The 53,217-nt window shown below is 72.7% G+C and carries 62 protein-coding genes (2 of these 62 running past the window's edge); 36 read left to right on the forward strand and 26 right to left on the reverse strand.

Features of this window, described 5'->3' with window-relative positions:
- Nucleotides 1-190, forward strand: partial view of a hypothetical protein gene (locus tag ACTHAM_RS06165; protein WP_440685423.1) — the 3' end only. The gene continues 524 nt to the left of window position 1, outside the view; the window shows 190 of its 714 coding nt (coding positions 525-714); the start codon falls outside the window, past its left edge; its stop codon occupies nucleotides 188-190.
- Nucleotides 187-549 (forward strand): hypothetical protein, encoded by a 363-nt coding sequence (locus ACTHAM_RS06170; RefSeq protein WP_440685425.1) that lies wholly within the window; start codon nucleotides 187-189, stop codon nucleotides 547-549. Before ACTHAM_RS06165 ends, ACTHAM_RS06170 begins: the two co-directional genes overlap by 4 nt.
- On the opposite strand, the gene ACTHAM_RS06175 is transcribed toward ACTHAM_RS06170, so the two are convergent.
- A complete protein-coding gene (locus ACTHAM_RS06175) occupies nucleotides 546-755 on the reverse strand; it encodes a helix-turn-helix domain-containing protein (RefSeq protein WP_440685426.1) in 210 nt (69 codons plus the stop codon). The two genes, ACTHAM_RS06170 and ACTHAM_RS06175, sit on opposite strands and share 4 nt — an antisense overlap.
- 20 nt (nucleotides 756-775) lie before the next feature.
- Here ACTHAM_RS06175 and ACTHAM_RS06180 point away from each other — a divergent pair, with 20 nt between their 5' ends.
- Nucleotides 776-1,063 carry an HNH endonuclease gene (locus ACTHAM_RS06180; RefSeq protein WP_440685428.1) on the forward strand — a complete coding sequence of 96 codons (288 nt, stop codon included), beginning with the start codon at nucleotides 776-778 and terminating at the stop codon, nucleotides 1,061-1,063.
- Here the strand turns inward: ACTHAM_RS06180 and ACTHAM_RS06185 are convergent.
- The gene (locus ACTHAM_RS06185; protein WP_440685430.1) at nucleotides 1,060-1,218 is read right to left on the reverse strand and encodes a hypothetical protein; all 159 of its coding nucleotides are present in this window, start codon (nucleotides 1,216-1,218) and stop codon (nucleotides 1,060-1,062) included. The two genes, ACTHAM_RS06180 and ACTHAM_RS06185, sit on opposite strands and share 4 nt — an antisense overlap.
- Nucleotides 1,219-1,287: 69 nt before the next feature.
- Here ACTHAM_RS06185 and ACTHAM_RS06190 point away from each other — a divergent pair, with 69 nt between their 5' ends.
- The 16 genes from ACTHAM_RS06190 to ACTHAM_RS06265 all read left to right on the forward strand — a co-directional run bounded on the left by ACTHAM_RS06190 (nucleotide 1,288) and on the right by ACTHAM_RS06265 (nucleotide 11,949).
- Nucleotides 1,288-1,482 carry a helix-turn-helix domain-containing protein gene (locus ACTHAM_RS06190; RefSeq protein WP_440685432.1) on the forward strand — a complete coding sequence of 65 codons (195 nt, stop codon included), beginning with the start codon at nucleotides 1,288-1,290 and terminating at the stop codon, nucleotides 1,480-1,482.
- 74 nt (nucleotides 1,483-1,556) lie between these two features.
- On the forward strand, nucleotides 1,557-3,080 hold the full coding sequence (locus tag ACTHAM_RS06195; protein ID WP_440685434.1) for a hypothetical protein: 1,524 nt from the start codon (nucleotides 1,557-1,559) through the stop codon (nucleotides 3,078-3,080).
- 62 nt (nucleotides 3,081-3,142) lie between these two features.
- Nucleotides 3,143-4,216 carry a phage portal protein gene (locus tag ACTHAM_RS06200; RefSeq protein ID WP_440685436.1) on the forward strand — a complete coding sequence of 358 codons (1,074 nt, stop codon included), beginning with the start codon at nucleotides 3,143-3,145 and terminating at the stop codon, nucleotides 4,214-4,216.
- Nucleotides 4,217-4,218: 2 nt separating this feature from the next.
- Nucleotides 4,219-5,877 carry a phage major capsid protein gene (locus tag ACTHAM_RS06205; protein ID WP_440685438.1) on the forward strand — a complete coding sequence of 553 codons (1,659 nt, stop codon included), beginning with the start codon at nucleotides 4,219-4,221 and terminating at the stop codon, nucleotides 5,875-5,877.
- The gene (locus tag ACTHAM_RS06210) at nucleotides 5,877-6,035 is read left to right on the forward strand and encodes a hypothetical protein (RefSeq protein ID WP_440685440.1); all 159 of its coding nucleotides are present in this window, start codon (nucleotides 5,877-5,879) and stop codon (nucleotides 6,033-6,035) included. The genes ACTHAM_RS06205 and ACTHAM_RS06210 overlap by 1 nt, the downstream gene beginning before the upstream one ends.
- A 66-nt stretch (nucleotides 6,036-6,101) precedes the next feature.
- On the forward strand, nucleotides 6,102-6,458 hold the full coding sequence (locus tag ACTHAM_RS06215) for a hypothetical protein (RefSeq protein WP_440685442.1): 357 nt from the start codon (nucleotides 6,102-6,104) through the stop codon (nucleotides 6,456-6,458).
- A complete protein-coding gene (locus ACTHAM_RS06220) occupies nucleotides 6,455-6,832 on the forward strand; it encodes a hypothetical protein (protein ID WP_440685443.1) in 378 nt (125 codons plus the stop codon). Before ACTHAM_RS06215 ends, ACTHAM_RS06220 begins: the two co-directional genes overlap by 4 nt.
- A 2-nt stretch (nucleotides 6,833-6,834) precedes the next feature.
- The gene (locus ACTHAM_RS06225; protein WP_440685445.1) at nucleotides 6,835-7,278 is read left to right on the forward strand and encodes a hypothetical protein; all 444 of its coding nucleotides are present in this window, start codon (nucleotides 6,835-6,837) and stop codon (nucleotides 7,276-7,278) included.
- Between the two features lie 13 nt (nucleotides 7,279-7,291).
- Nucleotides 7,292-7,804 carry a hypothetical protein gene (locus ACTHAM_RS06230; RefSeq protein WP_440685447.1) on the forward strand — a complete coding sequence of 171 codons (513 nt, stop codon included), beginning with the start codon at nucleotides 7,292-7,294 and terminating at the stop codon, nucleotides 7,802-7,804.
- Between the two features lies 1 nt (nucleotide 7,805).
- Nucleotides 7,806-8,930 carry a hypothetical protein gene (locus ACTHAM_RS06235; protein ID WP_440685449.1) on the forward strand — a complete coding sequence of 375 codons (1,125 nt, stop codon included), beginning with the start codon at nucleotides 7,806-7,808 and terminating at the stop codon, nucleotides 8,928-8,930.
- 1 nt (nucleotide 8,931) lies between these two features.
- On the forward strand, nucleotides 8,932-9,285 hold the full coding sequence (locus ACTHAM_RS06240; RefSeq protein ID WP_440685451.1) for a hypothetical protein: 354 nt from the start codon (nucleotides 8,932-8,934) through the stop codon (nucleotides 9,283-9,285).
- 1 nt (nucleotide 9,286) lies between these two features.
- Nucleotides 9,287-10,417: a hypothetical protein gene (locus tag ACTHAM_RS06245; protein ID WP_440685453.1), complete on the forward strand. Its 1,131-nt coding sequence runs from the start codon at nucleotides 9,287-9,289 to the stop codon at nucleotides 10,415-10,417.
- A gap of 3 nt (nucleotides 10,418-10,420) precedes the next feature.
- Nucleotides 10,421-10,951 (forward strand): hypothetical protein, encoded by a 531-nt coding sequence (locus ACTHAM_RS06250; protein WP_440685455.1) that lies wholly within the window; start codon nucleotides 10,421-10,423, stop codon nucleotides 10,949-10,951.
- Entirely contained in the window at nucleotides 10,948-11,547 is a 600-nt protein-coding gene (locus ACTHAM_RS06255) for a M15 family metallopeptidase (RefSeq protein WP_440685457.1), read from the forward strand. Before ACTHAM_RS06250 ends, ACTHAM_RS06255 begins: the two co-directional genes overlap by 4 nt.
- A 1-nt stretch (nucleotide 11,548) precedes the next feature.
- Nucleotides 11,549-11,743 carry a hypothetical protein gene (locus ACTHAM_RS06260; protein WP_440685459.1) on the forward strand — a complete coding sequence of 65 codons (195 nt, stop codon included), beginning with the start codon at nucleotides 11,549-11,551 and terminating at the stop codon, nucleotides 11,741-11,743.
- A complete protein-coding gene (locus ACTHAM_RS06265; protein ID WP_440685461.1) occupies nucleotides 11,740-11,949 on the forward strand; it encodes a hypothetical protein in 210 nt (69 codons plus the stop codon). Before ACTHAM_RS06260 ends, ACTHAM_RS06265 begins: the two co-directional genes overlap by 4 nt.
- A 223-nt stretch (nucleotides 11,950-12,172) precedes the next feature.
- Here the strand turns inward: ACTHAM_RS06265 and ACTHAM_RS06270 are convergent, their stop codons facing one another.
- On the reverse strand, nucleotides 12,173-12,559 hold the full coding sequence (locus ACTHAM_RS06270; RefSeq protein WP_440685463.1) for a hypothetical protein: 387 nt from the start codon (nucleotides 12,557-12,559) through the stop codon (nucleotides 12,173-12,175).
- 276 nt (nucleotides 12,560-12,835) lie between these two features.
- Between ACTHAM_RS06270 and ACTHAM_RS06275 the strand changes: the two genes are divergently transcribed.
- Complete coding sequence (locus ACTHAM_RS06275) at nucleotides 12,836-13,507, forward strand: AIM24 family protein (protein ID WP_440685464.1); 672 nt, start codon at nucleotides 12,836-12,838, stop codon at nucleotides 13,505-13,507.
- Between the two features lie 106 nt (nucleotides 13,508-13,613).
- A complete protein-coding gene (locus tag ACTHAM_RS06280; protein ID WP_440685466.1) occupies nucleotides 13,614-14,060 on the forward strand; it encodes a VOC family protein in 447 nt (148 codons plus the stop codon).
- Here ACTHAM_RS06280 and ACTHAM_RS06285 read toward each other — a convergent pair.
- Genes ACTHAM_RS06285 through map form a run of 4 tightly spaced genes read right to left on the reverse strand, consistent with a single transcriptional unit; the run spans nucleotide 13,964 to nucleotide 16,874 of the window.
- Complete coding sequence (locus tag ACTHAM_RS06285; protein WP_440685468.1) at nucleotides 13,964-14,404, reverse strand: DUF6191 domain-containing protein; 441 nt, start codon at nucleotides 14,402-14,404, stop codon at nucleotides 13,964-13,966. The genes ACTHAM_RS06280 and ACTHAM_RS06285 overlap by 97 nt on opposite strands.
- Nucleotides 14,401-15,198: an MBL fold metallo-hydrolase gene (locus ACTHAM_RS06290; protein ID WP_440685470.1), complete on the reverse strand. Its 798-nt coding sequence runs from the start codon at nucleotides 15,196-15,198 to the stop codon at nucleotides 14,401-14,403. Before ACTHAM_RS06290 ends, ACTHAM_RS06285 begins: the two co-directional genes overlap by 4 nt.
- 18 nt (nucleotides 15,199-15,216) lie before the next feature.
- Nucleotides 15,217-16,005, reverse strand: coding sequence for a polyphosphate--glucose phosphotransferase (ppgK, locus tag ACTHAM_RS06295; protein ID WP_440685472.1), 789 nt, complete (start codon nucleotides 16,003-16,005; stop codon nucleotides 15,217-15,219).
- Nucleotides 16,002-16,874, reverse strand: coding sequence for a type I methionyl aminopeptidase (gene map / locus ACTHAM_RS06300; RefSeq protein WP_440685474.1), 873 nt, complete (start codon nucleotides 16,872-16,874; stop codon nucleotides 16,002-16,004). Before map ends, ppgK begins: the two co-directional genes overlap by 4 nt.
- Nucleotides 16,875-16,968: 94 nt before the next feature.
- Here map and ACTHAM_RS06305 point away from each other — a divergent pair, with 94 nt between their 5' ends.
- Nucleotides 16,969-17,169, forward strand: a complete 201-nt coding sequence (locus ACTHAM_RS06305) for an SPOR domain-containing protein (protein ID WP_440685476.1) — start codon at nucleotides 16,969-16,971, stop codon at nucleotides 17,167-17,169.
- Nucleotides 17,170-17,181: 12 nt separating this feature from the next.
- On the opposite strand, the gene ACTHAM_RS06310 is transcribed toward ACTHAM_RS06305, so the two are convergent.
- From ACTHAM_RS06310 to ACTHAM_RS06320, 3 genes are all read right to left on the reverse strand, one after another.
- A complete protein-coding gene (locus ACTHAM_RS06310) occupies nucleotides 17,182-18,195 on the reverse strand; it encodes an endonuclease/exonuclease/phosphatase family protein (protein WP_440685478.1) in 1,014 nt (337 codons plus the stop codon).
- A gap of 16 nt (nucleotides 18,196-18,211) precedes the next feature.
- A complete protein-coding gene (gene panB / locus ACTHAM_RS06315) occupies nucleotides 18,212-19,024 on the reverse strand; it encodes a 3-methyl-2-oxobutanoate hydroxymethyltransferase (RefSeq protein WP_440685480.1) in 813 nt (270 codons plus the stop codon).
- Between the two features lie 67 nt (nucleotides 19,025-19,091).
- Nucleotides 19,092-20,762 carry an NAD+ synthase gene (locus ACTHAM_RS06320; protein WP_440685482.1) on the reverse strand — a complete coding sequence of 557 codons (1,671 nt, stop codon included), beginning with the start codon at nucleotides 20,760-20,762 and terminating at the stop codon, nucleotides 19,092-19,094.
- Between the two features lie 91 nt (nucleotides 20,763-20,853).
- Between ACTHAM_RS06320 and ACTHAM_RS06325 the strand changes: the two genes are divergently transcribed.
- Both ACTHAM_RS06325 and ACTHAM_RS06330 read left to right on the forward strand, forming a co-directional pair.
- Nucleotides 20,854-22,191, forward strand: coding sequence for a glutamine synthetase family protein (locus ACTHAM_RS06325; RefSeq protein ID WP_440685484.1), 1,338 nt, complete (start codon nucleotides 20,854-20,856; stop codon nucleotides 22,189-22,191).
- Nucleotides 22,192-22,198: 7 nt separating this feature from the next.
- Nucleotides 22,199-25,249: a bifunctional [glutamine synthetase] adenylyltransferase/[glutamine synthetase]-adenylyl-L-tyrosine phosphorylase gene (locus tag ACTHAM_RS06330; protein ID WP_440685486.1), complete on the forward strand. Its 3,051-nt coding sequence runs from the start codon at nucleotides 22,199-22,201 to the stop codon at nucleotides 25,247-25,249.
- On the opposite strand, the gene ACTHAM_RS06335 is transcribed toward ACTHAM_RS06330, so the two are convergent.
- From ACTHAM_RS06335 to glnA, 3 genes are all read right to left on the reverse strand, one after another.
- A complete protein-coding gene (locus tag ACTHAM_RS06335; RefSeq protein ID WP_440685488.1) occupies nucleotides 25,240-26,469 on the reverse strand; it encodes an AI-2E family transporter in 1,230 nt (409 codons plus the stop codon). The two genes, ACTHAM_RS06330 and ACTHAM_RS06335, sit on opposite strands and share 10 nt — an antisense overlap.
- Before the next feature lie 36 nt (nucleotides 26,470-26,505).
- Nucleotides 26,506-27,273, reverse strand: coding sequence for a potassium channel family protein (locus tag ACTHAM_RS06340; RefSeq protein ID WP_440685490.1), 768 nt, complete (start codon nucleotides 27,271-27,273; stop codon nucleotides 26,506-26,508).
- 164 nt (nucleotides 27,274-27,437) lie between these two features.
- Nucleotides 27,438-28,862: a type I glutamate--ammonia ligase gene (gene glnA / locus ACTHAM_RS06345; RefSeq protein WP_440685492.1), complete on the reverse strand. Its 1,425-nt coding sequence runs from the start codon at nucleotides 28,860-28,862 to the stop codon at nucleotides 27,438-27,440.
- Nucleotides 28,863-29,035: 173 nt separating this feature from the next.
- Between glnA and ACTHAM_RS06350 the strand changes: the two genes are divergently transcribed.
- Nucleotides 29,036-29,539, forward strand: a complete 504-nt coding sequence (locus ACTHAM_RS06350; RefSeq protein ID WP_440685494.1) for an RDD family protein — start codon at nucleotides 29,036-29,038, stop codon at nucleotides 29,537-29,539.
- 27 nt (nucleotides 29,540-29,566) lie between these two features.
- Here the strand turns inward: ACTHAM_RS06350 and ACTHAM_RS06355 are convergent, their stop codons facing one another.
- Both ACTHAM_RS06355 and lipA read right to left on the reverse strand, forming a co-directional pair.
- Nucleotides 29,567-30,283 carry a DUF4191 domain-containing protein gene (locus ACTHAM_RS06355; RefSeq protein ID WP_440685496.1) on the reverse strand — a complete coding sequence of 239 codons (717 nt, stop codon included), beginning with the start codon at nucleotides 30,281-30,283 and terminating at the stop codon, nucleotides 29,567-29,569.
- A gap of 39 nt (nucleotides 30,284-30,322) precedes the next feature.
- On the reverse strand, nucleotides 30,323-31,324 hold the full coding sequence (gene lipA, locus ACTHAM_RS06360) for a lipoyl synthase (RefSeq protein ID WP_440685498.1): 1,002 nt from the start codon (nucleotides 31,322-31,324) through the stop codon (nucleotides 30,323-30,325).
- 234 nt (nucleotides 31,325-31,558) lie between these two features.
- On the opposite strand from lipA, the gene ACTHAM_RS06365 reads away from it, so the two are divergent.
- A complete protein-coding gene (locus tag ACTHAM_RS06365; RefSeq protein WP_440685500.1) occupies nucleotides 31,559-32,074 on the forward strand; it encodes a flavodoxin domain-containing protein in 516 nt (171 codons plus the stop codon).
- Here the strand turns inward: ACTHAM_RS06365 and lipB are convergent.
- A complete protein-coding gene (lipB, locus tag ACTHAM_RS06370; RefSeq protein WP_440685502.1) occupies nucleotides 32,028-32,738 on the reverse strand; it encodes a lipoyl(octanoyl) transferase LipB in 711 nt (236 codons plus the stop codon). The two genes, ACTHAM_RS06365 and lipB, sit on opposite strands and share 47 nt — an antisense overlap.
- A 9-nt stretch (nucleotides 32,739-32,747) precedes the next feature.
- Nucleotides 32,748-33,311 (reverse strand): MarR family winged helix-turn-helix transcriptional regulator, encoded by a 564-nt coding sequence (locus tag ACTHAM_RS06375; protein WP_440685504.1) that lies wholly within the window; start codon nucleotides 33,309-33,311, stop codon nucleotides 32,748-32,750.
- A 52-nt stretch (nucleotides 33,312-33,363) separates the two neighbouring features.
- Between ACTHAM_RS06375 and ACTHAM_RS06380 the strand changes: the two genes are divergently transcribed.
- The 3 genes from ACTHAM_RS06380 to ACTHAM_RS06390 all read left to right on the forward strand — a co-directional run bounded on the left by ACTHAM_RS06380 (nucleotide 33,364) and on the right by ACTHAM_RS06390 (nucleotide 38,316).
- Nucleotides 33,364-35,652 (forward strand): MMPL family transporter, encoded by a 2,289-nt coding sequence (locus tag ACTHAM_RS06380; protein ID WP_440685506.1) that lies wholly within the window; start codon nucleotides 33,364-33,366, stop codon nucleotides 35,650-35,652.
- Between the two features lie 9 nt (nucleotides 35,653-35,661).
- Nucleotides 35,662-36,708 carry a Gfo/Idh/MocA family oxidoreductase gene (locus tag ACTHAM_RS06385; protein ID WP_440685508.1) on the forward strand — a complete coding sequence of 349 codons (1,047 nt, stop codon included), beginning with the start codon at nucleotides 35,662-35,664 and terminating at the stop codon, nucleotides 36,706-36,708.
- Nucleotides 36,709-36,810: 102 nt separating this feature from the next.
- The gene (locus ACTHAM_RS06390; protein WP_440685510.1) at nucleotides 36,811-38,316 is read left to right on the forward strand and encodes a hypothetical protein; all 1,506 of its coding nucleotides are present in this window, start codon (nucleotides 36,811-36,813) and stop codon (nucleotides 38,314-38,316) included.
- A gap of 39 nt (nucleotides 38,317-38,355) precedes the next feature.
- On the opposite strand, the gene ACTHAM_RS06395 is transcribed toward ACTHAM_RS06390, so the two are convergent.
- From ACTHAM_RS06395 to lpdA, 3 genes are all read right to left on the reverse strand, one after another.
- Entirely contained in the window at nucleotides 38,356-39,258 is a 903-nt protein-coding gene (locus ACTHAM_RS06395) for a TIGR01777 family oxidoreductase (RefSeq protein WP_440685512.1), read from the reverse strand.
- A gap of 191 nt (nucleotides 39,259-39,449) precedes the next feature.
- Nucleotides 39,450-41,210, reverse strand: a complete 1,761-nt coding sequence (sucB, locus tag ACTHAM_RS06400; protein ID WP_440685514.1) for a 2-oxoglutarate dehydrogenase, E2 component, dihydrolipoamide succinyltransferase — start codon at nucleotides 41,208-41,210, stop codon at nucleotides 39,450-39,452.
- 30 nt (nucleotides 41,211-41,240) lie between these two features.
- The gene (gene lpdA / locus ACTHAM_RS06405; RefSeq protein ID WP_440685516.1) at nucleotides 41,241-42,626 is read right to left on the reverse strand and encodes a dihydrolipoyl dehydrogenase; all 1,386 of its coding nucleotides are present in this window, start codon (nucleotides 42,624-42,626) and stop codon (nucleotides 41,241-41,243) included.
- Nucleotides 42,627-42,852: 226 nt separating this feature from the next.
- Between lpdA and ACTHAM_RS06410 the strand changes: the two genes are divergently transcribed.
- Nucleotides 42,853-43,194 (forward strand): oxidoreductase, encoded by a 342-nt coding sequence (locus tag ACTHAM_RS06410; protein ID WP_440685518.1) that lies wholly within the window; start codon nucleotides 42,853-42,855, stop codon nucleotides 43,192-43,194.
- Between the two features lie 66 nt (nucleotides 43,195-43,260).
- Here ACTHAM_RS06410 and ACTHAM_RS06415 read toward each other — a convergent pair whose 3' ends face one another.
- On the reverse strand, nucleotides 43,261-44,745 hold the full coding sequence (locus ACTHAM_RS06415) for a leucyl aminopeptidase (RefSeq protein ID WP_440685520.1): 1,485 nt from the start codon (nucleotides 44,743-44,745) through the stop codon (nucleotides 43,261-43,263).
- Nucleotides 44,746-44,779: 34 nt separating this feature from the next.
- Here ACTHAM_RS06415 and ACTHAM_RS06420 point away from each other — a divergent pair, with 34 nt between their 5' ends.
- From ACTHAM_RS06420 to ACTHAM_RS06435, 4 genes are read left to right on the forward strand one after another with little or no spacing between them, the layout of a single operon-like run.
- Nucleotides 44,780-45,139 (forward strand): hypothetical protein, encoded by a 360-nt coding sequence (locus ACTHAM_RS06420; RefSeq protein WP_440685522.1) that lies wholly within the window; start codon nucleotides 44,780-44,782, stop codon nucleotides 45,137-45,139.
- Complete coding sequence (locus ACTHAM_RS06425; protein WP_440685523.1) at nucleotides 45,136-45,594, forward strand: hypothetical protein; 459 nt, start codon at nucleotides 45,136-45,138, stop codon at nucleotides 45,592-45,594. The genes ACTHAM_RS06420 and ACTHAM_RS06425 overlap by 4 nt, the downstream gene beginning before the upstream one ends.
- A 9-nt stretch (nucleotides 45,595-45,603) precedes the next feature.
- A complete protein-coding gene (locus ACTHAM_RS06430; protein WP_440685525.1) occupies nucleotides 45,604-46,662 on the forward strand; it encodes a quinone-dependent dihydroorotate dehydrogenase in 1,059 nt (352 codons plus the stop codon).
- On the forward strand, nucleotides 46,662-46,874 hold the full coding sequence (locus ACTHAM_RS06435) for a hypothetical protein (protein WP_440685527.1): 213 nt from the start codon (nucleotides 46,662-46,664) through the stop codon (nucleotides 46,872-46,874). Before ACTHAM_RS06430 ends, ACTHAM_RS06435 begins: the two co-directional genes overlap by 1 nt.
- 9 nt (nucleotides 46,875-46,883) lie before the next feature.
- Here the strand turns inward: ACTHAM_RS06435 and yczR are convergent, their stop codons facing one another.
- Nucleotides 46,884-48,350 carry a MocR-like transcription factor YczR gene (yczR, locus tag ACTHAM_RS06440; protein WP_440685529.1) on the reverse strand — a complete coding sequence of 489 codons (1,467 nt, stop codon included), beginning with the start codon at nucleotides 48,348-48,350 and terminating at the stop codon, nucleotides 46,884-46,886.
- Nucleotides 48,351-48,579: 229 nt separating this feature from the next.
- Here yczR and yczE point away from each other — a divergent pair, with 229 nt between their 5' ends.
- Entirely contained in the window at nucleotides 48,580-49,200 is a 621-nt protein-coding gene (gene yczE, locus ACTHAM_RS06445; protein ID WP_440685654.1) for a membrane protein YczE, read from the forward strand.
- Between the two features lie 75 nt (nucleotides 49,201-49,275).
- Here yczE and ACTHAM_RS06450 read toward each other — a convergent pair whose 3' ends face one another.
- Both ACTHAM_RS06450 and ACTHAM_RS06455 read right to left on the reverse strand, forming a co-directional pair.
- On the reverse strand, nucleotides 49,276-50,286 hold the full coding sequence (locus ACTHAM_RS06450; RefSeq protein ID WP_440685531.1) for an aldo/keto reductase family protein: 1,011 nt from the start codon (nucleotides 50,284-50,286) through the stop codon (nucleotides 49,276-49,278).
- Nucleotides 50,287-50,308: 22 nt separating this feature from the next.
- Nucleotides 50,309-50,920: a DUF3043 domain-containing protein gene (locus ACTHAM_RS06455; protein ID WP_440685533.1), complete on the reverse strand. Its 612-nt coding sequence runs from the start codon at nucleotides 50,918-50,920 to the stop codon at nucleotides 50,309-50,311.
- Nucleotides 50,921-50,952: 32 nt separating this feature from the next.
- Between ACTHAM_RS06455 and ACTHAM_RS06460 the strand changes: the two genes are divergently transcribed.
- Nucleotides 50,953-52,353, forward strand: a complete 1,401-nt coding sequence (locus ACTHAM_RS06460) for a dipeptidase (protein WP_440685535.1) — start codon at nucleotides 50,953-50,955, stop codon at nucleotides 52,351-52,353.
- 45 nt (nucleotides 52,354-52,398) lie between these two features.
- Here ACTHAM_RS06460 and ACTHAM_RS06465 read toward each other — a convergent pair whose 3' ends face one another.
- Entirely contained in the window at nucleotides 52,399-52,926 is a 528-nt protein-coding gene (locus ACTHAM_RS06465; protein ID WP_440685537.1) for a thioesterase family protein, read from the reverse strand.
- Nucleotides 52,927-53,001: 75 nt separating this feature from the next.
- Nucleotides 53,002-53,217, reverse strand: partial view of a DJ-1/PfpI family protein gene (locus tag ACTHAM_RS06470; protein WP_440685539.1) — the final stretch only. It continues 384 nt past the right edge of the window; the window shows 216 of its 600 coding nt (coding positions 385-600); the start codon falls outside the window, past its right edge; its stop codon occupies nucleotides 53,002-53,004.

Genomic DNA, 53,217 nt, shown 5'->3' on the forward strand with positions numbered 1-53,217 from the left:
GCAGCAGACCCAGACGCCGACGTCCTGGCTTGACGCGATCGACGACTACGACGAGCTGGAAGCCTGGCTCGAGGAAGACCTCAGCATCGACGAGTACGAGCGAAGCACCGCACTGGGCATGTGGGGGAGCGGGTCACACCCCATCGCCATTCGGAACACCATCATCGCCAGCAGGAGGCAGACAGCATGAGTCGCAGACACGACGTCCACCAAGTCCTGCTCCTCGTGGCCGGCGGGCAGCCGCTCTCCGAGGTGCAGTGCGACCTCTACCTGAGCCTCACCCCCGAAGACCGGGCACGAGCGGTGGAGGACGCCAAGGGAGCGCAGCGCCTCTACAGGGAGATCGCCACCGACGGGAAGCTCGCGCAGATGATCCTCGGCCAGTACGGCATCGGCGACGACATCCCGTTCGGCGAGGCGATGCGGAAGATGGCGCCGGAGGACGCTCACGACATCGAGGTCCTCATGCAGGACATCGCCGCCAACCAGCGGATCACGAACGTGCTGTACGGCACCGAGTGGTCGGCGCCGGTGGAGGGATGGTGCTAGGCGTCAGGCAGACTCTCAAGCCAAGCGTCCAGGTCCTTCACCAGAATCAGGTACTTCCTCCCGGCAAGCTTGGCTCGGAGCGGCGGCGGGAAGTAGCGGTAGTCGCTCGTGTGGATCGCGCGCCTCAGAGTGGCTGCCGACACCCCTGTGGCGGTTGCCGCCTCGACGAGCGTGTACGACCTGCGTTCGATGGGTCTGTCCTTCACGGTCGCAAGGGTGTCACCGAGTGAGCGCCGCATGGGGCGGGAGGAAGGTAACCAACGCCAGGGCCTACTGGCGGGCCCGCCTCCCGCTCCCGTGCCGTCGCTGCGGACGCCCCGTCTACGCAGACAGCCGGTGGCACGTCGGGCACGTGCAGGACCGTGTGCTCGGTGGCGGGGACAGCGTCAGCAACCAGTGGCCCGAGCACGAGCGGTGCAATACCTCAGCAGGCGGGAAGCTCGGAGCCGCCATCACCAACGCGAGACGAGCACCAGTGCCTGACGGACGAGACCGGGGACTGCGCGGGGTCTAGTCCTGCAGGTCCCGCGCTGACCGCTTGATGCGCTCCGCGAGCTGCTTCACCTCGGCATCGTTCGTGCGCTCGATGATCTTGCGTGCCCAGCGTTCGATGTCGCGGGCGTCGTCCGCTCGCGTTTGGCTGGTCCACACGCCGTTGCGCATCTCCATGTGTCCGACGGTAGACCGCGGCGATCATGTTGGCGACGCCGCCAAGATGACGCGCGCCACACTCGGGGCATGACTCACGCCAACTACCCGCCAGCCCTACTGCGCCGCGAGGATGCCGCGGAGTACCTCGCGATCTCACCGCGCAAGCTCGATGACCTGCAGGCGCGCGGCCTGGTGATCCCGGTGGACTTCGACGGGATGAAGCGGTTCCGCCGCCAGGACCTCGACGACATGGCGCAACGCCTGCCCGACTGGGGTGTTTAGGGTCCGCCGGAAGCTCCTGCCCGTCGGCCCCTTCGCGTCTCTCTCCGTCCGTCCGTATCTGACAGAATGGGTACGTGGTGTCAGCAAATCCGACGTACCTGAGCGCGATCCCGCCGGGCACGGACCTCTCGGTCCTGGAGACCGGCGCCCGCGTGCTGCAGTTCGACGTGCACGAGCAGAACCGGCTGTTGGGTGGGGTGCTCGAGGCGCGCGACGAGGATGAGCTGCCGCTGTACCCGATCGTGGTGGTGCTGCAGCCGCGGCGGTCGGCCAAGACGACCGGCATCTGGGAGGTGCTGATCGGGCGGTGCCTCGATCGTCCGGGCACCGTGGTCCTGGCGACCGCGCAGGACGGCACGCGAGCGCGCGACCGGCTCAAGGACCAGATGCGACGGCTGCGGGGGCACGGGTTCCGGGACGCCACGCAGAAGCCGGGCGACGACGAGGGTGAGTTGCTGGGCCTGCTGTACTGGGGCAACGGTGACGAGCGCATCGAGTTCACCAACGGGTCGCGGCTGGTTACGGCGCCGCCGGTCGCGTCGGCGATCCGCGGTGAAGCGGCCGACGTGCTGTTCTTCGACGAGGCCGGCGAGCTGGACCTGGCGAAGTCCGAGGACCTGCTGTCCGGCGCGCTGCCGCTGCTGGACACGCGCCCGATGGGTCAGGCGATCATCGCGGGCACGCCGGCCAAGGAGCGGGCGGGCCTGTTCTGGGACACGTTGCAGGAGGGTCGCGCGGGGGAGCCGGGGACGGGGATCGTCGACTACTCGGTGCGCGACGACGAGGACGTCGTGATCGACGAGCAGGCCGCGATCGACGAGGGCGCGGATCTGCCGACCGAGTGGGCGCGCAAGAAGCTCGCCGACGGCACGGTGGTCGTGCTGAACGAGGACGTGCTGCGGCGGGTGCACCCGGGCATCGGGACGCTGACGACGATCGCGAAGATGCGCCAGCGCTTCACCAAGATGCAGGTCGCCCAGTTCGAGATGGAGTACCTGTGTCGCTTCCCGTTCTCCAGCGACTCGCGTGCCATCGACCCGGAGAAGTGGGCGTCGTGCGCATCGGACGTGCTCAAGCGCCCCGAGCGGGTGGGCATCGCGTTCAACGTGGCGCGCGACTCGACGTCGTCCTCGATCGCCTACGCCTGGCGCCTGCCGGACGGGCGTGCCGTGGTCGAGCTGGCCGACCACCGGCCGGGCACCTCGTGGCTGGCGAACACCGCGCACCGGGCGAGCAAGACCCACCCGCAGTGCCCGATCGCCTACGACCAGATCGGGGCGAACCTCGACCCGGCGGCGGCGCTGGACCGGATGAAGCCCAAGCCCCGTCAGGTGCCGCTGTCGATCGCCGTGCAGATCGCGGCGACGCAGCGGTTCATGTCCGAGCTGCGCGACGGCCGGCTCGTGCACTTCGAGGGTCAGGTCGACCTCGACCTCGCCGTGGAGAACACGACGTGGCGCGAGGCGGGGCGCTCCGGCCGCGCGTTCGGCGTGCGCGACCACAGTGCCGCGGCGATCAACCCGCTCGTGGCGTGCGTCCTGGCGCTGTGGCAGTACGACAAGCAGGGCGAGCGGCGATCGATGACCCTCGTCGCCTGATGTGACACGCCGTCAGTATCGATCTGACACGGATGTCGGATCTGTCATGTAGAATTCCCCACGTGGGGATCTTCTCGTGGTGGCGCACGGTCGAGCAGGCCGAGCGCTTCGCCACCCTCCAGCCCTCTCGGGCGTTGGCATCCCCGTTCGCAGGCGAGAGCACCCTGAGCCAGGCCGTCGTCCTCGACGACGTGTTCCGCGCGAAGGTCCAGCCCGTGACCCGCGCGGAAGCCATGTCCGTCCCCGCCATCGCCCGGGCCCGCAACCTCGTCTGCGGGGTCCTCGCCCGTCAGCCCATGAAGGCCTACCGGGGGACCGACCCGCTGCCCGAGCAGCCGACCTGGCTGACGCGCTCGCGGTACTTCCCGCCGCGGCTGCGCGCGCTGTGGACGATCGACGACTGCATCTTCTTCGGCTGGTCGCTGTGGGTCCTGGACCGCGGCGCGGCCGACACCTCTGGCCGGCGGCCGATCCTGGACGCCTACAGGGTCGATCCGGCCCGCTGGAAGATCGACCAGGGCCGCGTGATCGTCACCGACCGCACGGGCCAGGACTTCACGGTCCCTGACGACGGCTACGTGCTGATCCCCGGCCCGTCCGAGGGCCTGCTGACGATCGGTGCCGAGACGATCCGCGCGGCGCGCGACCTCGAGCGCATGTGGATGTCGCGGGTGAAGAACCCGACTCCCATCGTCGAGCTGCGCTACACCGACATCGACGCCGCCCCGACCGAGGACGAGGCCCGCGATGCCCGCGCCACGTACATCGCAGCCCGCCAGGACCCCGACGGCGTCGTGATGGTCACCCCGCCCGGGCTGGAGGTCGTCACCCACGGCGACAAGGGCCTGGAGCTGTTCGTGCAGGGCCGCAACGCGGTGTCCCTCGACGTGGCCCGGTTCTTCAACATGCCCGCCTCGATGCTCGACGCCTCGCAGGTCAACGGGTCCTCCATCGACTACGAGAACAACGCGATCGGTCGCAGCGCCTACTACGACATCACGTTGCGTACCTGGGCGCTGCCCATCGAGGAGGCGCTGTCTCAGGACGACGTCCTGCCCGCCGGGCAGTACGCCGCGTTCGACCTGTCCGCGCTCACCACACCCGACGCCGGCACGGGCCCGGCACTGGAGGACTGACCATGACCACGATGCAGGTCGGCGCCGAGCTGCTGCGCGCGTCCGCCGACGACCGGACGCTCACCTACAAGATCCTGCCCTACGGCACGGGCAACGCGACGAGCCTCGGGCGGCTGACCGCCTCGCGCGGCTGCCTGACGCTCCCGGACGACCCGTCGATGGTCAAGCTCAACGACCGGCACATCGACGACCGCATCCTGGCATCGGCCACCTCGCTGGAGTGGGGCCCCGACGCGCTCATCGCCTCGTTCCGGGTCGACGAGGGCCCCGCCGGCGACTCCCTGCTCGACGAGGCCGCCCGCGCCAAGGCGGGCGCCCCGGTCGGCGTCGAGCTGCGCGCCTCGGCGTCCGTCGAGGTCGACAACCCGGTCATCCGCGCGGGGCGCCTCCTCGGCGGCCTGCTGTCCGCCGTCGGCGCCGTCGTTCGTCCCGCGTTCCCCGGCGCGACCCTGCTCGCGGCCGACACCGGCGACCTGCCCGAGGACTTCCCGGGGTACCTCAAGCCGACCGAGTCGTCCTCGGAGTCGACCGAGGAACTCGTGATCAACGGCGTGACCTACGTCGTGAAGTCGACCAGCCAGCACAAGACCGAGGTCGCGCCCAAGGCGGGCGAGACCACCGACAACGCCGAGCAGTCGGCACAGGAGGGCAACGACATGGGCAACAGCCTGACCGCCTCGGCCGTCTCGGGTGCCGGGGTCCAGGCCCCGCACAACGGCGGGGACAAGAAGACGCAGAGCGCCGAGGAGGTCTTCCGACTCCTGGCGTCCTCGTTCAAGTCCGGCGGGCAGCCCAAGCTGCTGGCCGCGCTCGCGGACGTCGTGCACGACGACGGCGACAACGACGGCGACGGCCTCGGCGAGATCACCGCCGCGCCGGAGTGGCTCGGTGAGGTCTGGTCGAGCGTCCCCTACCAGCGCAAGTGGATCCCCCTGGTCGCGTCGGCGCCGCTGACCTCCTACCGGCAGAAGGGCTTCCACTTCGGCACCAAGCCCCTGGTGCAGAAGTACAGCGGCAACAAGGCCGCGATCCCGACCGGCGGCATGACGGCCACTCCGATCGACTACGTGACCGAGCGGTGGGCGCACGGCGCCGACCTGGACCGCCGCTACATCGACTTCGGCGACTCCGACGTCATCCGCGCCTTCGTCGAGGCGCAGGTCGAGTCCTACCGCAAGGAGACCGACCTCGACGTGCACGACGACCTGTTCGGCACGATCGCCACTCCGTTCGTGCCCGGCGCGGTGCCGGCCGGGGTCGACGCCGGGCTCGCCGCGCTGATCGACGGGGCCCTCACCCTCGTCGGCGACGACCTCAACCCGACGTTCGCGATCGTCGGCAAGGACCTGTACCGCAGCCTGCTGTTCACGCTCGAGCAGAAGGGCCTGAAGTTCCTCACGATGGCCCTGGGTCTGGAGGAGGGCAGCCTCGACGGCTTCCAGGTCCGTCCCTCCGGTCGCGCCAGCGCGCTGGGCAAGGTGCTCGTCGGTGACGGCAGCACGGTCGTGTTCAAGGAGTTCGGCGGCGGCACCCCGGTGCGCGTCGAGGCCGAGCACGTCGCCAACGGTGGGCGGGACCTGGCCGTCTTCGGCTACACGTCCCTGCAGGACCGCACCCCGGCGTCCGTGAACGGCGTCGTCGTGGCGGACCTGGTGCCGTGATGGCCCTGACCGACACCCAGCGCACCAACGCGCAGATCCTCGCCGCCCAGGGCGACACCCCCGAGCAGATCGCCAAGCTCGTGGCCGCCCCGCTCGACGAGGTGAAGAAGGCGCTGCCGAAGCCGAAGGCGCCGGCCAAGCCCACCGAGCAGGACTGACCCCGCCACCCGGGGCCGTGAGCGAGACGCCGCGGCCCCGGGTGCACCACAGGAAGGAAGGGCGGCATGGCACTGATCGGCTGGGTGGACCCCGAGGTGATCGACGTCGCCACCGAGTGGCGCGATGCCCCGTCCGACGACGCCGTGCTCGCCCGCTACCTGTCCTCGGCCTACGACCAGTGCCTCGCCTTCCTGCCGCACGCTCGCGACGCCCTCACCGGCGAGCTCGTGCCCGTCGTCCCGGACCCGGTGCCGGACCGGCTGCGACTGGCGCAGATCATGCAAGCCCGCGCCCTCTACAACGGGGCGGTCTCCGGGCCGAACGACCAGCAGGGCGAGGGCTCGTTCGGGGTCACCGTCTTCCCGATGGACTGGACCGTGAAGAACCTCCTGCGGCCCAAGCGCCTGGGGATGGTCCTGTGAACCTGCGCGAGGACCTCGTCGCCGCACTCACCGCCGGGCTGCCGGCGGGGGAGTGGCTGATCGTCGGCTACCCCGACACCCCGACCCGGGTCGAGAAGCGCACCGTCGCGGTGTGGTCCTCGCGGATCGCCCCGCAGGAGGGCCTGGGATCGGCGTACCGGCTCGACCAGACGATCGAGGTGCTCACCCCGAGGCAGGACGTGCGGCAAGCCGACGACGACCTCGACGACGCGCTCATGGCCGTGCTGGCCGTCCTGTGGCCGCTGACGTGGCTGTCGGTGGAGTCCGCCGAGCGCACCACCAACGACGAGAAGACCTACCACGCGTGGACGATCACCGTCCGCCGCGTGTTCACCGCCGCACCGGAGGAGTGACCATGCCCGTCAAGACCATCAACCCGTTCGTGATGAAGAACGTCGAACTCATCTTCGGCGCAGAGGGCGAGACCGCGGTCGCTCCGGCGACGGACACCGACTACCGGCAGGCCGTCGACCAGGTGACCCTGACGCCCTCGTCCTCCGGCACGGCCTGGACGGGGCTCGGCGGGAACACCTTCACCGACCAGTCCACCGCTACGTGGACGATGACCGCCGCGGGAGCCCAGGACTGGCTGACCGGCGGCTCTCTGGCCGAGCTGCTCTTCGACCACGAGGGCGAGCGCCGCCCGTACCTGCTGCGCCCCATCGCGGGCGAGGGTCCCTCGTTCGAGGGGATCGCGATCCTGACCCCGACGCAGGTCGGCGGCGCCGTGAACGCCGTGGCGCCGTTCTCCGTGACGATCGGCCTGACCGGCAAGCCGACCCGAGTCCCCGCGGTCTGAGCGGAGCCGGGACGTGGTGCTGAGCGCGAAGGGACAGCCCGAGCTGCGGGCTGCCTCGATCGCGCTCAAGCGCGTCAGCCGTGAGGTCCGCTCCGACATCAACGCCGCGCTCCGCCAGCAGGGCAACGACATCTGGCGCGGAGAGGTCGCCGGCAAGACCCGCACGAGCCTCGACACGGCCATCCTCGGGTCGAACGTGCGGGTCGCCGCCGGGAACCCGCCGGTGGCCATCGCGGCCGGGTCCCGGCGCCCCATCGGCCGCGGCAGGCGCCTCGTGCCCGACCGCTCCTGGGCCGCCTGGGAGTTCGGCACCGACAACAAGGACACGTACTCCCGATACGCGCGCAAGTCGAAGAACGGCGGGCGCCACCAGGTGGAGCGCCGCACGATGCGCGGCCTGCCGCCCCGGTACCGCAAGGGCCGCGTGCTGTACCCCGCGGTGAGGTCTGCCGCCCCCCGGGTCGCCTCGCTGCTCGTGAAGCTCGTGGTGTCCAAGGTCATGTCCGCAGCAGAAGGGAGCCGCTGAGATGGCGTTCAAGATCTCGTTCATCTCCGACGTGCGGGAGGTCGTGCGCGGCAACGAGGCCATGGAGAAGGGCTTCGACCAGACGGTCGACAGCCTCGACGGCATGACCCGGGCCGCGCAGAAGGCCGGGCAACGCACCGGGCAGGAACTCGACGGCATCGGCGACGACGCCCAGGAGGTCGCCAAGAAGCTCGAGCGGAAGTTCCGCGACGCGCTCGAGGACGTGGCTGATCGGTCCAAGCGCACCGGCGACGCCCTCGGCGACAACGTCAAGAGGGGCACGCGGCAGGCCGAGGACGGCGTGAAGGAGTTCGGCGACGAGGCCGAGAGCACCGCCAAGGAGGCGGCGGCGTCGTTCGATGGGTCGGCCGACTCGATCGCCGGGGCGTTCCAGGAGGTCGCCGCGAACGCGTTCGCCGGGTTCGGACCTGCGGGCGCTGCCGCCGGTCTGGCCGCCGCGGCTGGGATCGGCGTGCTGTGGTCCTCGATCCAGGAGAACGCCGCGGCCACGAAGCAGCGGGTCGAGGACATGTTCTCCGACATGGTTGAGTCGGGCGCCTCGGCGCTGTCGGACCAGTTCATCAACGACCAGCTCGCCAAGATCTACTCGGGCGCCGATGACGCCGCCGTGAAGCTGTCCGACCTGCGCCAGATGGCCAAGGACACCGGCATCGACGAAGCGCAGCTCGCCCGAGCGTTCGCCGGCGACCAGGATGCCCGGGTCGACGCCCTTGCCCGGGTGAAGAAGGCGTCCGAGGACGCGTTCCAGGCGACGTTCTCGATGGACCAGGAGCAAGTCGACTCGGCCACGAAGCGGCAGGCCGAGGTGTCCCGATGGATCGACGACCTGGAGAAACTCGGCGACAACTACGACTCGGCGGCCAACCGTGTTGACGGGTACACGCGCGCCGTCGAGGGCGTGCCGGGGACCGTCAACACCAAGATCAACGCCGAGACGGGTGAGGGTGTGCTCAAGGTCGAGGAGTTCCAGCGCCGGGCGCAGAGCCCGCTGGCCGCCTCGGTAGTCGTCACCGCCGACACGCGCGAACTGGACCGTGAGCTGGCCAAGCCGCGCACTGTGCGTGTCGGAGTCATGGCTCGCCCCGGTCAGCCGGCGGTGATCTGACGTGGCCACGATGACGCGCGGGGCGACGGTGCTGACCCCGGTGGACGTGCTCGGCTGGTCCCTGTCGCGTCCGTCGCGCTCGGTCGTGCATGACCTGCTGGGCACGGACGAGGTCGAGGTGACGGTGCGCCCGGCCGGTCCGCGCACGGGCACCCTGCGCACGCTGTGGACCGACCACACGTCGGCGCTGGCCGCTGCTGCCGCGCTCGCTGTGCCTGGTGGCGCGTGGGTCGTGGCAGTGCCGGAGCGTCCGGGCCTGTCGATGACGGCGCTGGTGACCGGTGACGTGGATGAGTCGTCGCTGAGCGACGACGGTGCCGGGTGGGCTGTCGACGTCACGGTCACGGAGGTGTGACGTGCCGGTCTCGATGCTGACCGCCACCGCCTACGTCGCCGGTGAGAGCGTCCCGTGCGGCTCGACGAGGGTCGTGCTCGACGAGGGTTGGGCGCCGCACGTGGCCGCGCAGCTCACCATCCCGTACACCCCGGAGCGGGCAGCCGCCCTCGACCCGCGCACGGGTGCCCGGGTGCTCGTGGAGGTCTCGCGCCGCTGGCACGGCGGGCTGACCCTGGGCGACCTGTCCGAGGCGTGGGAGGGCATGACGCTGGCGGACCTGTCCGCCGAGTGGGTGAGCTACACGCTGGCAGACCTGACGGTCCTGTGGGGTGCGCCGTGGGATGCCGGGTGGTGGCCGCCGGACACGCTGACGGCGGACCTCGGGGTGCGTGAGCGCACGATCGACTACGCCGCCGCGACCATCAGCGTCCGTGCGGCCTCCGACGAGCTGCTCGCGCAGGACGCCCGCATCGTCATGTCGCGCCCGGTGGAGGCCCTGCCGACGCGCATCCTGGCCGTCCTCGCCGCCGCCTCGATCACCGTCACCGCGCACGACTTGGCTGCCGCCGCCCCGTTCGTGTCGATGGCCGCGGCCGAGGTCGAGCTGACGCAGTCGGTGTGGGACTTCCTGGTCGCGCAGGTCACCCCGCTCGGTCTGCGCCTGTGGTGCGACGAGACGCGCACCTGGCGGTGCACCGTCGCCGACGTGGCACCGACCGCGAGCGTGGCCCTGCCCCGCGTCACCTCGTGCACGGACTCGATCGACCGCGACGGCGACTGGCACGACGCCATCGTGTGGACAGGGCGCGGCATCAACGACGACGGGATCTCCATCGTCGACACCCGGCACTACCCGGACCCCATCCCGGCGGGCGCCCGCGTGCAGTACGTCGAGGTCGACTACGGGCAGGCCGGCGCGGCCCTGCCGATGCCGTCCACCGACGAGCTGGCGCAGCGTCTGGCGCTGAGCAGCGCCCGTGAGCGGGTCCTGACGATCACCGCACCGGCTGACCCGACGATCCGGCCCGGCGTCGGGCTGGTCACCGGCGCCCCGTCGCTGCCTGCCATGGACACCGTCGCCGCACGCGTCGAGCTGGACGTGCCCGCCGACACCATCACGATCACCACCCGCTCGACCACGGAGGCCTGACCGATGCCCCTCGACCCCACCAGCGGCACGTGGATGTACACGGCCGCCGACTCGGCCGCCCCGGCGCCCACCCTGTTCAACTTGCTCGCCACGAGCGTCCGGGACGTCGTCGCGTCGCTGCGGGCCTCGCGCACCGCCCTCGGCACCGTGCTGAGCGACAAGAGCAGCTTGGACCAGACGGGGGCGGTCAGTGCCGACGTCGTCCACGCCGACGTCGAGGTCGTCCTGACGGCGGGCACATGGCTCGTGCAGGGCGGCGCCACCCTCATCAACGGCACCGCGGCCGACTGGGCCTGTGCCGGGCTGTGGAACCAGACCAGCGGCGCGGAGGTGGCCGACTCGCGCGGCGCCGGCGGCGTCACGTCGACCACCATCGGCATCCCCGCCGACACCCGCCCTGTCGTGCTCACCGTGGTCGCCAACACCGCGATCCGCGTCAAGGCCTACCGCAACGGAGGCAGCTCGCTGAAGTTCAACGGCACCGGCGTCGCGGGTGCACCCGCCGCCTGGCTCACCGCCACGAGGCTCAAGTGATCGCCCCCGCCGTGGTGGTCACGGTCGCGCCGGGCGCGTGGCTCGCGCCGGGCGCAGCTGCGTCCTACGCACGTGCACGGGCCGCCGGGTGCCCGGCCGGGATCACCTCGGCCGGTCGCACCCGCGCCGAGCAGGAGGACCTGTACGCCGACCTGCTCGCCGGACGCCGCACCGAGTCCGTGGCTGTCCCGGGCACCTCACGGCACGAGCGCGGCACCGCCCTCGACCTGCCCGCCCGTGGCCCCCGCGAGTGGATGACCGCCCACGGTGCCGACTACGGCTGGATCGGCGGCATCGTGCCTGGCGAGCTGTGGCACTTCGAGTACCAGGCCAGCAGGGACCGGCATCTGACCGACGCACCACCCACCATCGCGGCGCCCGCGATGGCCACCCAGGAGGAGGACGACCACATGCTCATGCTCGCCCGACAGGACGGAGACCCCAGGGTCTGGGTCGGTGACGGCATCACCCGCCGCCACGTGAAGGACCCCGTCGAGCTGGCGGACATCCAGTACAAGATCCGCACGGGCGCGCTCAAGGGCACGCCCGACGTGCAGGTCGTGTCCCGCATCGCCTGGCTCGGGAAGGAGATCTGACGTGGACGAGCAGCCAGCACCCGCCATCCCCGCCCGCGTGCGCACGTGGTGCTACGCCCTCGCCGTCGTGCTCGGCATCGGCGTCGGCCCCGCCCTGCTCGCCGCCGGCCAGCCCGTCGCCGCCGCCGTCATGGCGCCACTCGCCGGCGCCGCATCGGCGCTCGCGTTCGGCTACCGGCCCACGAGGACGACGTGACCCCGGAGCCCGCCATCATCACGCTGCGCGAGGTCTACGACGCCGTCCAGGAACTCAAGGGCGACGTCGCAGGCGTGCCGACGCGGATCGACGACCACGAGCGGCGCATCCGCGCGCTCGAGCAGCGGGTGTGGCAGGCGGCCGGCGCAGCCGCGGCCCTTGGTGCGTTCATCGGGCTCGTGGGGGAGAGGGTGCTGAACGGCTGAACGCGGTACCTTCCGAAGGTGAGCAGCGTTGCTCACCACACCAGGGGGGTCCCACATGAGTGACGCGTCCGCAGTCACACCAGCCCAGGAGATCTGCTCCAAGTGTGGAGCGGTTGTCGGAGACCCCGGGCTCCATTCCAGATGGCACGCCGGTCTCGCTGGCGAGATCTCGAGGGGCATAAGCAGGCTCGGCGTGTAGCGAGCGTGCCTACAGAATGCACCGCTAGCCGAGCGTGTCGGCCAGTTCGACGACGGTGTCGAAGTTCGCCGCCATGTCGGGGCAGAGGTACGCGACGGCGTTCGGCCAGATCGCGTCGGCCGTGGCTGCGTCGCCATCCCGGTACGCGTTGTACGACGCGACCGCGCCGTCCATCAGCAGGTCGTCCGTGTCGAGCTGTTCGCACGCCCATGTGCCCTGCTCGACGGTCTCGTCGTAGAGCGGCGAGACGTCCTTGCCGAGATCCTCGCTCACCGCCTCGACGAAGAGCGCCTCGGGACTCGGCGCGGGCGTCGTCGGTGCAGAGACGCTCGTCGCGCTCGAGCATCCGACGAGCAGCATCACCGGCAGCGCGACGCCGGCCCCCCGTGTCCTGTGCATGGTGCCGAGCATGGCACGGGCCACCGACGGGCGCCGGGCCTTCAGTCCGCAGGAAGTCCGCAGGAGACCCACCAGGGGCCATCACGAGCCATCAGCCACCGTCACGCGTTTGTGCAGGTCAGCGCGTCGATTCGGCGCCTGCCACCATCAGCCGTCGCCAGCCGTCAAGCCCTTCAACGTAACCCGGCGTATCGACTGACTCATCCGCCCTTCCCCCCGCGGCTGCCCGCGCAGACGGCGGGCGCGGACCTGGCATTCCGCGTGCGGTCCGCCACCTAGGCTCTGACCATGCGCAGCGATCTCTTCCACAACGCCGAACGTGCCGGTCAGCCGGGCAGCTTCGTGCTCCAGAACTCCCGCATGCTCAAGGTCGACCTGGCGGGCACCGGCGGCTTCTTCTATGCGTTGCAGGGCTCGATGGTCGCCTACCAGGGTGACGTCGACTTCGCGTACGAGGGTGCCGGTGGCATGGCCAAGCTGCTCAAGAAGGCCCTGACCGGCGAGGGCATGTCGTTGATGAAGGTCTCCGGCAGCGGCGACGTGTTCCTGGCCAAGGACGCCGACGAGATCTTCCTGCTCGAGCTCGAGGGCGAGTCCGTCACGGTCAGCGGCCGCAACGTGCTGGCGTTCGGGAGCACGCTGACGTGGGACATCAACCGGGTCGACGGTGCCTCGATGCTCAGCGGAGGGCTGTTCAACACGACGTTCAGCGGCCATGGCGTCCTGGCCGTGACCACGTACGGCACGCCCGTGGTGCTCAATGTCGACGTGCCGACGTTCGTCGACATGCAGAGCGCGGTCCTGTGGTCCACGTCGCTGCAGTCCACGGTCCGCAAGACGGTCCGCCTGGGCGCCATGATCGGGCGAGGGTCCGGTGAGGCCTACCAGCTGGGTCTGCAGGGGCAGGGTGTCGTCGTGGTCCAGGCCTCCGAGGGGCACCCGATTCCCACGCAGGGCTGAGCCGGGCGCTCCCGCCGGGACCGGTCGTCGTCGGTCCGGCGGGAGCCCCCGCGCGCTCGGGACCTTGGTCCCGGTGGGGGTGTTGCTGCGGCTCTAGCGTGCACGGATGCCCCCTCGCCGTTCCGACCTGGACCTCGCGCTCATCATCGTCGCCGTCGACGACCTCGCCGCCGCGGTGCGGTTCTGGACCGAGCTGACCGGCTGGGTGCTCACGGACGACGCGCCGGTCTACCACGAGATGCGTTCGCCCTCCGGCACACGCCTGGGCCTGTACAGCCGCGAGGCGTTCGCCGAGAACCTCGGCGTCGCGGCTGCGGGGCTGGCCGACGGTTCCCTCATGCCTGCCGAGGTGTACCTCGCCGCGCACGACGTGGCGGAGGCGGCGGAGCGGGCCGCACGGCTCGGGGCGACCGTGCTGGCCCCGGCGGCGCTCAAGCCGTGGGGCGACACCGTCGCCTACGTGCTCGCCCCTGGCGGGTTCGTGGTGGGCTTCGCCTCGTCCGCTCCGGCGTCGGTCGGCGAGTCCGTGGTGGAGCCCGGGGCCGGGATCTGACCGGACCCGTCGACCCCTCCGGGGCCGTCCTCGTCGGGCCGAGGGGAGACGGTCCGCGCCGGGAGGTGCACGACACCGCTGTCCAGGTCGATCGGCGGCGCCGAGTCGCCGACCTGGTCGGTCTCGAGACGCTGCCGTTCGAGCTCCTCGGTGAGGTGCACGCGGTTGGGCTGGAAGATCTCGACGAGGTCCCCGAACGCACCGGTCGCCGCGGACGTGCCGCCGCTCGGGCCCGCGCGGCGGCTGGTGCGCCGGTCGAACCGCCCGGAGGCGACGAGTCGGTCGAGGCCGATCACCGCCAGCACGACCAGCACGACCGTCACGATCCACGCCTCGCCGCTCATCGCAGCGCCGCGACCTGGTCGGCGTGCTGGCGGGCGAGCCACGGGTCGGCCAGGCGTGGGTCCGGCGCCTCACCGACGGTCCCGTGCGTCTCCACGGCGGTCGTGAGCGCCCTCAGGTAGGCGCGGTCCGCGTCGAGCCGGGCGCTGATCGCGGGCACGTCGCACGCCACCGAGCCGTGACCGGGAACCAGCACGTGCACGCCGGCCCGGTCGCAGGTGCGCGCCAGCCGGTCGAGCCCGTCCCGGTAGTCGCCCAACGGGTCGGCGGCCTCGACGTCGAGCAGCGGCACCTCGGTGTCGGAGAGCATGTCGCCGACCAGCAGCACGCCCGCGTCGGGCACGAGCAGTGCGAGGTGACCGGCCGCGTGCGCGTCGTGCTCGACGGCGAGCACCAGGGGACCCGCCCACGGCACACGGTCGTCGGGGAGTGCCCGCAGGCCGGGCGTCACGGTGGACCCGTGGCCGACGTGCTCGGCCTCGGCCTGCGCCACCAGTGCCGGCAGGTGGGCGTGGACCTGCTCGACCGTGCGCGGGCTCGCCCACCGGGGCGCGTCGCCGAACCGGGGCGACCACAGCACGTGGTCCCAGTGCGCGTGGGTCGCCGCCGCCGCTGTCACCCGCCAGCCGCGTGCGGCGATCTCGTCGGCCAGCGCCTCCAGCTCCGCGGGCGACAGCGCCGGGTCGACGAGCAGGCAGGCGCCGTCATCGGCCACGACAAGGGTCGTCGAGGTGCGCCAGCGGTCGGCCGTCGCGACCCACACGCCCGGGGCCACGGGCGTCAGGTGACGACTCATCGCGCGGAGGGTGGGGCGTCAGTCGAGCCGGGTCCCGCGGGCCGCCAACGCCGCGGCGCCGACGATCCCGGCGGCGTTCCGCAGCCCCGCCGGGACGATGGGTGTGCGCAGGTCGAGCAGCGGCAGGAACTTCGCGTGGTCCTTGCTCACCCCGCCGCCGACCACGATGAGGTCCGGCCAGAACAGGTTCTCCACGACCGAGAAGTACCGCTGCAGGCGGGCGGCCCACTGCCCCCAGTCCAGGCCCTCACGGTCGCGCACGCTCTCGGCGGCCCGGCTCTCGGCGTCGTGGCCGTCGATCTCCAGGTGCCCCAGCTCGGTGTTGGGCACCAGCACCCCGTCGACGACGAGTGCCGAACCGATGCCCGTGCCGAGCGTGACGACGAGCACCACGCCCCGCACGTCGCGTGCGGCGCCGTACAGCACCTCGGCGTACCCGGCCGCGTCGGCGTCGTTGACCGCCAGGACCGTGCGATCGGTCGTGGCGTGCACCGCCTTCTCCACGTTCGTGCCGATCCACGACTGGTCGACGTTCGCCGCCGACTGCGCCACCCCGTGCAGGATCACGGCGGGGAACGTCACACCGATCGGGACGTCGTGGTCCAGCCCGAACGAGTCGACGATCTGCGCGACGGTGTCGGCGACCGCGCCGGGCGTGGCGGGCTGCGGTGTGGGGATGCGCAGCCGGTCCGCGGAGAACTCACCGGTGCGCAGGTCGACCGGGGCACCCTTGATGCCCGAGCCGCCGATGTCGATGCCGAACGCCTGCTCGCGGGCGTGCTTGTCGGCCTTCGCATGCTTGTTCATGGCAGTGTCAGGATCTCCGCTCCGGTGTCGGTGACGAGCAAGGTGTGCTCGAACTGCGCGCTGCGGCGGCCGTCGGCGGTCAGCACCGTCCAGTCGTCGTCCCACATGACCCAGTCCGGTGTGCCGAGGTTCAGCATCGGTTCGATGGTGAAGACCATGCCCGGTTCGATGACGGTGTCGTACGCGGGTGCCGCGTCGTAGTGCGGGACGACCAGACCGGTGTGGAACGCCGGGCCCACGCCGTGGCCGGTGTAGTCGCGCACCACGCCGTAGCCGAAACGTGCCGCGTACTTCTCGATGACGCGACCGATCACGTTGATCTCCCGGCCCGGCAGCACCGCCTTGATGGCCCGCCGGAGGGCTTCCTGCGTGCGTTCGACCAGCAGCCGGGACTCCTCGTCGACCTCGCCGGCCAGGAACGTCGCGTTGTTGTCGCCGTGCACCCCGGCGATGTACGCGGTGATGTCGACGTTGACGATGTCGCCGTCCTGGATCACGGTCGAGTCGGGGATGCCGTGGCAGATGACCTCGTTGAGCGAGGTGCACAGCGACTTGGCGAAGCCCCGGTAGCCCAGGGTCGAGGGGTACGCGCCGTGGTCCAGCAGGTACTCGTGGCCGATCCGGTCCAGCTCGTCGGTGGTCACCCCCGGTGCGACGTGCCGGCCGACCTCCTCGAGCGCCTGCGCCGCGATGCGGGCCGCGACGCGGATCCGCTCGATCGTGCCCTCGTCGAGCACGTCAGGACCGGTGTACGGGCTGGGTCCTGGCCGTCCGACGTACTCCGGCCGGGCGATCGAGGCCGGGACGGACCGCTGCGGTGAGACCCGCCCGGGGGTGAGAGCGGCTCGGGGCGCGTGCACGGTCGACATGCCTGGCAGTCTACGGACTGAGGGTCCTGCCGCCCGGGCGCAGCCTCCGGTGCCGGGTGCAGGCGGGTACCCGGACGACGCAGAGGGGACGAGGATGAGCGACGAGTCCGAGCAGCACGGGTTCCACGAGCAGTACTGGTTCAACACGCAGACCCGGCAGGTCGAGGTCGGTCGGCACAGCGACTGGTCGCACCTGATGGGCCCCTACCCCACACGTGAGGACGCCCAGCGCGCCCTCGAGAAGGCCGTGCGACGCACGCAGGACTGGGACCAGGAGGACGAGCGCTCGCGCTGAACCGGCCGGTTCTCAGGTGCTGCGGCGGACCAGGTGCGCCACGACGGGCCGGTGGTCGCTGCCACCGGTGGCGGGCAGCACGGCGAACGACACGGGCCGCCAGACGCGTCCGTCGACCAGCACATGGTCGATCGGCGCGGCCAGCAGGGTTGGTGCCGAGGCAGGCCACGTGCCCCGTGCGCCGGCGCCCACCGCGCGCGCCACGTCGAGGCACGGGCCCAGGTCACGCAGCTGCGGGTGGTCGACCGTCGCGTTGAGGTCACCGGCGACCACCGCGCCAGGGGTGGCCCGGCACGTCGCCGCGACGAGCTCGCCGTCCGTGCGCCACCGGCTCATCGAGGACGGCACGATCGGTGGCGCCGGGTGCGCTGCGACCAGGGTCGGGGTCGACGGCGACCCGGCGCCGGGCGCGACGAACGACCCGAGCGCGGTCGGCAGAGGGTCGACCTGGCTGTAGGTGCCGACCCCGGGGGAGACCAGCAGGGCGGTGCCCGCGATCCCGGCAGGTGCGGCGTCGTGCGTGAGGACCTGCATCGGGTACCCCTGCTGGGCGAGCAGCTCCGCGGTCGTCGTCGCGGTCGCGGCCGAGGTCTCCGGCAGCACCGCCACATCAGCGCCCTGCTCGACGACCAGTGCGGCCAGCGTCTCGGCGCCCACCGCGTCGAGCGTGTTGAAGGCGAGGACGACGAGGCCGCCGTCCGTCGCGGTGCCCGTCGCGCCGCCGCTCGCCGCAGCACCCGTGGGCACGCTGCGCACGGCGAGCACGCCCACCTGCGCGAGGGCACCCAGGAGCGCGACCGTGGCGACCAGCGCCGCCCCCGGCCGGTGTGCCGGAGCCGCGCGCCAGGCGACCACCGTGGCGATCAGGGCCACCACGCCCGCCCCGCACGCCAGCACGCCCCGCAGGGCTACCAGCTGGGCGGGGCCGAACAACCCGGACGTCAGGCCGAGGGCCAGCCAGCCGAGAGCCACACCCAGCACAGCGGCGACGGTGCAGGCGACCGGCCCCGGCCGCCCGGTGCTCACCGTTCGAACCCCGTGCTCACCGCTCGAACGAGTGGGCGCCGTCGGGGAACGTGCCGGACCGGACCTCGTCGGCGTAGGCCGTGGCCGCAGCCTTCAGCGCGGCACCGACCTCGCCGAACCGCTTGGCGAACCGCGGCGACCAGTCACCCATGCCGGCCATGTCGACCCAGACGAGCACCTGACCGTCACACTCGGCGCCGGCGCCGATGCCGATCGTCGGCACGGGCAGGATCTCGGTGACCCTGGCGGCCACCGGCGCGGGCACCATCTCGAGCACGACGGCGACCGCACCGGCCTCGACGACGGCCACGGCGTCCGCGCTGAGCCGTTCGGCAGCCTCGTCACCGCGGCCCTGCACACGGGGACCGCCGAGCAGGTTCTCCGACTGCGGCGTGTAGCCCAGGTGCCCGAACACGGGGATCCCTGCGTCGGTCAGCGCACGGATCTGCGGGACGACCCGCTGACCGCCCTCGAGCTTGACCGCGGCGGCACCGGTCTCCTTCATCAGCCGCACCGCGCTGCCCAGCGCCTGCTCGGGGCCCGCCTCGTAGGAGCCGAAGGGCAGGTCCACGACCACCAGGGCGCGCTGGGCGACACGGGCGACGGCGCGGGCGGCCGGGATCATGTCGTCGACCGTGACCGGCAGGGTCGTGGTGTGCGCGTGCATGGTGTTCCCGATGGAGTCACCCACCAGGAGCATGTCGATGCCGGCCTCGTCGAAGATCCGGGCCGTGACGGCGTCGTAGGCGGTGAGCATCGTCAGGCGCTCGCCGCGCTCCTTGGCCTCGCGCAGGTGGTGCACCCGCATGCGCTTGGGGGTCTGCGTCATCGTGCTCTCCAGCTGGTGGTGGTACCCGCAGGCCGGTGGTCCGCGGTGTGGTCAGGGTCGTGCGAGCTCAGGCCTCGCGCCAGCGCGTCGTGATCGGCAGCCGGCGGTCACGTCCGAACGCCAGCGCCGTGACCTTCGGCCCCAGCGGGTACTGCCGACGCTTCCACTCGGCGCGGTCCACGAGCGAGAGCACCTTGTCGACGACTGCCGGGTCGAAACCGCGGGCCAGCAGCTCGCTGCGACCCTCGGCGTGCTCGACGTAGGCGTCGAGGACCTCGTCGAGCAGGTCGTACGGCGGCAGCGAGTCCTGGTCGACCTGGCCGGGCCGCAGCTCGGCCGAGGGCGGCTTGGTGATCGACGACTCGGGGATCGGCGGCAGCTCGTCGGGGGCGAACACCCCGTCACGGGCCGCATCATTGCGCCAGCGGGCCAGCGCCCACACGCGGGACTTGTCGACGTCCTTCAACGGTGCGTACCCGCCCACGGCGTCGCCGTAGATCGTGGAGTAGCCCACGGCCAGCTCGGACTTGTTGCCCGTGGCGAGCACCAGGTGCCCCTCGGCGTTCGACAGCGCCATGAGGATCACCCCGCGCATACGCGCCTGCAGGTTCTCCGCCGCGACACCCTCCAGACCCATCTCGGCCTCGAACACGTCGACGAACGGGCGGATGGGTTGCACGCGGTAGTCGGCGCCGATGCGCTTGGCCAGGTCGGCCGCGTCGTCCTTGCTGTGGTCCGAGGAGTAGACCGACGGCATCGAGACGCCGACCACGTTCTGCCCGCCGATGGCATCGGCGGCGATCGCGGCCACCAGGGCCGAGTCGATCCCGCCCGACAGCCCCAGCGTCACGCTGCTGAAGCCGTTCTTGCGCACGTACCCGGCCAGCCCGGTGACCAGCGCCCGGTAGACCTCCTCGCCGTCCGACAGCGGCCGGGCGAGCGGGCCCCGCACCGGCGGCTCGTCGGCGTCGGCGAGGTCCCACAGCAGCAGGTGCTCGACGAACTGCGGGGCCGAGGCCAGCAGGGCACCGTCCGCGCCGACCACGAACGAGCCGCCGTCGAAGACCAGGTCGTCCTGGCCGCCGACCAGGTTCACGTAGACCACCGGGGCGTCGACCTCGCGGGCCCGTCGCGCCGCCAGCTCGGTGCGCACATGCCCCTTGCCCTCCTCGAACGGCGAGCCGTTGGGCACCACGAGCAGGTCGATGTCGTGCTCGTCCATCTGCGAGACGGGTCCGCCGTCCTGCCAGATGTCCTCGCAGATGACGACCCCGACCCGGCGCCCGGCCACGTCGACCACGCAGGTCTCCTCGCCCGGGGCGAAGATGCGCCGCTCGTCGAACACGCCGTAGTTGGGCAGGTGGTGCTTGTCGTACCGCGCGAGCACCCGACCGCCGTGCAGCACGACGGCCTGGTTCGTGGGCCGCACCTGGGCGTCCGGTTCGGTACTGGTGGCACGTTCGCCGACCGTCCCGACGACAACGGTCAGCTCTCCCAGCCCAGCGGACACCAGGTCGGCCGCGGTGCGCTGCAGCGCGGCCTCCACGGCCCGACGGAACGAGGCACGCAGCGCGAGGTCCTCGATCGGGTAGCCGGCCAACGTCATCTCAGGGAACACGACCAGCGCCGCCCCGGCGTCGGCCGCGCGACGCGACCACTCGACGACCAGCCGGGCGTTCGCGTCGACGTCCCCCACGCACGTGTCCACCTGTGCCAGCGCGATGCGGGTGAGAGCCATACGGCGAGCCTATCGAGGCGTGGACGACACCTGAGACGCGTGCGCGGACGACGTCCCCTGACAGGGCCGTTGATCGGGCAGGATGTACCGCATGGACAGGCAGCAGGAGTTCGTGCTCCGTACGGTCGAAGAGCGGGACATCCGCTTCATCCGCCTCTGGTTCACCGACGTGCTCGGCATGCTCAAGTCGGTGGCGATCGCCCCGGCCGAGCTGGAGTCCGCGTTCTCCGAGGGCATCGGCTTCGATGGCAGCGCGATCGAGGGCCTGACGCGCGTGTACGAGGCCGACATGATCGCCAAGCCCGACCCCACCACGTTCCAGGTGCTGCCCTGGCGCGGTGAGCGGCACGGCACCGCACGCATGTTCTGCGACCTGCTGACCCCGGACGGTGAGCCCTCGCTCGCCGACTCCCGCCAGGTGCTCAAGCGCGCCCTGCAGAAGGCCAGCGACAAAGGGTTCACGTTCTACACGCACCCCGAGGTCGAGTTCTACCTGTTCGAGGCGCCCGCCGATCCGGCACAGCCCCTCGTGCCCGTCGACCAGGGCGGCTACTTCGACCACGTGCCGCGCGGCACCGCGCACGACTTCCGGCGTGCGGCGATCACGATGCTGGAGTCCATGGGCATCTCGGTGGAGTTCTCCCACCACGAGGCCGGCCCCGGCCAGAACGAGATCGACCTGCGCTACGCCGACGCGCTGACCACGGCCGACAACATCATGACGTTCCGCACGGTCGTCAAGGAGGTCGCGCTCGAGCAGGGCGTGTTCGCCTCGTTCATGCCCAAGCCGCTGGCCGACCAGCCCGGTTCGGGCATGCACACCCACCTGTCACTGTTCGAGGGCGACCGCAACGCCTTCCACGAGCCGGGCAACCAGTTCGAGCTGTCGGGGGTGGCCCGCTCGTTCATCGCCGGTCTGCTGCGGCACGCCGCCGAGATCACCGCGGTGACCAACCAGTTCGTGAACTCCTACAAGCGGCTGTGGGGCGGCGCCGAGGCGCCCAGCTACGTCTGCTGGGGGCACAACAACCGTTCCGCCCTGGTGCGCGTGCCCATGTACAAGCCCGGCAAGGGCAACTCGAGCCGCGTCGAGTACCGCTCGATCGACTCCGCGACCAACCCGTACCTGGCGTTCGCCGTGGTGCTCGCCGCCGGCCTCAAGGGCATCGAGGAGGGCTACGAGCTGCCCGAGGGCGCCGAGGACGACGTGTGGGAGCTGACCGACGCCGAGCGCCGCGCACTGGGCATCGAGCCCCTGCCGACCACGCTCGACGAGGCCATCGCCGTCATGGAGCGGTCCGAGCTGGTCGCCGAGACCCTCGGGGAGCACGTGTTCGACTTCTTCCTGCGCAACAAGCGTCAGGAGTGGATCGACTACCGCACGCAGGTGACCCCGTACGAGCTGCGGCGGTTCCTGCCGGTCCTGTGAGGCCAGCATGAGCACCCCGACGCCCTCGGGGCGTGGTTCGACCCTCACCGGACGGCTGACCCGCGCCGGGGTGGCCGACGTGACGCGCGCGGCACGCCTGCTGGAGGACACCGCGCTGACCGCGCTCGTCGCCGACCCGGCCGACGTGCTGCTCGGTCCGTTGTCCGAGGTCGCCGACCCCGACCAGGCGCTGCTGACGTTGGCCAAGCTCGCCGGTGCCGTCGGTGCGCCCGGCAGCGAGCTGGGCACGCTGCTGCGGCACGTGCTCATCACCGACGGCCCCGCGCGGGAGCGGCTGCTGGCCGTGGCCGGGGCGTCGGTGGCGCTCGGCGACTCCCTCGTGGCGCACCCCGAGAACCTCCACGTCCTCATCGAGGAGGCCGCCGGCACAGGCGTCCCCGTGGAGCAGGTGCGTGCCGAGCTGCTGGTGGCCGTCGGCGCCGACCCGCAGGCCGACGTGCCCGTCGCGGCGCTCGCGGGCGCGGCGGGCACCGACGCGATGCGTCTGGCGTACCGGCGGCGTCTGCTGCGCATCGCTGCCACCGACCTGACCAGCGCCGACCCCCTCACCCGGCTGCCCGGTGTCGCCGCAGCCCTCGCCGACCTGGCCGGCGCGGCGCTCGAGGCGGCACTCGCGGTGGCCCGCGCCGAGCTCGACGACCATGGGCTCGGGGCGCGTCTGGCCGTCATCGGCATGGGCAAGGGCGGCGGGCGCGAGCTCAACTACGTCTCCGACGTCGATGTCATCTACGTCGCAGAACCCGTCGCGGGCACCAGCGAGGACGAGGCCATGGCGGTGGGCGCGCGACTCGCCGCCGGCCTGGCGCGCGTGTGCTCGACCCCGTCGGGGGAACCCGCGCTGTGGCCGGTGGACGCGGCACTGCGGCCCGAGGGCAAGGACGGGCCTCTGGTGCGCACCCTGGCCAGCCACCGCGCGTACTACGAGCGATGGGCGCGCACCTGGGAGTTCCAGGCGCTGCTCAAGGCCCGTCCGCTGGCTGGTGACCGCGCGCTCGGCGAGGCGTACGTCGAGGCCGTCAACCCGTTCGTGTGGTCGGCCGTGCAACGCCCCAACTTCGTCGAGGACTCCCAGGCGATGCGTCGGCGCGTCGAGCAGCACGTACCCGCCGCCGAGGCAGACCGCCAGCTCAAGCTCGGCGTGGGCGGGCTGCGCGACGTGGAGTTCACCGTGCAGCTGCTGCAGCTCGTGCACGGGCGGGCCGACGAGGAGATCCGCAGCCCGAGCACCCTGACCGCCCTGGCTGCGCTGGCCGCCGGCGGGTACGTGGGCCGTGAGCACGCCGCGCAGCTGGCCGTCTGCTACCGCCTGCTGCGGGTGCTCGAGCACCGCATCCAGCTGTTCCGGCTGCGACGCACCCACCTGATGCCGACCGCCGAGGCGGACCTGCGGCGCCTGGCGCGGTCCGTCGGCATGCGGGCCGAAGGGCCCGAGGGGCTGATCGAACGGTGGCGGCAGGTGCGACGCGACGTGCGGCGCCTGCACGAGGAGCTGTTCTACCGACCGCTGCTGCCGGCCACCGCCCAGCTGTCCACCGAGGAGGCGCGGCTAGCGCCCGACGCCGCCCGTGCCCGGCTGGCGGCCATCGGGTACGCCGACCCTGCCGGCTCCATGCGGCACATCGCCGCACTCACCGAGGGCGTCTCGCGCCGCGCGGCGATCCAGCGGCAGCTGCTGCCCGTGATGCTCGGCTGGTTCGCCGAAGGTGCCGACCCCGACGGTGGCCTGCTCGCGTTCCGGCGCCTGTCCGACGAGCTGGGTGCCACCCACTGGTACCTCAAGCTGCTGCGCGACTCCGGCACCGCCGCCCAACGCCTCGCCCACGTGCTGTCGACCTCGCGGTACGTGGCGGACGCGCTGACCCGTTCACCGGAGTCGGTGACCTGGCTGGCCGAGGACGCCGACCTGGAACCACGGACCCTGGACCGGCTGCGCGCCGAGGCCGATGCCGTGCTGACCCGCGCGCACGAGCCCGTCCCTGCGGCCACCGCCCTGCGGGCGTTGCGCCGCCGTGAGCTGGCCCGCACGGCCGCCGCCGACGTGCTCGGGGTCGTCACCGGCACCCGGGCCTCGCAGAGCCTGACCGCGGCGGCCGACGTCGTGCTGGCCGGCACCCTGCGGATCGCCGAGTGGGAGGCGCGGGCGGCCCGCGGGCTCGAGCACAGCCCTACCCGGCTGCTCGTGGTGGCCATGGGCCGGCTCGGCGGACGCGAGATGGGCTACTCCTCCGACGCCGACGTGCTGTTCGTGCACGACCCCCTGCCCGGCCAGGACCCGGTCGCCGCGCAGGAGTTCGCGCTCGCGGTGGCCACCGCCGTGCGCTCCCTGGCTGCCGGGGTCGGCCCCGAGCCCGCCCTCGAGGTGGATGCCGACCTGCGCCCCGAGGGTCGCAACGGACCGCTGGTCCGCTCGTTCTCCGCCTACGCCGAGTACTACGAGCGCTGGTCGTCCCCGTGGGAGAGCCAGGCGCTGCTGCGGGCCCGCCCGGTGGCCGGCGACGACGAGCTGGCGGAGCGGTTCGTGGCGCTCGTCGACCCGTTGCGGTACCCGGCCGGGGGCCTGGACGCCGCAACCGTCCGCGAGGTGCGCCGCATCAAGGCCCGGGTGGAGGCCGAACGCCTGCCCCGCGGCGTCAACCCCGCCCGCCACCTCAAGCTCGGCCGCGGCGGGATCTCCGACGTCGAGTGGACCGCCCAGCTGCTGCAGCTGCAGCACGCGCACGAGGTGCCGGCGCTGCGCACCACCGGGACGCTCGACGCGCTCGGCGCAGCGGTCGAGGCGGGACTGCTCGACGACGTCGACGGCACGGTGCTCGCCGACGCGTGGCTGCTGGCCTCGCGCCTGCGTGACGCGAACGTGCTGTGGTCGGGTCGCGCCGCCGGCGCCCACGCCGACGTGCTCCCGCACGACCGGCAGACCCTGGCCGGGGTGGCCCGGGTCGTCGGGTACCCCGCCGGTTCGGGCGGGGAGCTCGAGGAGGACTACCTGCGCACGGCGCGGCGTGCTCGTGCCGTCGTCGAACGCGTCTTCTACGGCTGATCGGTCTGCGTGCCCTCGGGTGCGCCTGCCGTGTCGGTCGCCCCTGCGGTCGGTGAGGGCGCCGTGACCGCCGGGTCGTTCCCGGCTGGGACGTCCTCCTCGGTGTCCTCTGCCGTGCCTTCCTCGGGTGCGCGCGTGCTGTCCTCGCGGAGCATCTCCGAGTCGACCAGCTCGTGCCGACGCAGGTACACGTTCGAGACCGCCTGGATGGTGGCCGCGACCGGCAGGGCGAGGAAGGCCCCGAGCGCCCCGAACACCGCACCGAAGGCCAGCACGGCCAGGAACGACACCGCCGGGTTCAGCTGCAGCGAGCGCGCCGACACCTTCGGGGCGAACACCAGGTTCTCGACCTGCTGGTACCCGACGATGAACGCCAGCACGAGCAGACCCTTGAGCGGGGAGACGCTCAGTGCCACCACCACCGGTAGTGCGCCACCGATGTACGTGCCGATCGTCGGGACGAACTGGGAGACCACCCCGGTGAAGGCGGCCAGCGGCAGCGCGTAGGGGACGCCGAGGATGGTCAGGAACACGAACGTGAACGCGGTGGACAGTGCCGCCAGCACGATCCGGGAGTTGATGAAGTCGGCGACCTTCTCCTGGGACACCTCCCACAGCCGCAGCACCTCCCGCTGACGGTGCGGGGCCAGGTAGCGGCAGATGGCCGCACGGAACTTCGGCCCGGCGCTGGCCATGTAGTACACGACCAGCAGCACGGCGGTCGTCGTGAACAGACCGCCGAGCACCGAGGTGCCCACGCCCACGATCCCCGGCGCAAGGTCCTGCCAGTTCTCGCCCAGACGGTCCAGCAGCTCCACCTGGGTGGGCAGGTCGAGCCCGAACCGGGTGTCCGCCAGGTCCGTCAGCTGCGTGTAGAAGCGGGGCAGCGACTGCACGAGCTCGATGAGCTGGGTGACGAACAGCCCGCCGAACAGGCCCAGCAGCCCGAGGATCACGACGATCGACCCGATCATCACGATGCCGGTCGCCCGCGTGCGTCGCACCCCCCGACGGACCAGCCACGCGATCAGCGGCTCCATCGCCAGCGCCAAGAACCACGAGATCACGACGATCGTGGTCACCGTCGTCAGCATGGACAGCGCCCGCCAGGCCAGGATGCCCGCGAAGGTGGCCAGCACGACGTACAGCAGGGCACGGGGGAGCCACGCCGGGGGGCGGCTGGTGTCCCACGTCGTGGGCGGCGTCGTACGTCGGATCACGCGTCCTCCTCGTCAGACCTGCTGTGCCCGCCGACGCTACCGTCCGTCGTGCCTCATCTCGGGCGCCTCGCCCGCAGCGGGCCCCCGGCGAGGCCGGAACCCGGCCACCAGCCGGGCGATGAGGGTGGCCAGGAAGATCTGCCCCAGCACGGCCTCGAACGTCGCCAGGCCGCGCACCATGTACGACGCCGCCGTCAGGTCGCCGTAGCCGAGCGTGGTCAACGTCGTGAACGAGAAGTACTGCAAGGCCTGCACGCCCTGGTTGCCACCCTGCGCGAACAGCGCGCCCGGCGACGCCCAGGCCGCCAGCCCGTACAGCGAGGCGAACAGCAGACCGATCAGCAGGTACGCGCTCACGGCGCCCGCGAGTGTCTGCACCGTCACCACCGGGTGCTGCACGACCCGCGCGACCACGAGCAGGAACACGGTGGCCTGCAGCGCGGCCAGCAGCCCCGCCATCGCCCCCGAGGCGTCAGCCTCGGACAGCACCGCGTTGGCCAGCACGAGCACGACTGCTCCCGCGAGCACCACCGCCACGACGGGGCGCCGCACGCGTGTTCCGCGCGCAGCCTGGAACGCCAGGACGAGCGTGGCCAGGTGAAGCGCGACCGCCGCCGCCTGCGCCCACGACGACGAGGTCGCCATGAAGAGCACGTAGCTGGCCACCAGCAGCGCCAGCACGGGCACGAACCGGTCCGTCGGCACGGTGCCCCGGCGGCGGACGGTGCGCGGCGGCTCGACGTCCCCGGTCGGGTCGGGGGCGTCTGGGTGCCATCGTGGCGGGGTCGAGGCGTCGTCGCGCATGTCTCATGGTGGCGTGCGCCGGCTCCCGCCGCAGGTGACCGGTGCCGGTCGTGTGCCGGAGACCACGGAGCCCCGCCGCCCTGAGGGCGACGGGGCTTCCGGTACTGCGTGTCACCGACCCCGGGAGCAGCCGGGGCCGGGACGATCAGACGTCCCTGTGACGATCAGACGTCGTAGTACAGCTCGAACTCGTGCGGGTGCGGCCGCAGACGGATCGGGTCGACCTCGGCGGAGCGCTTGTAGTCGATCCACGTCGAGATGAGGTCGGGCGTGAACACGTTGCCGGCGGTGAGCCAGTCGTGGTCGGCCTCGAGGTTGTCCAGCACCTCGGCCAGCGAGCCGGGGACCTGCTGGATGAGGGCGTGCTCCTCGGGGGGCAGCTCGTAGAGGTCCTTGTCGACCGGCTCCGGCGGCTCGATGCGGTTCTGGATGCCGTCCAGGCCGGCCATCAGCATGGCCGCGAACGCCAGGTACGGGTTCGAGGACGGGTCCGGCACGCGGAACTCGATGCGCTTGGCCTTCGGGTTCGACCCCGTGACCGGGATGCGGATGCAGGCGGAGCGGTTACGGGCCGAGTAGACCAGGTTGACCGGGGCCTCGAAGCCGGGGACCAGGCGGTGGTAGGAGTTCACCGTCGGGTTGGTGAAGGCCAGCAGCGCGGGAGCGTGCTTGAGCAGGCCACCGATGTACCAGCGGGCCAGGTCGGACAGGCCGCCGTAGCCCTTCTCGTCGAAGAACAGCGGCTTGCCGTCCTTCCACAGGGACTGGTGCACGTGCATGCCCGAGCCGTTGTCGCCGAAGAGCGGCTTGGGCATGAAGGTCGCGGTCTTGCCGGCCTCGTGCGCGACGTTCTTCACGACGTACTTGAACAGCTGGACCTTGTCGGCGGACTTGGCCAGCTCGTCGAAGCGGTAGTTGATCTCCGCCTGGCCGGCGGTGCCGACCTCGTGGTGGGCGCGCTCGACCTGCAGGCCCAGGGCGTCGAGCTGCAGCGAGATCTTGTCGCGCAGGTCGGCGAACATGTCGACCGGGGGAACCGGGAAGTAGCCACCCTTGTAGGGCGTCTTGTGGCCGAGGTTGCCACCCTCCTCGACGCGGCCCGTGTTCCAGGCGGCCTCGATGGAGTCGATGTAGTAGTACGAGGCGTTCTGCTTCGTCTCGAAGCGCACGTCGTCGAAGATGTAGAACTCGGCCTCGGGCGCGAAGAACGCGGTGTCCGCGATGCCGGTCGAGCGCAGGTACGCCTCGGCCTTGGCGGCGACCTGGCGCGGGTCACGGCTGTAGGGCTCGTCGGTGTACGGGTCGACGATGTGGAAGTTGATGTTCAGCGTCTTCTCGGCCCGGAACGGGTCGAGGTAGGCCGTCGTGACGTCGGGGATGAGCTTCATGTCCGACTCGTGGATGGCCTGGAAGCCGCGGATCGAGGACCCGTCGAACATCTGGCCGTCGGTGAAGAACGCCTCGTCGACCGACGCCGCGGGCACGTTGAAGTGCTGCATGACGCCGGGCAGGTCACAGAAGCGGACGTCGATGAACTTGACGTCCTCGCTCTTGATGAACGCCAGGACTTCCTCTGGCTTGCTGAACATCCGCTGCTCCTCGGTTGGTGGTGCCCTGGGGGACGGGCCTCGCCCGACGCTACGAGTGGGCCGTTTCCCCGCGGTGTACCGATTGTTTCGACCGTGTTACGACACAGGGGTGCACGTAACGATCGTTCGACGCGTCGGGTGGGACCCCGACCGGCCCAGCCTAGGCTGACCCGGTGGAACGACGTGAGGGTGCAGGCTCCTGGCTCGAGGGCGGACCCGGCGGGGCGCAGGAGGCGTCGGCCCGCGGGCGCCGTCTGGGGCTGCCTGCCGAGGGGCCTGGGTCGCCGGCGCGGCTGGGTCGGCGCGTGATCGCGCTCGGGATCGACTGGGCGGCGAGCCTGGCGGTGTCCGCCGCGCTGTTCGACGGTGACCCGATGGCCACGCTGGGGGTGTTCGCTGTCGAGAACCTGGTCCTCGTCGGCACGCTCGGGCACACCCTCGGCCATCGGCTGCTCGGGCTGCGTGTCAGGCGCGTGGTGCTGCCGGCGCCGGGCGCAGCGGTTCCTGCCCAGGCTTCACCCGTCACTGGCGGCACCGACCCCCTGGTCGCGCCGGGGCTGGTCGCGGCGTTCGTGCGGACGGCGCTGCTGTGCCTGGTGGTGCCGGCAGTCGTGTGGGACGCGGACGGGCGCGGGTTGCACGACCGCGCCGCAGGGACGGCGATCGTCCGCCGCTGACGCGCGTGGCCCGCGCGGTGCGCGGGCTCAGCGGCCGCGCATGCCCTTGCGGTCGGGGCGGGCGCGCATCGGGTCGACACCCTTGGGCAGCGGCATCTTGACCCCGCCGAGAGCCCTCAGGCGCTTCTCGATCTCGGCGACCTCCTGCTTGGTCAGGGTGGGCCGCATCTTCTGCACCGTGCGGGGCAGCTGACGCAGCGGCACCTGGTCCTTCTCGGTGCCGACCTGCACCAGCGTGATCGGCACTCCTGACAGCACGCGCGAGGTGCGCTTGCGCTCGGCCTCGAGCAGCTTGCCGATGCGGGACGCGGGGCCCTCGCCGACCAGCACGATCCCGGCCCGGCCCAGGCCGCGGAACACGGCGTCCTGGGTGCGGGGGTCGATCGCCACGGGCTCCTCGGGGAAGCTCCAGCCACGACGGATGGTGCGCAGCGCCGCCAGCGACGCACCGGGCTGGCCCTCGATCTGACCGTACGCGGCGGTCTCGGCCTTGCGACCCAGCACGAACATGGCGCCCAGGAACGCGAACGGCACCGCGATCAGCAGCAGGTACGGGATCGCGTGGACGAGCAGCCCGATCACGAGGCCCACGGCGATGATGCCGACGAACACCGCGAGGATGACCCACGTGACCGACGGGTCGTACTTGCGGGTCATCTGGTAGGCCTGCCACACCTGGTGGTACCAGCGGACCTTCTTCACCTTCGCCGCGGGGGCGGGGGAGTTCGTGCTCTCACGGGCCATGCAGGGGAGTCTACCGAGCCGCCGACGCTGCCCCGGTCGTCACCGGGCCAGCAGGCTCGAGGCCTCCTGGCGGGCGGTCGTCGGCTCGCCGAGGTGGGCCAGGGCCGGGGGGATCGGCCGGCCGTACCGGCGCATCGCCTGACCCCACAGCCGCCCCGCGCGGTACGACGAGCGCACCAGCGGTCCCGACATCACCCCGAGGAACCCCAGCCGCTCGGCCTCGGCCGACAGCTCCACGAACTCCTCGGGCCGCACCCAGCGCGACACGGGGTGGTGGCGCACCGAGGGGCGCAGGTACTGCGTGATCGTGATGATGTCGCAGCCGGCGGCGTGCAGGTCGGCCAGGGCCTCCACGACCTCCTGCGTGGTCTCGCCCATGCCGAGGATCAGGTTCGACTTGGTGACCAGCCCGGCCTCGTGGGCGCGGGTGAGCACCGACAGCGAACGCTCGTACCGGAACGCCGGGCGGATCTGCTTGAAGATCCGCGGGACGGTCTCCAGGTTGTGCGCGAGGACCTCCGGCTGCGAGGCGTTGACCTCGTCGAGCAGCTCGGGGACCGCGTTGAAGTCCGGGATGAGCAGCTCGACGCCCGTGCCGGGGTTCACGGCGTGGATCTGGCGCACGGTCTCGGCGTACAGCCACGCCCCGCCGTCGGGCAGGTCGTCGCGCGCCACGCCTGTGACGGTCGCGTACTTCAGGCCCATGGCCTGCACCGAGGAGGCCACGCGGCGAGGCTCGTCGCGGTCCAGGTCGGACGGCTTGCCGGTGTCGATCTGGCAGAAGTCGCAGCGCCGCGTGCACTGGTCGCCGCCGATGAGGAACGTGGCCTCGCGGTCCTCCCAGCACTCGAAGATGTTGGGGCAGCCGGCCTCCTCGCACACCGTGTGCAGGCCCTCGCGCTGCACGAGGCCCTTCAGCTCGGAGTACTCGGGGCCCATGGTGGCCCGCGTGCGGATCCACTCGGGCTTCTTCTCGATGGGCGTCTCGGCGTTCCGGGCCTCGATCCGCAGCATGCGTCGGCCGTCGGGTGCGATGGTCACCCGGTCAGGGTAACCGCGGTGGACGTGCCCAGGCCCCGCCGGACCACGGCCCGAGCAGAGGTGCCGGTCACACCGGTAGGGACCTCGGTCCCTGCCCTTTCCACGGGCTTTGCGTGAGTCTGGGGGGATCGTTGCGGCAGGGCACGGCACGTCACCGACGACGGACCGCCAGGGCAGCCGGGCAGTGGGCCCCCCGCACGGCCAGCGTGACAGCGCGCGAAAGGGGTGGTGACCGTGCACCTGCTGGTGACGGTGGCCTCGCGGCACGGGGCGACGCAGGAGATCGGGACCGAGATCGCCGACGTCCTGCGGACGGCAGGGCACGTGGTGGACGAGATCGCGCCCGACGACGTCGAGTCGGTCCGGGAGTACGACGCCGTGGTGCTCGGGTCGGCGGTGTACGTGGGCCGCCTGGCCGCGTCGCTGCGGGACCTGGTGGACCGGCAGGCGGGGCAGCTCAAGGCGCGGCCCACCTGGCTGTTCTGGTCCGGTCCGATCGGTGACCCGCCGGTCCCGGCGACGGTGCCCGACGACGTGACGACCGTCGCGGCGCGCACCGGCTCCGCCGACCCCCGGGCGTTCGCAGGGCGGCTCGAGCGGACCGACCTGAACCTCAGCGAACGGGCGCTGGTGGCGCTGACGCGCGCCGAGCCGGGCGACTACCGCGACCTCGACGAGGTCCGGGCGTGGGCGGCGACGATCGTCAGGGAGCTGGCGGCCGTGCGGCCGCACCAGCAGCCGCGTCGCTGAGCGCGTTCGCGGCCAGCAGGGGAGTCAGTGCCTCGGCCAGGTGCGCGCGGACGGGTCCGACCACCTCGCTGACGGTGACCCGGCGTCCGGTCTCGGCGCTGAGCGAGGTGACGCCCGCATCGGCGATGCCGCACGGCACGATGCGCTCGAACGCCGACAGGTCGGAGTCGCAGGTGAGCGCGAAGCCGTGCATCGTGACGCCCTTGGCCACACGCACGCCGATCGCGGCGACCTTGCGCTCGGGCCGTGCCTCCGGAGTGCCCGGCGGGTCCGCGGCGAACCACACCCCGCTGCGACCTTCGACGCGGATCGCGGACAGCCCCAGGTCCGCGCACGTGCGGATCAGCGCCTCCTCGAGGGCTCGCACGTAGCGCACGACGTCGACCGGTGAGGACAGGCGCACGATCGGGTAGCCGACGAGCTGCCCGGGGCCGTGCCAGGTGATGCGTCCACCGCGGTCGACGTCGACCACCGGGGTGCCGTCGACGGGCCGGTCCCACGTGGCCGTGCGTCGACCGGCGGTGTAGACGTCCTCGTGCTCGCACAGCAGCACGGTGTCGTCCAGCTCGCCGGCCACGACGGCGGCATGCACCGCGCGCTGGTGCTCCCACGTGGGCACGTAGGGGAGCAGCCGGTGACCGAGCTCGAGCTCCTCGACGCGCATGACCCCAGGCTAACCGGCGGCGTCGGGCTCGCCGTCGCCGATGCACTCGGGGTCCTCGTCGGGCCCGCTCTGCCGGTGGTCGTGCTCGGGGCGCGCGACGAGCACCAGCAGCGCGTGCAGCTGGCTGACCTGCTCGGGTGTCAGGCCGCGGGTGACCATCTGGTCGGCGGTCCGCGGGGCGGCGGCCTCGCGCAGGGCCACGCGACCCTCGTCCGTGACGGCGATCACGTGCCGGCGCCGGTCGTCCGGGTGGGTGGCGCGCGTCACGTAGCCGGTGCGCTCCATGCGTTCGAGCACCCGGCTGGTCGTCTGCTCCGTGACGCCGCACAGGTGGGCCAGCTCGCGCTGCGAGCGGGGTCCGCTCATCAGGTGCACGAGCACCGGCAGGCTCGCGTGGTTGAGGTCCCAGGCGGCCAGGTGCGCGTTCCACTCGCGTTCGACGCGGCGGGCAGCAGCCGACAGGAGCCGACCGACGGGCCAGTCCCGCGGGTCGGCTGACCCGGCGTCGCGGGGACGTCCCGGGAGGCCGTCGGGCGCCCCGGTGACGGGGTCCGGCCCGGTCGGGTCGATCATCGCTGCACCTTCCGGCTTGTGCTCGTCGTGATCGGCACCCATGATACTCAGCATGCTGAGGAATTCATCGGGTGCCGCGCTCCGCGCACTGGCCGTCGTGCTCGCGCTCGGGGTCTGGCTGGGCATCGGTTCGGTCGGGGGCGTGGCGCAGGGGCAACTCTCCCAGGTCCAGACCAACGACGCCGCGGCCTTCCTGCCCACGACCGCCGAGTCGACACGTGCCGCCGAGCTCAGCGCGCAGTTCGTCGACTCCGAGACGCTCCCGACCCTCGTCGTGCTTCAACCCGCCGCCGGTGGCCAGGTGACCGACGAGCAGGTCGCCGCCGTGCAGGAGTTCGCCGCCGGGCTGCCCGACCTGCCGCTGCCCGAGGCGGCCGGCGACGGCACGTGGGGGCAGTACCTCGTCGCCGACCCCGTCGTCATCCCCTCGCAGGACGGTGAGGCCATCCTCGTCGTCATCTCCCTCGACGGTGCCGCCGCCGACGACCAGCTCGGCGAGGAGGGCCGCGTCAGCACGGCGTTCGTCGACGAGCTGCGCACCCAGCTCGACGAGCAGCTCGGGGCCACCGCGACCTCCTCCGGCGAGCTCGGCCTGCAGGCATGGGTCACCGGCCCGGCCGGGTTCGTCGCCGACCTGGTCACCGCGTTCGGCGGCATCGACGGCGTGCTCCTGCTCGTCGCACTCGGCGCCGTGCTCGTCATCCTCGTGCTCGTCTACCGCTCGCCGCTGCTGCCACTCGCGGTGATCCTCACCGCCGTGTTCGCGCTGTGCCTGGCCGGCTGGGTCGTCTACTCGCTGGCCGACGCCGACATCATCGTGCTCAACGGGCAGTCGCAAGGCATCCTCTCGATCCTCGTGGTCGGGGCGTCCGTCGACTACGCGCTGCTGCTCGTCGCCCGCTACCGCGAAGAGCTGCGGCACGTGGAGCAGCCCTGGGCGGCCATGGGCCGCGCGATGCGTGCCTCGCTGGAACCGATCGCCGCGAGTGCCGGCACCGTGATCGCGGGCCTGCTGTGCCTGCTGCTGTCCGACCTGGCCTCCAACCGGGACCTCGGCCCCGTCGCCGCCATCGGCATCGCCTCGGCGTTCCTGGCCGTGCTCACGTTCCTGCCCGCGCTGCTGCTCGTCGGCGGCGCCCGCGCCAGGTTCTGGTTCTGGCCGCGGACACCCCGCCCCGGTCAGGCCGCCGTCCTCGAGACCGCTGGGCAGACCGCAGGCCTCGAACCGACCGACGCCGTGCTCGTCCGGGAGCACGGTGCGTGGGTGCGGCTCGCCCGCTGGGTCGGTGCGCACGCCCGCCCCGTGTGGATCCTCACCACGCTCGCACTCGCGCTCGCCGCCGCGTTCCTGCCGACGCTGCGCGCCGACGGCACCAGCCAGAGCGACGTGTTCCTCACCGACGTCGACTCGGTCGCAGGTGAGCAGGTGCTCGCCGACCACTTCCCGGCCGGTGCCGTCCAGCCCGCCAACGTCATCGCCCCCCTCGACGACCTCGACGCGGTCGTGGCGGCCGCCGAGCAGGTGCCCGGCGTCGACAGCGTCACCCCGTACACGGGGGCGGCCACCGGTGCACCGGGCGCGGGAGCCGGGCAGGACCCCGTCGTCGTGGACGGCAACATCCGGGTCGACGTGGCCACCACCGCACCGTCCGACTCCCGCGAGGCGGTCGACACCGTCGAGGCCCTGCGCGAGGCCGTGCACGCGGTCTCGCCGACCGCGCTCGTCGGCGGCGCCGCCGCGCAGACCCTCGACACCAACGCAGCCAGCGCCAGCGACCTGCGCACGATCGTGCCCGCTGTGCTGCTCGTGATCGTGCTGATCCTCATGCTCCTGCTGCGGTCGGTCGTCTCGGCCGTCGTGCTCCTCGCCGCGAACGTGCTCTCGTTCGCCGCCTCGCTCGGAGTGGCCGCCGTGGTGTTCAACCACGTGCTCGGGTTCCCCGGCGCCGACCCCTCCGTGCCGCTGTACGCCTTCGTCTTCCTCGTGGCGCTCGGTGTGGACTACTCGATCTTCCTCATGACGCGAGTCCGGGAGGAGTCCCTGAAGGTCGGCACACGTGCCGGAGTGGTCCGCGGCCTGGCCGTCACCGGAGGTGTGATCACCTCCGCCGGTGTGGTCCTGGCCGCCACCTTCGCCGCGCTCGGCGTGATCCCGCTGCTGTTCCTGGCCCAGCTGGCGTTCATCGTCGCCTTCGGAGTGCTGCTGGACACCCTGGTGGTCCGCAGCCTGCTGGTGCCGGCGGTCGTGCACCAGCTCGACGCCCGTGCCTGGTGGCCCGGGCGGATGTCCCGCAGCCAGCAGGAGGTGCACCACCAGGAACGAGTCCACGCCGAGCCGTAGTGTGGCGACATGGACTCGTTGCGCGTCGGGATCATCGGGTACGGGGGAGCGGGACGCGGCATCCACTCGCGGCTGCTGCGGGAGGCCCACCAGCGCGTGACGCACGTGGTCACCCGCACCCGCGCCGCCGAGGTCCACCACGACTGGCCGCACGCGACCGTGCTGCCCGACGTGGCATCGCTGCTCGCGCACGCCAGCGTGCTCGACCTCGTCGTGGTCGCCAGCCCCACCGGTGAGCACGCCGCACACGTGCGGGCCGCGCTCGCAGCAGGTCTGCACGTGCTGGTGGACAAGCCGTTGGCCACCAGTGCCGCCGAGGGACAGGCGCTCGTCGATGCCGCCCTGCACGCCGGTGGGCGCCTCACCGTGTTCCAGAACCGCCGCTGGGACGCCGAGCAGCTGACGTTGCAGGCGGTGCTGGCCTCGGGGGAGCTCGGGCACGTGCACCGGTTCGAGCGACGCTGGGAGAGGTTCCGCCCGGTGCCTCAGGACCGGTGGAAGGAGAACGACCCGGTCGCCGGCGGTCTCCTGCTCGACCTCGGCGCGCACCTGGTCGACTCCGCCGTGCAGCTGTTCGGCCCGGTGGCCTCCGTGTACGCCGAGCTGCACTCCCGGTCCACCGCCGCCGTCGACGACGTCTTCCTCGCGCTGACGCACCAGCCGCGCGACGGCCGGCCCGGTGTGGTCAGCCACCTGCAGGCCGGGTCCCTGGTGGGTGCGCCCGGGCCCCGCACCCGCGTGCTCGGGGACCGTGGTGCCTACCTGGTCACCAGCTTCGAGGGGGAGGCCTCACCGTTCTCCGTGCTCGACGACGCCTACGAGGAAGGGCGTCGACCGGGTGAGCCCGTGCACGAGGGCTGGATCGTGCGCGGCGCCGACCGGCAGCCCGTGCCCCGCGCCCACGGTGGTCACGTCGACATCTACCGGGCCGTCGTGCGATGGATCGTGGACGGCGCACCCGTGCCGGTGGACCCCGCCGACGCGGTGCGCACCGCGCGGGTGCTCGATGCCGCGCGCGCCTCGGCGCAGCAGAAGCAGGTCGTCGCGCTGCACTGACGCAGCGGTGCCCGCCGCGCCGGCCAGGTCCCTGCGGCGGTCTGGGTCGACGCCTGTGGATGACGGCCGACGGGCCCACCCCGCAGCCGCTTCGATGGCTCCGTGACGGACGACCTGACCCACGGTGACCTGCCCGCCGACCTCGCCGGACGCAGTGTCGACCTCGCCGACCTCGCCGCCGGTGGGGTCAGCGGCGCGCAGCTGGTGCCCGCCGACGTGGCCCGGGCGATGGACTGCCTGGGGTTGCGCGTGGTGGGGCCGGTCGGCACAGAGGGCACCGGCTGGCTCGGGGAGTCGACGGACGGCCGCGGCGCCGCCGCCGAGCTGCACGTGGTCCCGGCCGTCGTCGACGACGCTCTGGCCGCCCGCGCCGACGCGCTGCGCGCCATCGTGCACGAGCACCTCGCACGCGTGCACGACGTCCTCGAGATCGCCCCTGGTCGCCTCGCGCTCGTGGTGGAGCACGTGCCCGGCCCCACGCTGCGTGAGCTGCGTGCCGCGCGGGCCCCGCTCACGGATGCCGAGGCGGCGACGGTCGCGATCCCGTTGTCCGGCGCGCTGGAGGCGCTGCACGCGGCCGGCACCGCGCACGGTGCGGTGTCTGCCACCTCGGTCGTGCTGCGGCCGGACGGCACGCCGGTGCTGGTGGACCTGCGAGGGAGCCTGCTGGGCGCGGGCAGCCCGGCCGGCGACGTCGGGCGGCTGGTGGCGACCGTGCTGGACCAGATGCCCGACGAGGACGCCCACCGCACCGCCGGTGACACCGGGACGCTGCGCGAGGAGCTGGTGGGCCTGGTCGGCGAGCCGAGCTCCGCCGCGGCGGTGGCCGTCGCGTGCTTGCGCGTGGTGCGGCCGGAGCCGTTGCGGATGCCGGACGCCGTCGTGGGTGCCGGGTCGTCCCCGACGGCCTGGACCCTCGAGCAGGGCGACGTACCGTCGCGGCCGACATCGGCGCGCCAGGCACCCTCTCGCCCGCACGGGCGGCCGGCCCTGCGCCCCCGTGCAGCCGGTGGGCGCCCCGGCGAGCGGGAGGACGGACGCGGTCGACGGGTGCTCGGCCGGCCCGCGCTGCTCGTCGGGGCCTGCCTGGTGAGCGCGCTCGTGCTCGGGTTCGGGGCTCGCATGGTGACGATCGCCCGACCTCACCAGCCTGACCAGGCTGCGCCGGCGGCCGAGGCGACGTCGGTCCCCACGGACTCGGCGACCGCCGCCGAGGTGGCCCCGGCGAGCGCGGAGGCCACCCCGGAGGAGGCCGCCGCGGCACTGACGACGCGACGCGCGCAGGTGCTGGCCGCCGGGGACCCCGAGCAGCTGGCCGCCGTGGAGGTGCCGGGGAGCCCCGCCCACACCGCAGACGTCGCGCTCATGGCCTCGCTGGCAGGGATGCAGCTGGAGGGGTACGGCGTCGACGTGCTCGGCACGCAGACGCTCGGTGCCGACCAGACGGGCGACACCCGCGTCACCGTGACCTCCTCGGCGCGCGAGCACCTTCGGTCCGGCCCCGACGGGAGCACGACGGTGCCCGCCACCGGGCCGAGCACCGTGGTGCTCGTGCTGCGCAGCACCGAGGACGGGTGGCGCGTGTGGGACGTCGAGCCGGCCGTCTGAGCCCCGCCGGTCAGGGCCGAGGGCCCGGGCCCGGAGACCTCAGCGCCCGTGGTGCGGGTGCTCGCGGGTCACCCACCCGGCGGCCGTGACGATGTCGGCGTGGTCAGGCCGGAAGCCGCTGGCCTGCAGGGCGGCAGGGACCGCGCGGACCGACCCGAGCACCTCGGAGGTGAAGTCGCCCAGCACCAGGCGCATCGCCCAGGCGGGCACCGCCAGGACAGCGGGGCGGTGCACGGCGTCGGCCAGCGCCGCCACCACCTCGGCGTTGCGGGTCGCGTCGGCCACCATGTTCACCGGGCCGTCCACCGGTGCCGTCAGCAGGTGCTCGATGGCGCGGACCTGGTCGTGCAGGGTGATCCAGCTCCAGAACTGACGCCCCGAGCCCAAGCGCCCGCCCAGCCCGAGTCGCACGAGCGGGAGCAGCCGGGCCAGTGCCCCGCCGTGCGCATCGAGCACCACGGACGTGCGCAGGTGGGCGACCCGGACGCCCGCGGCCTGCGCTGGGGCGGTCGCCGCCTCCCAGTCGCGGACCACGCCGGCGAAGTAGGTCGAACCCAGCGCAGCATGCTCGTCGAGAACCTCCTCGCCGCGGTCCCCGTAGGCGCCGATGCCCGAGGCCTGCAGCAGCACCTGCGGCCCCGCCCCGGCGGCCAGCGTGCGGGCCAGGAGGCCGGTGGTCTGCAGGCGGGACGAGAGCACCTCGCGCTTGCGGGCCGCGGTCAGCCGCCGTTCGCCCACGTTCACCCCGGCGAGGTTGACCACCGCGTCGACGCCCGCCAGGGACCGGGCGTCGAGCACACCGGCGACGGGGTCCCAGGCGATCTCCTCCGCGGAGCGGGGCGCGTGCCGCACCAGTCGCCGCACGTCGTGACCCGCGGCCTGCAGGTGCGGCACCAGGGCGCTGCCGATGAAACCGTGGGACCCGGCGACGACGATGCGCATACCGGCAGCGTACGTGCGCGGGCCGCTCGGCCACGCGGCGAGGGGCCGGTCCACGGCCCGAGGTGAGCCCGATCGCGCTCCACGGGTCGCCCTGCGACTCGTGCCGTGACGCACGAGAGCCCGGGTCCGTGGCAGGACCCGGGCTCTCGCCGAGCATGGCGCGAGGGAGGACCCCCGGCGTCAGGGTGCGCTCAGAGGCCGACCTCGGACTCGAACGCGCCCTCCTCGATGCGCTGCTTGATCGCGGACAGGTACCGCGAGGCGTCCGCGCCGTCGACCAGACGGTGGTCGTACGACAGAGACAGGTAGCACATCGAGCGGATCGCGATGACCTCGGCGCCGTCGGCGTCCGTGGCCACGACGGGCCGCTTGACGATCGCGCCGGTGCCGAGGATCGCCGAGGTGCCACCGGGCACGATCGGCGTGTCGATCAGCGCGCCGCCCGACCCGGTGTTGGTCACCGTGAACGTGGCGCCCGACAGCTCGTCCGGCGTGACCTTGTTCTGGCGGGTACGCCCGGCCAGGTCGACGATCTTGCGCGACAGGCCGGCCAGGTTGAGGTCGCCCGCGTCGCGGATGACCGGCACCAGCAGCCCGCGCTCGGTGTCGACCGCGATGCCGACGTTCTCGTGCCCGTGGTACGTGATCTGGTTGCCCTCGAGCACGCCGTTGATCTTCGGGTATGCCTTGAGCGCCTCGATCGCGGCCAGCACGAAGAACGGCAGGAACGTGAGGTTGACGCCCTCGCGTGCCTTGAAGTCGTTCTTCGCCCGCGCCCGCAGGCGGGCGACCTTGGTGACGTCGACCTCGACGACCGTGGTCAGCTGCGCCTGCGTGTGCAGGGCCTCGACCATGCGCTCGGCGATGATCTGACGCAGCCGGCTGGCCTTCTCGGTCGTCCCGCGCAGCGGCGAGACCGCGGGCACGTTCGGTGCTGCGGCAGGGGCTGCCGGCATCCCGGTCGGTGCCGGTGCTGCGGCCGCCGCGGCTGCCTGGACCCGCGCAGCCTCGGCCTTGGCGGCGGCGTCGAGCACGTCCTCCTTGCGGATGCGCCCACCGACCCCGGTGCCGACGAGGTCGCCCAGCTCGACGCCCTTCTCGGCTGCGAGCTTGCGCACCAGGGGGGTCAGGTACCCGCCGGCGGCGACACCGGAGGCAGCCGGTGCCGGTGCGGCGGCCGGAGCCGGGGTGGCCTCGGGTGCCGGGGCGGGTGCGGCGGCCGGGGCGGGCGCGGCCACGGGTGCCGGCACCTCCTGAGTGGCGGGGGCCTGCGGTGCCACCGCGGGTGCCGCGGCGACCGGGGCGGCGGCGGGGGTGGCGCTCGCGCCCGAGCCGATCAGCGCGAGGACCGCACCGACCTGCGCCGTCTCGTCCTCGCCGACCAGGATCTGCAGCAGCGTCCCTGCGACCGGTGAGGGGATCTCCGTGTCGACCTTGTCGGTCGAGATCTCCAGCAGGGGCTCGTCGACCGCGACCTCGTCACCGACGGCCTTCAGCCAGCGCGTGACGGTGCCCTCGGTGACCGACTCACCCAGCGCCGGGAGCGTGACGGGCTCCCCGGTGGCGTCCCCCGCGGGGGCCTGGGCCTCGGCTGCCGGAGCGGCCTGGGGTGCGGACGCAGGCGCCGCCTCAGGGGCAGCGGCCTCGGGAGCCGTGGGCTCCGCTGCAGCGGCCGGCTCCGCCGCGGGGGCGGCCGCGGCGGGCGCGGCACCCTGCCCGGAGCCGATGACGCCCAGGACGGCGCCGACCTCGACGGTCTCGTCCTCCTGCACGAGGATCTGCTCGAGCACGCCCGCGAACGGCGAGGGGATCTCCGTGTCGACCTTGTCGGTCGAGATCTCCAGCAGGGGCTCGTCGACGGCGACGGTGTCGCCCACGCTCTTCAGCCAGCGGGTGACTGTGCCCTCGGTGACGGACTCACCGAGAGCGGGAAGCTGCACGTTGTCGGACATGACCGCTCGTGTCTCCTTCGATCCTTCAGGTCAGTTGTGGGCGTGCAGCGGCTTGCCGGCCAGCGCCAGGTGCGCCTCGCCGAGAGCCTCGTTCTGCGTGGGGTGGGCGTGCACCAGTGCGGCGACGTCCTCGGGGTACGCCTCCCAGTTGACGATCAGCTGGCCCTCCCCGATGAGCTCGCCGACGCGCGCGCCGATCATGTGGATGCCGACGACCGGGCCGTCCTTCTGACGCACGAGCTTGACGAAACCCGTGGTGCCGAGGATCTGGCTCTTGCCGTTGCCGCCCAGGTTGTACTCGAGCGTCTCGACGCCGTCGGCGCCGTACGTCTCGCGTGCCTTGGCCTCGGTGAGGCCGACGGAGGCGACCTCAGGCTCGGAGTAGGTGACGCGCGGGATGCCGGACTCGACGATCGGCTGCGGGTTCAGGCCGGCGATCTCCTCGGCGACGAAGATGCCCTGCGCGAAGCCGCGGTGCGCGAGCTGCAGGCCGGGAACGATGTCGCCGACGGCGTAGATGTTGCCGACGCCGGTGTGCAGCCGCTCGTTGGTGATGACGAACCCGCGGTCGAGGGTCAGGCCCTGCTCCTCGTAGCCGAGGTCGGCCGTGCGCGGACCGCGACCGACGGCCACGAGCAGCAGCTCGGCGTCGAAGGTCTTGCCGTCCTCGAGCGTGACGTGCACGCCGTGCTCGTCCTGCGTCGCCCCGGAGAACCGGACGCCCAGGTTGAAGTTGATGCCGCGCTTGCGGAACGCCCGCTCGAACGCCTTGGACAGCGCCTCGTCCTCGTTGGCGACCAGGTGGGGGAGCGCCTCGATGATCGTGACGTCGGCACCGAAGGACTTCCACACGGAGGCGAACTCCGAGCCGATGACACCGCCACCCAGGACGATGACCGACTTGGGGATCCAGTCGAGCTGGAGGGCCTGGTCGGAGGTGATGATCCGGCCGCCGATCTCCAGGCCGGGCAGGGACCGCGCGTACGAACCGGTGCCGAGCACGATGTGCTCGCCCGTGATGCGCTGGCCGTTCACCTCGACGGCGTCGGCCGCGACGAGACGGCCGTAGCCCTCGATCACGGTGATCTTGCGCGACTTGATGAGGCCCTGCAGGCCCTTGTACAGCCGCCCGATGACGTTCGCCTTGTACTCGTTCACGCCGTTGATGTCGACGTGGTCGAGCGTGGTGTGCACGCCGTAGTGGGCGCCCTCGCGGGCGTTGTCGGCCAGCTCGGCGGCGTGCAGCAGGGCCTTGGTGGGGATGCAGCCCTGGTGCAGGCAGGTCCCCCCGACCTTGTCGGCCTCGATGAGGGCGACGGTCTTGCCGAGCTGTGCCGCGCGGAGTGCGGCCGCGTAGCCGCCGCTGCCTCCGCCCAGGACGACGATGTCGAAAGCGGTGCCGTTGGTCTCGGCCACGTGCACACTCCTCACGCAGATGTGTGGTTCGAGGTCGTCGCCCATCTTGTCACCCAGGTGTGGCCCGATCGAACCGGAGTGGGCACGTTTCGGTGTGACGCTCGGAACAGTCGTCCCATGTCTGGGTCCCGCGGATGTGGTAGGGCGGCGCCGGCGTGGCTCCGGCAGGGGGGAGCGACCCCGGCGACCAGTGCGAGGACCCCTGGGCTGTGACTACTCTCACCGGATGGGTCTGTTCTCCCGCAAGCGGCGCCCGGCAGCCACGGACGCCCCCACGGACAAGGCGGCCCGCGAGGCCACGCTGGCGCACCTGCGCGACTTCGTGAGCACCCGCGTCGGCGTCGAGGCCTACGTCGAACCGCGCACCAACGTGACCGCCACGACCGTGATGCTCGTGGCCACCGACGGGGAGTGGACGCGCCGTCGTGTGCCCGACGAGCGCGCGGCGCACGACATCGCCCGCTCGATGGGGATCCCCGTGTACGACGTGCAACGCACCGGATACCCGCCCCGCGTGCGCGCCTGGAACGCCCGGCAGCGCGGACGCAAGGAGCCCGACGTCGTCTGACGCCGGGCTCCCCGGGGTCCGCGTGCCCGGGCGTGCTGCCGGGGGCGGTGTACTGCGTGCGGTGGATCAGCGCGCGGCACGTGCCTCGAGCAGGCCGAGCAGCGTCCGCACGCCCACACCGGTACCGCCGACCGGCGTGTACCCGTGGGCGGCCTTCTCGTTGAAGGCCGGACCGGCGATGTCGAGGTGGGCCCACGGCGTCGAACCGACGAACTCCTGCAGGAAGATGCCGGCCGTGAGCATGCCGCCGAACCGGTCGCCGATGTTGGCCAGGTCGGCGACCTTCGACTTCAGGCCCGCGCGCAGTTCGACGGGCAGCGGCATCGGCCAGAACTGCTCACCGCTGGCCTCGGCGGCGGCGACGACCTCGGACCGCACGTCCTCGGCGCCCATGACCGCCGAGACGCGGTACCCCAGGGCGACCATCTGCGCGCCGGTGAGGGTCGCGATGTCCAGGACGACATCGGGCTTCTCCTCGGTCGCGGCCACGAGCCCGTCGGCCATGACGAGTCGACCCTCGGCGTCGGTGTTGAGCACCTCGACGGTCTTGCCGCCACGGATCGTCACCACGTCCGAGGGACGCTGCGCGGTGCCCGAGGGCATGTTCTCGGCCAGGCACAGCCACCCGGTCACGGCGACGGGCAGACCCAGGCGCGCGGCGGCGACCACGGTGTGCAGCACGGCGGCGGCACCGGCCATGTCGGACTTCATGGCCTCCATGCCGGCCGCGGGCTTGATGGAGATGCCGCCCGAGTCGAACGTGATGCCCTTGCCGACCAGCGCGACCTTGGCGCGGGCGCGTGTCGGGGTGTACGAGACCTTGACCAGGCGCGGCGGTCGTGAGGACCCCTGCCCGACGCCGACGATCCCGCCGTAGCCACCGGCCACCAGCGCCTTCTCGTCGAGCACCGTGATCTTCAGGCTGCGGACCCCGGCGTCCTTGACGGCGGCACGGGCCAGGTCGGCGAACGCCGCCGGGTACAGGTCGTTGGGTGCGGTGTTCACCAGGTCGCGCGTGGCGTGCACGGCCGCGGTGACGACCTCGGCGCGTGCCACGGCGGCCGCGGCCGCCTTGTCCTTGGCGAGCGGGGTCACGACGGTCAGCCCGGACACCGGCGCCGAGGTCGCGGCGTCCTGCTCGCGGTAGCGCGTGTAGCCGTAGGCGCCCAGCAGGGCGCCCTCGACGACGGCCGTGACCTGCTCCAGGTCCCCGGCGGGGAGCGCCAGCGCGACCGAGGCGGTGCCCGCCAGCTCGCGTGTGGCCGCCCCGGCGGCCCGCCGCAGGGTCTCGGCAGTCGGGGACGGCTGCTCGCCGACGCCGGTGAGCACCAGCACGTGCGCCGTCAGGCCGGTGGCGGGGATGCGCCGCACCTCGTCGGCCGCGCCGGTCACGGCGAGGGTCCGCGCGTCGCGGAGCAGGTCCGCACGCAGGCCTTCCGGCAGCCAGTCGGCCCCGAGGAGGACGGGTGCGCCGTCCTGCTGGGCGACGGCCACCACGAGGGCGTCGGCGGAGAGGCGGGCAGGGTTCTGCGAGGTCAGGGTCACGGTCACCCCTCGATCCTAGGCGCGGGTAGCCTGGGCGACCGTGACCGTGCCCCTCGCGCTGCTCGTCGTGGCGCCCGCACTCGCGCTCGCCGCCTGGGCCCTGTGGTTCGTCGTCCGTGACCGTGCGGTCGTGCTGCGTCAGCTGTGGGGCGGCGCGGTCGTCGTCGCCCTGCTGCTCGTGCAGGCGGTGGTGCTCCTGGTGCGGACCGTCCAGGGCGCCGGGCCGCAGGCGGCCGGGGAGCTGTGGGGCTACGTGCTCACGCAGGTGCTGCTGCTGCCCGTCGCGGCGGCGTGGGCGTTCGCCGAACGGACGCGGTGGAGCTCGGTGGTGCTGGCCGTGGCCGCACTGACAGTCGCGTTCCTGGAGTACCGGCTGCTGCAGATCTGGGGGACCGTGTGACCACCGAGAGTCCCGCACCGTCGGCGGCCACGCCGGGTGCACCCGAGCACCGCAGCACCGGCGCCGGGCCCGGGCGCGCGCTGGTGGCGGTGTACGGGGTGTTCGCGCTCGCCGCCTGCGCCCGCGCCGGGTACCAGATCGCCACGCGCCTGGCCGAGGCACCCCTCGCCTACCTGCTCTCGGCCCTCGCCGGCCTCGTGTACGTGCTGGCGACGTTCGCCCTCGCCACCGACCGGCGCCGCCTGGCGTGGGTGGCCGTGGGTGTCGAGCTCGTCGGGGTGCTCACGGTCGGTGCGCTCTCGCTGCTGGACGCGGGCGACTTCCCGGACGAGACCGTGTGGTCGGCGTTCGGGCAGGGCTACGGGTACGTGCCGCTCGTGCTGCCGTTCCTCGGTGTCGCGTGGTTGTGGCGCACGGGACGGACGGCGCAGGGCTCGGCCGCGGTCAGCGGCTAGTTTGGGGCCGTGTACCGGCTGCTGTTCGACCTCGTCCTGCGTCATCTGCCACCCGAGCGGGCGCACGAGCTCGCCTTCGACCTGATCCGCGGCGTGGCCGCCGTGCCGGGACTTCGCCGGCTGGTGCACCTGTTCTTCCCCACGCCGCCCGACGGGTCCGTGGAGCTGTGGGGGCGGCGCTTCCCGTCACGGCTGGGGGTGGCCGCCGGTTTCGACAAGGACGCCCGGTGCGTGACCGGTCTGACGATGCTCGGGTTCGGCTACGTCGAGATCGGCACGATCACGGCGCAGGGGCAGCCCGGCAACGAGGCCCCGCGCATGTGGCGCATGGTCGAGCAGCGCGCGCTGCGCAACCGGATGGGGTTCAACAACGCCGGTTCGGCGGTGGCGGCCGAGCGCCTGCGTCGCCTGCGGGGGACCGCGGCAGGGCGCGCGGCGGTCGTCGGGGTGAACATCGGCAAGACGAAGGCAACCCCCGCGCAGGACGCGCCGGCGGACTACGCCACGAGCGCCGGACGTCTGGCCCCCTACGCCGACTACCTGGTGGTCAACGTCTCCTCGCCCAACACCCCCGGGCTGCGCGACCTGCAGGCCGTCTCCAGCCTGCGCCCCATCCTCGAGGCGACGCGTGCGGCCGCCGACGAGGCGACCGCACGGGCCGGGCGGGCCCGCGTGCCGCTGCTGGTGAAGATCGCCCCGGACCTGTCCGACGAGGACGTCGACGCCGTCGCCGACCTGGCGCTGGAGCTCGAGCTCGACGGTGTGGTGGCCGTGAACACGACGATCGCGCACGACCTGGGCCCCGGTGGCGTGTCCGGTCCGCCCCTGCTGGCGCGCGGGCTCGACGTGGTCGCCCGGCTGCGCAGCCGGTTGGGCCCCGACCCGGTGATCATCGGTGTCGGTGGCATCACGACGCCTGCGGACGCCCGCGAGTACCTGGCCGTCGGCGCGACGCTGGTGCAGGGCTACACGGCGTTCATCTACCAGGGGCCGTTCTGGGCGTCGAGGATCGCGCGGGCCCTGGCCGCGGACGCCACCCGGTCGACCGGACGGGCCGAGGTCGCCTGATGGTGCTGCGACCACGGTGGGAGTGGCGGCTCGAGGACGGTGGGGGGCAACCGGTCCTCCGGCCCGTCAGTCCGGTGTTCACCAACCAGTTCGACGCCGAGCAGTGGCTCGGCGAGCAGTGGCGGGTCCTGGCGTCCCAGGGCGTGCGGACGGCCACGTTGCTGCACGAGGGTGCTCAGGTCGGGCCCGTGCTGTCGATGCCCGCCCCCTGAGCTGCACGCTCAGACGTAGGCGGCCATGGCCTCGTCGCGGTCCGGCGAGGTTGTCGGCACTGTCCCGGCGAGCCCTGCCCACGCCGCGGCCAGGCCGTCGACCCCGCGTCGCAGCGCCTGCGGCGTCTCGCTGAACGGCAGCCGCAGGTATCGCTCCAGGCCCGCGTCGACGCCGAAGGCCGGACCGGGCGCCAACCGGACGCCGTGGTGGCTGGCCAGCGCGACCAGCGCCGAGGACACCGGCGCGCCCAGGTCGACCCACAGCGCCAGCCCGCCCGGCGGCGGTGTGGTGCGCCAGGCAGGCAGCTGGGCGGCGAGCAGGTCGACCAGCAGGTCACGGCGGGTGCGCAGCTCGAGGCGGCGGCGGGCCAGCAGCTCTTCGCGTCGGGCGAACAGCTGCGCCGTGACGAGCTGCTCGAGCAGCGCGGTGCCGACGTCCATGTGCCGGCGGCGCAGCGCGAGCCGCGCGACCACGTCGGGGTGCGCGCGCACCCAGCCGATGCGCAACCCGCCCCAGAACGACTTGGACGCCGACCCGATCGCGACGACCAGGCCCGAGTCGCTCCCGTCCCCGGCGAAGGACGCAGGTGCGTCCCCGTCGAGGGTCAGCTCGGTCAGCGCCTCGTCCCCGACGATCACCGTGCGGTGCCGGCGTGCGACGGCGCGCACCCTGGCGCGCTCCTCGGCCGACAGGCTCGTGCCGGTGGGGTTGCGGTGGTCCGGGATCAGGTAGGTCAGGCGCGGACCGACCTGCCGCACGGTCGACTCGAACAGGTCGACGTCGAGCCCGTCGGGCCCTGCGGGGACGGGCACGGGGCGTGCGCCGGCGGCGCGGACGGCGTCGAGCGCGTGCGGGTAGGTCGGCTGCTCGACCACCACGCGGTCGCCCGGGCCTGCGGACGACTCGACGAGCAGGTGGATGGCCTGCTGCGCGCCGTGCGTGACGAGCACCTGGTCGGGGCCGGTGGGTGTGCCGCGGGCGGTGTACCAGTCGGCGATCGCCTGGCGCAGCACGGGCAGTCCGACGGGGGAGTAGCCGTTGCCGGTCAGGTGCGCGGGCAGCATGTCCAGGGCGGCCAGGTAGGCGCCGTGCAGCTCGGGCGGCGCGGAGGGGGCGGCGGCGGACAGGTCGACGGCGTCGTCGGGACCGGTCAGCACCGTGTGCGTGGTGATCCGGTCGACCGCGCCGGGTGGCAGGGTGGTGACGGTGCCCGACCCGCGCCGGCTGACCAGGAACCCTTCCTCGCGCAGCACGTCGTAGGCGGCGGTCGTGGTCGTGCGCGAGACGCCGAGCGTGGTGGCGAGCTCGCGTTCGCTGGGCAGGCGGGTGTGCAGCGGTACCGCGCCGGACTGCACCGCGGCACGCAGGCCGTCGGCGAGCGCGCTGTAGCTGGCTCCCGAGCGCTGCCATGCGCCGAGCACCTGGAGCAGGCGGTGGCTGCCGACGCGGCGGTCGGTGGGGACGTCTGTCGGCATGAGGCCACTATCGGCCAAGTGGCCATGGATTCCAAGGCCACTGCGACGCAGGATGCTCACCGTGAGCTTCTCGACACCGCCCGGCCCCCTACCCACGCCGACGCCCCTGCCCCCGCCCGCACCCGTGCAGGCGGAGGGTTCCGCGGCCGTGCGGACCGCGGCGCGCCGACCGGTGCGCCGTGGCGCCCAGCTGCTCGTCGGCCTCGTGCTGTTCTCGCTGTCGATCGCGATGCTCGTGCACGCCGGGCTGGGCAGCATGCCCTGGGACGTGCTCTCGCAGGGCGTCTCGCGACGCACCGGCCACTCCTTCGGCACGGTGACGTTGGTGCTCAGCGCGCTCGTGCTCGCGTGCTGGATCCCGCTGCGGCAACGCCCGGGCATCGGCACGGTCGCCAACGTGCTCGTGATCGGCCTGCTCGTCGACCCGGCGCTGGCGCTCCTCGACCGCCTGCCGGAGTCCCTGCCGCTCGTGGCCCGCATCGCGCTCGTGCTCGGCGGCATCGTGCTCAACGCGGTGGCCACCGGGCTCTACATCGGCGCGCGACTGGGACCGGGGCCGCGCGACGGGCTGATGACCGGGCTCGTGGCCCGCACGGGGCGGTCGGTGCGACTCGTGCGCACGTCGATCGAGGTCGTCGTGGTGGCGGTCGGGTGGGCACTGGGGGGCACCGTCGGCCTGGGCACGCTCGCGTTCGCCCTGGCCATCGGTCCGCTGGTGCACCTGCTGCTGCCGGTGCTCAGCGTCCCGGCCCTCGTGGAGCCCGATCCCGTGCCCGCACCCCTCCCTGTCCCCGTGCCCGGTCCGGCCCCGGCACCGACCCCTGCCGCGGTGGCCCCGCCCCGAGGCTGAGACGACAGGAGCCGGTGCCGCGATCGGCACCGGCTCCTGTCCGTGCAGGCCCCCGCGGGGCCGTTCGTCGTGCGGTCAGCGCGGGCCGGGGGCCGTGCGGGCCGTCTCGGCGGGGTCCGACACGACGCTGTCGCCGAGCACCTCGTCGATGCGGGCCAGCAGCTCGGCGGGGATCGTCACCCCGGACGCCTTGACGTTCTCGGCGACCTGCTCCGGACGTGAGGCACCGATGATGGCCGCGGCGACGTTCTGGTTCTGCAGCACCCACGCGACGGCCAGCTGGGCCATGGTCAGGCCGAGCTCGTCGGCGATCGGGCGCAGCTCCTGCACGCGGCGCAGCGTCTGCTCCTGCTCCAGGAAGCGCCCGATCATCCGGGCGCCCCCCTTCGTGTCCGTCCCGCGCGACCCGGCCGGTGCGGGCTGGCCGGGCAGGTACTTGCCCGTCAGGACGCCCTGGGCGACCGGCGACCAGACGATCTGAGAGATGCCCAGCGCGGCCGAGGTCGGGACGACCTCACCCTCGATGACGCGCCACAGGGCCGAGTACTGCGGCTGGTTCGACACCAGCTGGAAGCCCAGCTCGCCGGCCAGTGCGTGCCCCGCGCGGATCTGGTCCGCCGTCCACTCGCTGACGCCGATGTACAGCGCCTTGCCCGCGCGCACCACGTCGGCGAACGCCTGCATCGTCTCCTCGAGCGGCGTCGACAGGTCGTAGCGGTGAGCCTGGTAGACGTCCACGTAGTCGGTCTGCAGGCGCTGCAACGAGCCGTCGATCGACTCCATGATGTGCTTGCGCGACAGGCCCGAGTCGTTGGCCCCGCCCGGGCCCGTGGGCCAGTAGACCTTGGTGAGGATCTCCAGCGACGCGCGGCGCTCACCCTTGAGGGCCTCGCCGAGCACGCTCTCCGCCTTGGTGTTGGCGTAGACGTCCGCGGTGTCGAACGTGGTGATGCCCGCATCGAGCGCGGCGCGCACGCAGGCGGCTGCGGTCTCGTTCTCGACCTGCGAACCGTGCGTGAGCCAGTTGCCGTAGATGATCTCGGTGATCTTCAGGCCGGAGCGGCCCAGGTAGCGGTAGTTGACCATGGCAACCACCCTACGTCGGGCGTCAGGCGGGGTACTCGCCGTGCTTGACGAGCGGCTTGGGCAGGCGCGCGCGGCGGATCTGGAACGCCCGGGTGACCGCGTACATGGTCAGGCCCCGCTGGTTGGCCTCGTCGCCGAACTTGGCCCGCAGACGCTTCTTGAGGCCACGCCACAGGAGCCAGCCGTCGACGATCGTGGCCGTGATGTACACGTAGAGCACGACCAGTGCCGCGAAGGCCAGCACGGGCGAGGACCGGGCCACGAAGAACTGCAGCAGCAGGAAGACGAAGGCGACGGGCAGGAACAGCTCACCGAGGTTGCGGCGCGCGTCGACGTGGTTGCGGATGTACCGGCGCACCGGGCCGCGGTCCTTGGCCGGCATGTACCGCTCGTCGCCGGTCTGCATCGCCTGGTACTCGCGGTCGCGCTGCTCACGGGCCTTGGCGCGCTGCACCTTCGCGGCGGCCTTGCGGTCCTCGGGCACGAGGGGGCGCCGGTTGGCGGCCTCGGCCTCCTTGCGCTTGGGCGTGGGACGGCCCTTGCCGGGATCGTCGACAGCGTGGCGCAGCTCCTCGGCGGGCTTCGCGCTGGGCGGGGGCGTCACCGGCTGGGGGTCCTTGTCGCGTCCGAACACCCCGTCAGGGTAGTCGAGTAGCGTGCAGGTCTGTGACTGCCACCCCTGGGATCCCTGCCGAGCTGCCCGCCGACGTCGTCGACCGCCTGCGTGAGCGCACCGCCGCCGCGTTCGGTGCGTTGCGCACCGACCTGGAGGCGCTGGTGCGCATCCCGAGCGTGTCCAACGCCGACTTCGACCAGGCGCACGTGCAGGCCTCCGCCGACGCCGTGGCCGACCTGCTGCGTGGCGCCGGGATCGACGACGTGCAGGTGCTGCGGGTGGCCGGCCCGGACGGTCGCGCGGGGGCCCCGGCCGTCGTCGCACGCCGCCCCGGTCCGGTCGGCGCACCCACCGTGCTGCTCTACGCGCACCACGACGTGCAGCCTGCGGGCGACCTGGCGCACTGGGACACCGAGCCGTTCGAGCCGGTCGAGCGCGACGGTCGGCTGTTCGGGCGCGGCGCCGCCGACGACAAGGCCGGTGTGGTCGCGCACGTGGGTGCCCTGCGCGTGCTCGGCGACGAGCTCGGTGTCGGTGTGACGGTGTTCGTCGAGGGCGAGGAGGAGGTCGGTTCGCCGACGTTCGTCGAGTTCCTGCGCACGCACCGCGAGCTGCTCGCCGCCGACGTGATCGTGGTGGCCGACTCCAACAACTGGAAGGTCGGCGTGCCCGGCCTGACCACGTCGCTGCGCGGTCTGGTCGACTGCACGGTCGAGGTCGCGGTGCTCGACCACGCGGTGCACTCGGGCATGTTCGGCGGCCCCGTGCTGGACGCCCCCACGCTGCTGGCCCGGCTCATCACCACGCTGCACGACGACCACGGCGACGTGGCGGTCGCCGGGCTGGTCAGCGCAGCGGACCCCACGGTGGACTACGACGAGGCCGACCTGCGCGCGGACACCAGCCTGCTGGACGGTGCGCAGTTCGCCGGCACCGGCCCGCTGACGGCCCGCATGTGGACGCGCCCGGCGATCGCGGTCATCGGCCTGGACGCCCCGCGGGTGGCCACCGCCTCGAACACGATCACCCCGCGGGCCACCGCCAAGCTCTCGGTGCGGATCGCCCCCGGGCAGGACCCTGCCGCAGCGATGGACGCCGTCCGGGCGCACCTGCTGGGTCACGCGCCGTTCGGGGCGCAGGTCACGGTGACCGACGGTGAGCTCGGCAAGCCGTTCCAGGCACCGACGGACTCCGAGGCCATGCAGGCGGCCCGGTGGGCGTTCGCGCAGGCGTGGGGCACCGACCCGGTCGACATCGGCGTGGGCGGCTCGATCCCGTTCATCGCCGACCTGCTCGAGGAGTTCCCGCAGGCGGCGATCCTCGTGACCGGTGTCGAGGACCCCGACAGCCGCGCGCACGGTGCCAACGAGTCGGTGCACCTGGGCGAGCTGGAGAAGGTCGTGCTGGCCGAGACCCTGCTGCTGGCGCGCCTCGGGTCGGCGACGGCCTGACTGGTCCGTCGCCGTCGCGCTGAGGGTCGGCCCACCCGGCGATCCTCAGCGCGCGGCGACGTCCACGGCACGCGCCCAGGCGGCGACGTCCTCGGGCAGCGGCGGGCTGTCGATCTCGCCACCCGTCATCAGCGCGACGACCTCCGGCGCCGGCACACGTGAGCCGTCCCGCCCGAGGAACCGCCCGGCGACCACGCCCCGGGCCACGTGGTGCCCGGCGTGCGTGAACGACTGCTCGAGGTAGGCGACGCGCTCGTCCCAGCCGAGCAGCCGGGTGGTCAGCTCGAACCGCTGACCCAGCGTGAGCGAGCGGCGGTACTTGACGGTGGAGGCGGCCACGACGGGGTACCACCCGCGGGCGTTGAGCAGCTCGAACGCGCCCAGGTCCGCCAGGAAGTTGCTGCGGCCCACGTCCATCATCTGCAGGTAGGTGCCGTTGTTGACGTGGCGGTACAGGTCCAGGTCGCCCACGTGCACGCGCATGCGGGTCACGGAGGGCGAGAGCACCGTCTGGCCGGGCACGGCGGGCCGCGGTCGGAACGTGGTGTAGGCAAGCTGCAGCGTCCGGGTCACGCGGCGAGGTTACTCACGGGTACGTCCCGTGGGAACTGCTGGCGCCGATCGCCGCGGTGACGCGTGCGCGGCCGGTCAGACCGGAGGTGCCGGGTCGTACTGGATGCCGCGCCGCACCCGCCGTGCCATCTCGACGGACTCCAGCCGCGCCACCAGGTGCAACGCCATGTCGATGCCCGCCGAGACCCCGGCCGAGGTGATGACGTCGCCGTCGTCGACGAACCGCGCCTCGGTGTCGGGCAGCACGCTCGGGTCGATCCCGGCCAGCTCGTCGTAGGCGTCCCGGTGCGT

The organism is Cellulomonas soli, assembly GCF_052036975.1.
GTDB classification, from domain to species: domain Bacteria; phylum Actinomycetota; class Actinomycetes; order Actinomycetales; family Cellulomonadaceae; genus Cellulomonas; species Cellulomonas soli_A.

What these genes read in the sequence shown, in the direction of transcription:
- ACTHAM_RS06355 (WP_440685496.1), bottom strand. Translation starts at nt 30,283, where the DNA reads ATGGCCCGTGAGAGCACGAACTCCCCCGCCCCCGCGGCGAAGGTGAAG.
- ACTHAM_RS06270 (WP_440685463.1), bottom strand. Translation starts at nt 12,559, where the DNA reads ATGCTCGGCACCATGCACAGGACACGGGGGGCCGGCGTCGCGCTGCCG.
- ACTHAM_RS06170 (WP_440685425.1), top strand. Translation starts at nt 187, where the DNA reads ATGAGTCGCAGACACGACGTCCACCAAGTCCTGCTCCTCGTGGCCGGC.
- ACTHAM_RS06215 (WP_440685442.1), top strand. Translation starts at nt 6,102, where the DNA reads ATGGCACTGATCGGCTGGGTGGACCCCGAGGTGATCGACGTCGCCACC.
- ACTHAM_RS06385 (WP_440685508.1), top strand. Translation starts at nt 35,662, where the DNA reads ATGGACTCGTTGCGCGTCGGGATCATCGGGTACGGGGGAGCGGGACGC.
- ACTHAM_RS06205 (WP_440685438.1), top strand. Translation starts at nt 4,219, where the DNA reads ATGACCACGATGCAGGTCGGCGCCGAGCTGCTGCGCGCGTCCGCCGAC.
- glnA (WP_440685492.1), bottom strand. Translation starts at nt 28,862, where the DNA reads ATGTTCAGCAAGCCAGAGGAAGTCCTGGCGTTCATCAAGAGCGAGGAC.
- ppgK (WP_440685472.1), bottom strand. Translation starts at nt 16,005, where the DNA reads ATGAACAAGCATGCGAAGGCCGACAAGCACGCCCGCGAGCAGGCGTTC.
- ACTHAM_RS06190 (WP_440685432.1), top strand. Translation starts at nt 1,288, where the DNA reads ATGACTCACGCCAACTACCCGCCAGCCCTACTGCGCCGCGAGGATGCC.
- ACTHAM_RS06435 (WP_440685527.1), top strand. Translation starts at nt 46,662, where the DNA reads ATGGTGCTGCGACCACGGTGGGAGTGGCGGCTCGAGGACGGTGGGGGG.
- map (WP_440685474.1), bottom strand. Translation starts at nt 16,874, where the DNA reads ATGTCGACCGTGCACGCGCCCCGAGCCGCTCTCACCCCCGGGCGGGTC.
- ACTHAM_RS06340 (WP_440685490.1), bottom strand. Translation starts at nt 27,273, where the DNA reads ATGCGCGACGACGCCTCGACCCCGCCACGATGGCACCCAGACGCCCCC.
- ACTHAM_RS06320 (WP_440685482.1), bottom strand. Translation starts at nt 20,762, where the DNA reads ATGGCTCTCACCCGCATCGCGCTGGCACAGGTGGACACGTGCGTGGGG.
- ACTHAM_RS06410 (WP_440685518.1), top strand. Translation starts at nt 42,853, where the DNA reads ATGGGTCTGTTCTCCCGCAAGCGGCGCCCGGCAGCCACGGACGCCCCC.
- ACTHAM_RS06210 (WP_440685440.1), top strand. Translation starts at nt 5,877, where the DNA reads ATGGCCCTGACCGACACCCAGCGCACCAACGCGCAGATCCTCGCCGCC.
- ACTHAM_RS06325 (WP_440685484.1), top strand. Translation starts at nt 20,854, where the DNA reads ATGGACAGGCAGCAGGAGTTCGTGCTCCGTACGGTCGAAGAGCGGGAC.
- ACTHAM_RS06450 (WP_440685531.1), bottom strand. Translation starts at nt 50,286, where the DNA reads ATGGTCAACTACCGCTACCTGGGCCGCTCCGGCCTGAAGATCACCGAG.
- ACTHAM_RS06290 (WP_440685470.1), bottom strand. Translation starts at nt 15,198, where the DNA reads ATGAGTCGTCACCTGACGCCCGTGGCCCCGGGCGTGTGGGTCGCGACG.
- sucB (WP_440685514.1), bottom strand. Translation starts at nt 41,210, where the DNA reads ATGTCCGACAACGTGCAGCTTCCCGCTCTCGGTGAGTCCGTCACCGAG.
- ACTHAM_RS06375 (WP_440685504.1), bottom strand. Translation starts at nt 33,311, where the DNA reads ATGATCGACCCGACCGGGCCGGACCCCGTCACCGGGGCGCCCGACGGC.
- lipB (WP_440685502.1), bottom strand. Translation starts at nt 32,738, where the DNA reads ATGCGCGTCGAGGAGCTCGAGCTCGGTCACCGGCTGCTCCCCTACGTG.
- ACTHAM_RS06275 (WP_440685464.1), top strand. Translation starts at nt 12,836, where the DNA reads ATGCGCAGCGATCTCTTCCACAACGCCGAACGTGCCGGTCAGCCGGGC.
- ACTHAM_RS06250 (WP_440685455.1), top strand. Translation starts at nt 10,421, where the DNA reads ATGCCCCTCGACCCCACCAGCGGCACGTGGATGTACACGGCCGCCGAC.
- ACTHAM_RS06285 (WP_440685468.1), bottom strand. Translation starts at nt 14,404, where the DNA reads ATGAGCGGCGAGGCGTGGATCGTGACGGTCGTGCTGGTCGTGCTGGCG.
- ACTHAM_RS06330 (WP_440685486.1), top strand. Translation starts at nt 22,199, where the DNA reads ATGAGCACCCCGACGCCCTCGGGGCGTGGTTCGACCCTCACCGGACGG.
- yczE (WP_440685654.1), top strand. Translation starts at nt 48,580, where the DNA reads ATGCTCGTGCACGCCGGGCTGGGCAGCATGCCCTGGGACGTGCTCTCG.
- panB (WP_440685480.1), bottom strand. Translation starts at nt 19,024, where the DNA reads ATGACGCAGACCCCCAAGCGCATGCGGGTGCACCACCTGCGCGAGGCC.
- ACTHAM_RS06185 (WP_440685430.1), bottom strand. Translation starts at nt 1,218, where the DNA reads ATGGAGATGCGCAACGGCGTGTGGACCAGCCAAACGCGAGCGGACGAC.
- ACTHAM_RS06395 (WP_440685512.1), bottom strand. Translation starts at nt 39,258, where the DNA reads ATGCGCATCGTCGTCGCCGGGTCCCACGGTTTCATCGGCAGCGCCCTG.
- ACTHAM_RS06225 (WP_440685445.1), top strand. Translation starts at nt 6,835, where the DNA reads ATGCCCGTCAAGACCATCAACCCGTTCGTGATGAAGAACGTCGAACTC.
- ACTHAM_RS06305 (WP_440685476.1), top strand. Translation starts at nt 16,969, where the DNA reads ATGAGCGACGAGTCCGAGCAGCACGGGTTCCACGAGCAGTACTGGTTC.
- ACTHAM_RS06235 (WP_440685449.1), top strand. Translation starts at nt 7,806, where the DNA reads ATGGCGTTCAAGATCTCGTTCATCTCCGACGTGCGGGAGGTCGTGCGC.
- ACTHAM_RS06380 (WP_440685506.1), top strand. Translation starts at nt 33,364, where the DNA reads ATGCTGAGGAATTCATCGGGTGCCGCGCTCCGCGCACTGGCCGTCGTG.
- yczR (WP_440685529.1), bottom strand. Translation starts at nt 48,350, where the DNA reads ATGCCGACAGACGTCCCCACCGACCGCCGCGTCGGCAGCCACCGCCTG.
- ACTHAM_RS06280 (WP_440685466.1), top strand. Translation starts at nt 13,614, where the DNA reads ATGCCCCCTCGCCGTTCCGACCTGGACCTCGCGCTCATCATCGTCGCC.